56 protein-coding genes and 1 pseudogene (1 of these 57 running past the window's edge) are annotated in these 57,671 nt (G+C 45.3%); 24 read left to right on the top strand and 33 right to left on the bottom strand.

The features are described from left to right. On the bottom strand, window positions 1–1,855 hold the 5' portion of the coding sequence (locus ICN39_RS00275) for a hypothetical protein (protein ID WP_216232193.1). It extends 1,187 nt beyond the left edge of the window; only the first 1,855 of its 3,042 coding nucleotides appear in the window; the start codon lies at window positions 1,853–1,855; its stop codon lies off the left edge, out of view. Between the two features lie 179 nt (window positions 1,856–2,034). On the opposite strand from ICN39_RS00275, the gene ICN39_RS00270 reads away from it, so the two are divergent. The 4 genes from ICN39_RS00270 (at window position 2,035) to ICN39_RS00255 (ending at window position 5,687) form a co-directional block, all read left to right on the top strand. Beyond that, on the top strand, window positions 2,035–3,045 hold the full coding sequence (locus ICN39_RS00270) for a type IV toxin-antitoxin system AbiEi family antitoxin (protein ID WP_216154293.1): 1,011 nt from the start codon (window positions 2,035–2,037) through the stop codon (window positions 3,043–3,045). Beyond that, window positions 3,020–3,901 carry a nucleotidyl transferase AbiEii/AbiGii toxin family protein gene (locus ICN39_RS00265; RefSeq protein ID WP_216232192.1) on the top strand — a complete coding sequence of 294 codons (882 nt, stop codon included), beginning with the start codon at window positions 3,020–3,022 and terminating at the stop codon, window positions 3,899–3,901. The genes ICN39_RS00270 and ICN39_RS00265 overlap by 26 nt, the downstream gene beginning before the upstream one ends. Window positions 3,902–4,317: 416 nt before the next feature. Further along, complete coding sequence (locus tag ICN39_RS00260) at window positions 4,318–5,460, top strand: fatty acid desaturase (RefSeq protein WP_370623646.1); 1,143 nt, start codon at window positions 4,318–4,320, stop codon at window positions 5,458–5,460. A 41-nt stretch (window positions 5,461–5,501) separates the two neighbouring features. Beyond that, on the top strand, window positions 5,502–5,687 hold the full coding sequence (locus ICN39_RS00255) for a hypothetical protein (RefSeq protein ID WP_129560400.1): 186 nt from the start codon (window positions 5,502–5,504) through the stop codon (window positions 5,685–5,687). 21 nt (window positions 5,688–5,708) lie between these two features. Here the strand turns inward: ICN39_RS00255 and ICN39_RS00250 are convergent, their stop codons facing one another. After that, window positions 5,709–6,353 (bottom strand): MBL fold metallo-hydrolase, encoded by a 645-nt coding sequence (locus tag ICN39_RS00250; RefSeq protein WP_216860899.1) that lies wholly within the window; start codon window positions 6,351–6,353, stop codon window positions 5,709–5,711. A gap of 80 nt (window positions 6,354–6,433) precedes the next feature. Here ICN39_RS00250 and gcvH point away from each other — a divergent pair, with 80 nt between their 5' ends. Next, window positions 6,434–6,826, top strand: coding sequence for a glycine cleavage system protein GcvH (gene gcvH / locus ICN39_RS00245; RefSeq protein ID WP_255532227.1), 393 nt, complete (start codon window positions 6,434–6,436; stop codon window positions 6,824–6,826). Between the two features lie 13 nt (window positions 6,827–6,839). Here gcvH and priA read toward each other — a convergent pair whose 3' ends face one another. From priA to dnaA, 26 genes are all read right to left on the bottom strand, one after another. Continuing rightward, window positions 6,840–8,966 carry a primosomal protein N' gene (gene priA, locus ICN39_RS00240; RefSeq protein WP_216232190.1) on the bottom strand — a complete coding sequence of 709 codons (2,127 nt, stop codon included), beginning with the start codon at window positions 8,964–8,966 and terminating at the stop codon, window positions 6,840–6,842. 265 nt (window positions 8,967–9,231) lie between these two features. Next, a complete protein-coding gene (gene hemE, locus ICN39_RS00235) occupies window positions 9,232–10,350 on the bottom strand; it encodes a uroporphyrinogen decarboxylase (RefSeq protein ID WP_216232395.1) in 1,119 nt (372 codons plus the stop codon). Between the two features lie 9 nt (window positions 10,351–10,359). After that, on the bottom strand, window positions 10,360–10,776 hold the full coding sequence (locus tag ICN39_RS00230) for a F0F1 ATP synthase subunit epsilon (RefSeq protein ID WP_215321259.1): 417 nt from the start codon (window positions 10,774–10,776) through the stop codon (window positions 10,360–10,362). Window positions 10,777–10,788: 12 nt separating this feature from the next. Continuing rightward, window positions 10,789–12,189 (bottom strand): F0F1 ATP synthase subunit beta, encoded by a 1,401-nt coding sequence (atpD, locus tag ICN39_RS00225; protein WP_072582052.1) that lies wholly within the window; start codon window positions 12,187–12,189, stop codon window positions 10,789–10,791. A 55-nt stretch (window positions 12,190–12,244) separates the two neighbouring features. Continuing rightward, on the bottom strand, window positions 12,245–13,114 hold the full coding sequence (gene atpG / locus ICN39_RS00220; protein ID WP_216232189.1) for a F0F1 ATP synthase subunit gamma: 870 nt from the start codon (window positions 13,112–13,114) through the stop codon (window positions 12,245–12,247). 17 nt (window positions 13,115–13,131) lie between these two features. Continuing rightward, window positions 13,132–14,673, bottom strand: coding sequence for a F0F1 ATP synthase subunit alpha (gene atpA / locus ICN39_RS00215; protein ID WP_215348165.1), 1,542 nt, complete (start codon window positions 14,671–14,673; stop codon window positions 13,132–13,134). Window positions 14,674–14,718: 45 nt separating this feature from the next. Then, the gene (locus ICN39_RS00210) at window positions 14,719–15,255 is read right to left on the bottom strand and encodes a F0F1 ATP synthase subunit delta (RefSeq protein ID WP_216232188.1); all 537 of its coding nucleotides are present in this window, start codon (window positions 15,253–15,255) and stop codon (window positions 14,719–14,721) included. Between the two features lies 1 nt (window position 15,256). After that, window positions 15,257–15,727, bottom strand: a complete 471-nt coding sequence (locus tag ICN39_RS00205) for a F0F1 ATP synthase subunit B (protein ID WP_072582048.1) — start codon at window positions 15,725–15,727, stop codon at window positions 15,257–15,259. Window positions 15,728–15,790: 63 nt separating this feature from the next. Beyond that, complete coding sequence (gene atpE / locus ICN39_RS00200; RefSeq protein ID WP_011901869.1) at window positions 15,791–16,057, bottom strand: F0F1 ATP synthase subunit C; 267 nt, start codon at window positions 16,055–16,057, stop codon at window positions 15,791–15,793. A gap of 45 nt (window positions 16,058–16,102) precedes the next feature. Then, entirely contained in the window at window positions 16,103–16,978 is an 876-nt protein-coding gene (atpB, locus tag ICN39_RS00195) for a F0F1 ATP synthase subunit A (protein WP_216232187.1), read from the bottom strand. A gap of 40 nt (window positions 16,979–17,018) precedes the next feature. Further along, a complete protein-coding gene (locus tag ICN39_RS00190; RefSeq protein WP_216232186.1) occupies window positions 17,019–17,513 on the bottom strand; it encodes an ATP synthase subunit I in 495 nt (164 codons plus the stop codon). A gap of 69 nt (window positions 17,514–17,582) precedes the next feature. Next, a complete protein-coding gene (locus tag ICN39_RS00185) occupies window positions 17,583–18,473 on the bottom strand; it encodes a ParB/RepB/Spo0J family partition protein (RefSeq protein WP_216232185.1) in 891 nt (296 codons plus the stop codon). A 24-nt stretch (window positions 18,474–18,497) separates the two neighbouring features. Beyond that, entirely contained in the window at window positions 18,498–19,268 is a 771-nt protein-coding gene (locus ICN39_RS00180; protein WP_216232184.1) for a ParA family protein, read from the bottom strand. Between the two features lie 18 nt (window positions 19,269–19,286). Next, complete coding sequence (rsmG, locus tag ICN39_RS00175) at window positions 19,287–19,955, bottom strand: 16S rRNA (guanine(527)-N(7))-methyltransferase RsmG (RefSeq protein ID WP_216232183.1); 669 nt, start codon at window positions 19,953–19,955, stop codon at window positions 19,287–19,289. After that, window positions 19,948–21,870 (bottom strand): tRNA uridine-5-carboxymethylaminomethyl(34) synthesis enzyme MnmG, encoded by a 1,923-nt coding sequence (mnmG, locus tag ICN39_RS00170; protein WP_216232182.1) that lies wholly within the window; start codon window positions 21,868–21,870, stop codon window positions 19,948–19,950. Before mnmG ends, rsmG begins: the two co-directional genes overlap by 8 nt. 106 nt (window positions 21,871–21,976) lie before the next feature. Further along, on the bottom strand, window positions 21,977–22,714 hold the full coding sequence (locus tag ICN39_RS00165) for a TSUP family transporter (protein WP_216232181.1): 738 nt from the start codon (window positions 22,712–22,714) through the stop codon (window positions 21,977–21,979). A gap of 114 nt (window positions 22,715–22,828) precedes the next feature. Continuing rightward, on the bottom strand, window positions 22,829–23,758 hold the full coding sequence (locus tag ICN39_RS00160) for a branched-chain amino acid ABC transporter permease (protein ID WP_216232180.1): 930 nt from the start codon (window positions 23,756–23,758) through the stop codon (window positions 22,829–22,831). 2 nt (window positions 23,759–23,760) lie between these two features. Further along, on the bottom strand, window positions 23,761–24,681 hold the full coding sequence (locus ICN39_RS00155; RefSeq protein WP_216232179.1) for a branched-chain amino acid ABC transporter permease: 921 nt from the start codon (window positions 24,679–24,681) through the stop codon (window positions 23,761–23,763). 16 nt (window positions 24,682–24,697) lie between these two features. Then, entirely contained in the window at window positions 24,698–25,924 is a 1,227-nt protein-coding gene (locus ICN39_RS00150; RefSeq protein WP_216232178.1) for an ABC transporter substrate-binding protein, read from the bottom strand. Window positions 25,925–25,946: 22 nt separating this feature from the next. Further along, a complete protein-coding gene (locus tag ICN39_RS00145; RefSeq protein WP_216232177.1) occupies window positions 25,947–26,651 on the bottom strand; it encodes an ABC transporter ATP-binding protein in 705 nt (234 codons plus the stop codon). After that, entirely contained in the window at window positions 26,648–27,415 is a 768-nt protein-coding gene (locus tag ICN39_RS00140; protein ID WP_216232176.1) for an ABC transporter ATP-binding protein, read from the bottom strand. The genes ICN39_RS00145 and ICN39_RS00140 overlap by 4 nt, the downstream gene beginning before the upstream one ends. 105 nt (window positions 27,416–27,520) lie before the next feature. Further along, window positions 27,521–27,736: a DUF3717 domain-containing protein gene (locus ICN39_RS00135; protein ID WP_216232175.1), complete on the bottom strand. Its 216-nt coding sequence runs from the start codon at window positions 27,734–27,736 to the stop codon at window positions 27,521–27,523. A gap of 5 nt (window positions 27,737–27,741) precedes the next feature. Beyond that, window positions 27,742–28,242 carry an SET domain-containing protein gene (locus tag ICN39_RS00130; RefSeq protein WP_216232174.1) on the bottom strand — a complete coding sequence of 167 codons (501 nt, stop codon included), beginning with the start codon at window positions 28,240–28,242 and terminating at the stop codon, window positions 27,742–27,744. Between the two features lie 3 nt (window positions 28,243–28,245). Further along, the gene (gene gyrB / locus ICN39_RS00125) at window positions 28,246–30,744 is read right to left on the bottom strand and encodes a DNA topoisomerase (ATP-hydrolyzing) subunit B (RefSeq protein ID WP_216232173.1); all 2,499 of its coding nucleotides are present in this window, start codon (window positions 30,742–30,744) and stop codon (window positions 28,246–28,248) included. A gap of 11 nt (window positions 30,745–30,755) precedes the next feature. Continuing rightward, window positions 30,756–31,871 carry a DNA polymerase III subunit beta gene (gene dnaN / locus ICN39_RS00120; RefSeq protein WP_216232172.1) on the bottom strand — a complete coding sequence of 372 codons (1,116 nt, stop codon included), beginning with the start codon at window positions 31,869–31,871 and terminating at the stop codon, window positions 30,756–30,758. A gap of 264 nt (window positions 31,872–32,135) precedes the next feature. After that, on the bottom strand, window positions 32,136–33,563 hold the full coding sequence (gene dnaA, locus ICN39_RS00115; protein ID WP_255532225.1) for a chromosomal replication initiator protein DnaA: 1,428 nt from the start codon (window positions 33,561–33,563) through the stop codon (window positions 32,136–32,138). Between the two features lie 222 nt (window positions 33,564–33,785). On the opposite strand from dnaA, the gene rpmH reads away from it, so the two are divergent. The 7 genes and pseudogenes from rpmH to mnmC form a co-directional block, all read left to right on the top strand. Further along, window positions 33,786–33,920 carry a 50S ribosomal protein L34 gene (gene rpmH / locus ICN39_RS00110; protein WP_011903922.1) on the top strand — a complete coding sequence of 45 codons (135 nt, stop codon included), beginning with the start codon at window positions 33,786–33,788 and terminating at the stop codon, window positions 33,918–33,920. An 8-nt stretch (window positions 33,921–33,928) separates the two neighbouring features. Next, window positions 33,929–34,246: a ribonuclease P protein component gene (gene rnpA, locus ICN39_RS00105; RefSeq protein ID WP_255532224.1), complete on the top strand. Its 318-nt coding sequence runs from the start codon at window positions 33,929–33,931 to the stop codon at window positions 34,244–34,246. Window position 34,247: 1 nt separating this feature from the next. Further along, window positions 34,248–34,490: a membrane protein insertion efficiency factor YidD gene (gene yidD, locus ICN39_RS00100; protein WP_216232171.1), complete on the top strand. Its 243-nt coding sequence runs from the start codon at window positions 34,248–34,250 to the stop codon at window positions 34,488–34,490. A 6-nt stretch (window positions 34,491–34,496) separates the two neighbouring features. After that, window positions 34,497–36,170: a membrane protein insertase YidC gene (gene yidC / locus ICN39_RS00095; protein WP_216232170.1), complete on the top strand. Its 1,674-nt coding sequence runs from the start codon at window positions 34,497–34,499 to the stop codon at window positions 36,168–36,170. A gap of 43 nt (window positions 36,171–36,213) precedes the next feature. Continuing rightward, the gene (mnmE, locus tag ICN39_RS00090) at window positions 36,214–37,575 is read left to right on the top strand and encodes a tRNA uridine-5-carboxymethylaminomethyl(34) synthesis GTPase MnmE (RefSeq protein ID WP_216232392.1); all 1,362 of its coding nucleotides are present in this window, start codon (window positions 36,214–36,216) and stop codon (window positions 37,573–37,575) included. A 90-nt stretch (window positions 37,576–37,665) separates the two neighbouring features. Continuing rightward, the gene (locus ICN39_RS00085) at window positions 37,666–39,531 is read left to right on the top strand and encodes a phosphoenolpyruvate carboxykinase (GTP) (RefSeq protein ID WP_216232169.1); all 1,866 of its coding nucleotides are present in this window, start codon (window positions 37,666–37,668) and stop codon (window positions 39,529–39,531) included. Between the two features lie 48 nt (window positions 39,532–39,579). Beyond that, a pseudogene (gene mnmC, locus ICN39_RS11140) lies at window positions 39,580–40,581 on the top strand (FAD-dependent 5-carboxymethylaminomethyl-2-thiouridine(34) oxidoreductase MnmC); the annotation flags it as partial. 59 nt (window positions 40,582–40,640) lie between these two features. Here mnmC and ICN39_RS00080 read toward each other — a convergent pair. Continuing rightward, window positions 40,641–43,313, bottom strand: a complete 2,673-nt coding sequence (locus ICN39_RS00080) for a DNA topoisomerase III (RefSeq protein ID WP_216232168.1) — start codon at window positions 43,311–43,313, stop codon at window positions 40,641–40,643. Window positions 43,314–43,536: 223 nt separating this feature from the next. Further along, window positions 43,537–44,211, bottom strand: coding sequence for a DNA-processing protein DprA (dprA, locus tag ICN39_RS00075; protein ID WP_216232167.1), 675 nt, complete (start codon window positions 44,209–44,211; stop codon window positions 43,537–43,539). 71 nt (window positions 44,212–44,282) lie between these two features. Between dprA and def the strand changes: the two genes are divergently transcribed. The 9 genes from def to ICN39_RS00030 all read left to right on the top strand — a co-directional run bounded on the left by def (window position 44,283) and on the right by ICN39_RS00030 (window position 53,846). Then, window positions 44,283–44,798: a peptide deformylase gene (gene def, locus ICN39_RS00070; RefSeq protein WP_216232166.1), complete on the top strand. Its 516-nt coding sequence runs from the start codon at window positions 44,283–44,285 to the stop codon at window positions 44,796–44,798. 8 nt (window positions 44,799–44,806) lie between these two features. Further along, window positions 44,807–45,805, top strand: a complete 999-nt coding sequence (gene fmt / locus ICN39_RS00065) for a methionyl-tRNA formyltransferase (RefSeq protein ID WP_216232165.1) — start codon at window positions 44,807–44,809, stop codon at window positions 45,803–45,805. Between the two features lie 2 nt (window positions 45,806–45,807). After that, a complete protein-coding gene (htpX, locus tag ICN39_RS00060) occupies window positions 45,808–46,674 on the top strand; it encodes a zinc metalloprotease HtpX (protein ID WP_216232164.1) in 867 nt (288 codons plus the stop codon). Between the two features lies 1 nt (window position 46,675). After that, a complete protein-coding gene (gene rsmB, locus ICN39_RS00055) occupies window positions 46,676–47,992 on the top strand; it encodes a 16S rRNA (cytosine(967)-C(5))-methyltransferase RsmB (protein WP_216232163.1) in 1,317 nt (438 codons plus the stop codon). Next, window positions 47,989–48,570 (top strand): DUF4390 domain-containing protein, encoded by a 582-nt coding sequence (locus ICN39_RS00050; protein ID WP_255532223.1) that lies wholly within the window; start codon window positions 47,989–47,991, stop codon window positions 48,568–48,570. The genes rsmB and ICN39_RS00050 overlap by 4 nt, the downstream gene beginning before the upstream one ends. Next, the gene (locus ICN39_RS00045) at window positions 48,567–50,876 is read left to right on the top strand and encodes an ATP-binding protein (protein ID WP_216232162.1); all 2,310 of its coding nucleotides are present in this window, start codon (window positions 48,567–48,569) and stop codon (window positions 50,874–50,876) included. The genes ICN39_RS00050 and ICN39_RS00045 overlap by 4 nt, the downstream gene beginning before the upstream one ends. A gap of 2 nt (window positions 50,877–50,878) precedes the next feature. Beyond that, entirely contained in the window at window positions 50,879–51,562 is a 684-nt protein-coding gene (locus ICN39_RS00040; protein WP_216232161.1) for a response regulator, read from the top strand. A 338-nt stretch (window positions 51,563–51,900) separates the two neighbouring features. Continuing rightward, the gene (locus ICN39_RS00035; RefSeq protein ID WP_216232160.1) at window positions 51,901–53,115 is read left to right on the top strand and encodes a tyrosine-type recombinase/integrase; all 1,215 of its coding nucleotides are present in this window, start codon (window positions 51,901–51,903) and stop codon (window positions 53,113–53,115) included. Window positions 53,116–53,159: 44 nt separating this feature from the next. After that, complete coding sequence (locus ICN39_RS00030; protein WP_216232159.1) at window positions 53,160–53,846, top strand: hypothetical protein; 687 nt, start codon at window positions 53,160–53,162, stop codon at window positions 53,844–53,846. Between the two features lie 124 nt (window positions 53,847–53,970). Here ICN39_RS00030 and ICN39_RS00025 read toward each other — a convergent pair whose 3' ends face one another. After that, window positions 53,971–54,555 carry a site-specific integrase gene (locus tag ICN39_RS00025; RefSeq protein WP_216232158.1) on the bottom strand — a complete coding sequence of 195 codons (585 nt, stop codon included), beginning with the start codon at window positions 54,553–54,555 and terminating at the stop codon, window positions 53,971–53,973. Window positions 54,556–54,902: 347 nt separating this feature from the next. Between ICN39_RS00025 and ICN39_RS00020 the strand changes: the two genes are divergently transcribed. Then, a complete protein-coding gene (locus tag ICN39_RS00020; protein WP_216232157.1) occupies window positions 54,903–55,904 on the top strand; it encodes an HD domain-containing phosphohydrolase in 1,002 nt (333 codons plus the stop codon). Between the two features lie 8 nt (window positions 55,905–55,912). Here the strand turns inward: ICN39_RS00020 and ICN39_RS00015 are convergent, their stop codons facing one another. Both ICN39_RS00015 and ICN39_RS00010 read right to left on the bottom strand, forming a co-directional pair. After that, window positions 55,913–56,254, bottom strand: a complete 342-nt coding sequence (locus tag ICN39_RS00015; RefSeq protein WP_216232156.1) for a hypothetical protein — start codon at window positions 56,252–56,254, stop codon at window positions 55,913–55,915. A gap of 372 nt (window positions 56,255–56,626) precedes the next feature. After that, complete coding sequence (locus ICN39_RS00010) at window positions 56,627–56,968, bottom strand: hypothetical protein (RefSeq protein WP_216232155.1); 342 nt, start codon at window positions 56,966–56,968, stop codon at window positions 56,627–56,629. Window positions 56,969–57,112: 144 nt separating this feature from the next. Here ICN39_RS00010 and ICN39_RS00005 point away from each other — a divergent pair, with 144 nt between their 5' ends. Beyond that, entirely contained in the window at window positions 57,113–57,547 is a 435-nt protein-coding gene (locus tag ICN39_RS00005) for a DUF6641 family protein (protein WP_216232154.1), read from the top strand. Between the two features lie 60 nt (window positions 57,548–57,607). Further along, window positions 57,608–57,671, top strand: a 64-nt coding sequence (locus ICN39_RS11245; RefSeq protein WP_223146557.1) for a transposase, incomplete at its 3' end; no start/stop codon positions are given.

The raw sequence follows: 57,671 nt of genomic DNA, 5'->3' as shown, positions 1-57,671 counted from the left end.
CAAGCAAGCTTTCACAATTTTTTTCAATTTCCAGTCGTGCACTGGGAGCAAATATGGGAGAGGGCGTTTCTGATATTTGGGAATTGGCTGCCACTATCTGGCTAGCCACCCCCGACAGGTCTCGAAAAACAATCGCCCCTAGGTGTGGCGCATACTCCTCTGCCTGCACATTGACCAGTTCAGACCAAGCGTAATTGGGAACCGATAATCTCCACAAATAAATATAGCTTGGAGGCTGATTCACGGGCATTGCATTGGCTTTTACTAGGTGCAAGGTTTGGCTACCCAATTTGGGTTTATCACCTTTAGGCAACTCATCCCCAACTTCAAAATTTGAATAGGCGCTGCGCCAAGTCTCGCGCTCTCGCAAGATGATTTGCGCGCTCAATGCCGTGTGAATATCGACCCCCAAGACATACATTAGGCGCAGCGTCATAATTGCGCTCAATTGGGTGGCTCGCTCTGATACGTCTTTATTGCCGCCCTTGAGCACACGCTCAAGACTGTCCAAATAGTTTTTGAACAGCTCCATTTCTTTCCAGGAAGCGACATTGGTGCCCCAATACAATCGCTGGTTAAGCTTAGCTATAAACCGTTGCGTATAACTAGAATCTCTTTCAAGCTCTAACCGACTCTTTCCCACCTGCGGGGCAACCCACCTTAACTGGGGCGCATCGGATCGATCATCTTCGATTTCTTCGCCAACATCGTCGCCAGGCTCTATTAGTGTTTCGATGTATTCATCGGTGATGGTGGCGTCATCAATGGGAATAATCTCAAACTCGTTACCCCGAAGATCGCCCTCACTAAGCCAAATATCTCGATATAGGCCGTGGTACTGAATACCGGGATTTTCTTTTTCCCTTGAGCGCTCTCCAGAGCCGGACTTCGATGTGCTCATTTTTGATTTGCGAACGCTACTAGAAAATGCCCTACAAACCGATTTGAACTTTGCTTGTGATTTAGTTAATGTGACTTTTTCTTTACCGGGAGCGCCTTGTAAATGCAAATACTCGTCAAGACACTGCTCTTTAAATTTGGGGTAAGGCAATTGCGCCCATTGGAACAACTGATTTGCCTCATCAACACCCTCCCAATCCCGCGACCACTCCCGAATCGCTTGCTCAACCCCCACAAAGTAAAAGTGATATCGATCTTTTTCAACATCCACGCACTGGAACAACACAGGATCTGTAAACTTTTGCTGCACTGCAGTAATCTTCTTTAAGGCAGATTCCTCTTCACCCTCAATTGTTTGCATTTGCCTAGTAATGTCGAGCAGCTCCAAATTTCGCATAATGGCAAATCCGGCCAATCGACGCATGGCAACCATCCTGGGGTCGTCTTGCCTGTCCGCAGCATCGATAACGCCCTTGAGCCAAATATCGTTACTTAATATTGAGTAAATTGGAAATGCTGAAGATCCGTGATGCAAAATGGGATTGACGGGAGGTTTACCGCTAGCGTCCTCGAGGCTGCCCGAAACGGCATCATCTGATTCCCCCATATTTTCAAAAAGAGATGGATTTACCTTGTGGGCCCAAATACCCAATCGGTAAATCTCATTAGCCACGCGCAAGAGAAGCGCCCAATCTATCTTTGGGCCTCCAGTTTCAGGTTTTTGCATTTCCTTACACACGGCTGCAAGGCGACCGATTGCTGGTGCTAATGCCCGAAATTTAGGCTCTGGCCTAACTAACCAGAGAAATTGATTAAGGTCCTCTCGAGATAGTCGGTCGACTTCGTCAGCTTGTAAATTTGCGCGGGGTGGGAATTGCTCTCGCAATAATTCAATCTCAGGGCTCTCTTCATAAATCCGAATAACAGATCTTTTGCTTTTTCCTGATTTCCCCATTCCACCATTTAAACCGAAAGAGGACGGTTTGCAAATCAAGCAATATGACCGAATCTTGTTTGTTCAGTATTGACTATTGTTCACGTAACGTGTACAATAAAATATGTTGAACACAAGTGGGGTGCGTTCAATTAAGCATATCGTTCACGTAACGTGAACATTTAAATTTTACGTACAAAATGATGAACCTAGAAACTAAAGAACAGCTCATTCTCGCTAAAGCAATTGATGCTTTTCAGAGAACTACTGGCCTACAGATCCACCATGTTTGGGAAGGAGGGCCAGCAGATGCCTTGTTAACTATTCAAACCCCTGATCACCCCGTTCATTTTGAGGCGGAAATTAAGGGGGTAATCGATCGCTTCAAAACGCTTACGCATATCAGAGAGCTAGGAACTCGCACAAAGCCCGTTTTGCTTGTAGCTCCCTATATCACCAAAGAAATTGCAACCCAGTGTCGCGAGCTAGATTTGCCCTTCATTGATGAAGCTGGAAATGCTTATATTAAGACTCCGGGGCTATTTGTATATGTTGTTGGTCAAGCTCGTCCAGAGCGCACTCATGAAAAGCCAGAATTCACAGCCTTAACAACCGGCGGGTTAAAAATTGTCTTTGCATTACTTAATCAAAAAATCATCACCCCCCAAACTTATCGCGAAATAGCCACTTTTGCCAAAGTAGCTCTTGGAACTGTAGGCCCCGTATTAACGAATTTAGAAAACCGCGGTTTTCTCACTCCTACTGACTTAGGTCCACGGCGAATTCTTGATAAGAAACGACTAGAAGAGGAATGGGTGGCTCACTACCCCATTAAATTACGACCAAAACTAAATGCACGTCGCTTTACTGCTGCCAAAGAAGATTGGTATCGAGATGTCAATATTGAGCAGTACGACGCCTATTGGGGCGGGGAAGTCGCGGCAGAAAAGCTCACCGGCTATCTCAAGCCTGCAAAGATCACCATTTATGCCCGTAAAAACCTAGATCGACTCATTGTAGAAAATCGGCTGCGCCCTGACGTTAACGGCGATATTGAAATTTTGGAAGCCTTTTGGGCAGTAGATACAGAACTGCAAATGAACGGAGTTGTGCCGGCGCTACTGGTATATGCAGATTTATTGGCCACCACCAATCCACGCAATATTGAAACAGCTAGACTAATTTATGACCGATATCTCACTCAAGCTTGAAATTAGCCCTGACCGCCCTTTAAAAGCGGAGCATTTGGCCATCTTACGAATTTTTGATGACGTGGCACGGTCTTTAAATATTGACTATTTTTTAGCTGGAGCCCAGGCAAGGGATCTTATCTTGGGGCATGTATTTAACAAGCGAACCGGACAGGCCACCTATGATCTTGATCTGGGCATCTGCTTAGAAGACTGGGCTAAGTTTGACAAACTTAAATCAAGCTTGATTTCCATGGGCTGCTTTACCCAGGGTAAGGCACCACAGAAAATGCACTTTAAAAGACCGCAGGACCAATACTCCACACCACTTGATCTCATTCCATTTGGCGGAGTTGAAAATTTAGATTCAACGATTGAATGGCCACCCGAAATGAATGTGGTTATGAACGTCTCTGGATTTTCTGAGGCCCTAAGATCAGCTATTTTGCTAAAGATTGCTGAGAATTTCTCTATACGGGTTGCATCGCTAGCGGGCATGGCCGCACTCAAGCTAATTGCCTGGCAAGACCGGGGCCAAGAAAACCAAGGTAAAGATGCCGTCGACTTTCTTCTTATCGCCAAAAGCCATCACGACGCCGGAAATGAGGATCGCATTTATACGGAGGAAATGGCGCTACTAGAATCATTGGAATATGACCCAGAGTTGGCAGGTATTCAGATGTTGGGAAAAGATGTTGCCAAGATTTGCTTAGACTCAACCAAGCAGGGTATCGATGCTATATTTTCAGACTCCACACTAAGACGACGACTGACCGACCAACTAACCAGCAGTAGCCTCTCCATCGGCGATGAGGATTCTGTGCTGAAGGTTCATGCTTATCTTGATCTCTTTTATAAAGGCTTTAGCTCGAAGTGATAAACAATAGCTCCGCACTGATAACCGCCTTAATAGCAGGGGTTGATAAAATATTTACGAACGCCGTTTAACGTAAAATAAGGTTGTTGAGCATTGAGGCTAGGGGTCTAACAAGCCTATTTTGCGAATTATTCGAGAAATATCTACTTGAAAAATTAACCGCTATTAAACGTTGTTTTTAGTCTCTATTAAAACAAGTTTTTTAACTATAAAGCCTTTATCTATATGGGCTTAAGACGTTTTAGACAATGTACAGTTATTTAAAGTATTTGTATGTTTTTTGTCGGTTGAGGTCTCCGAAGCGTCGCAGGTTCGATTCCTGCCGGGCGCGCCAAAAATCAAGGGGTTTTTGACTTACATCATGCGGAAAATTGCGAAAACCGCTATCATTTGCACCTAACTTATTGATTCTTATCGTGTCTACACATCTAAATTCAGCCCTTTCAGAGCCCTCCTTAACTAATCCTTTGCACCCAGAGGCACCATTACCGCATCGAAAAATCATTCGAAGCTGGCTAATTCCAATGGCGCAGGGCGAAACTGGGCGCGCAATCTTGCTCCTAGTAATCGATTCCCTACTATGGCTAGGCTGTATCGCGGGAACGATCTTCGTAGAGAGCGTTTTGCTCAAAATTGTTTTTGGTCTAATTGCTGGCTTTGTAACGGGTCGCATCTTTATTTTGGGCCACGATGCTTGCCATCAAAGTTACACGCCTAATCGTGAACTTAACAAAGTATTGGGTCGCATTGCGTTCTTGCCATCTCTCACGCCATATAGTCTGTGGGATGTTGGTCATAACGTTGTGCACCATGGTCAAACCAATCTAAAAGGCTTTGACTTTGTATGGGCGCCCTTATCAAAATCAGAATATGACGCGCTTCCCGCATGGCGTAAGGCTCTAGAGCGCCTATACCGTAGCGGATGGGGTCCTGTTTTTTATTACCTCATTGAAATTTGGTGGAGACGTGAGTACTTCCCAAACGCCAAAAACAAACCTGGTGATCGTCCGATCTTCTTGAAAGATAACTTGCTCGTTACCGCATTTGCCATCATTTGGATTGGTTGTTTGATCGCGGGTGCAATTGCTACAGGTCAGTCCATTTTGCTTGGCCTCATCACTGGCTTTGCAGTGCCATTCTTGTTCTGGAACGGCATGATTGGATTTGTGGTTTATGTGCACCACACCCATCCAAAAGTTTCTTGGTATGACAAGAAATCGGAGTGGTTACGCGCCCAGCCATTTGTATCCACAACCGTTCATCTGACTTTTAACTGGATTTGGGGCAAATTGATGCACCACATCATGGAGCATACTGCGCACAATGTAGACATGAGCGTACCCCTTTATCGCCTGCCAGAGGCCCAACAGACCTTAGAAACCATTCTTCCAGACCGTATTTTTGTGCAAAAGTTCTCTTGGGGTTGGTATTTCGATACAGCGCGTAAATGCAAGCTCTATGACTTTGAAAACAAGGCCTGGTTGGATTTCGATGGCAACAAAACAGCTGATTCAGTCCGAGTTGTGCTCAGCCCAGCCCCAGCGGGACAAAACGGGTAAAATAGATCTTCTGTATAAGATTTGCCTTACCCGGATTGCCCATGACTACCTCGACTCCAGCAGCTACCCAAGACACCTCCCAGAGCCTGAAATTTTGCTCTTCTTGCAGTCGCGAAAAACGACTTGAGGGTGGCACATGGATTCCGACAAGTAATCGCAAGCAGCGCTGGATCTGCGCCAGTTGTTTATACAACCGTACACATCGTACCGGTTCAGCAAAAACCTAAATTCACCTGAAGTAAAAAGTTTTAAGCACCATCCCCAACATAGGGATTGGTTTTACGTTCTTTTCCGAACGTAGACATTGGACCATGCCCCGGAACAAACTGCACATCATCGCCTAAAGGCCACAATTTCGTTTTAATCGCATTGATTAAATCCGCATGATTGCCGCGTGGAAAATCTGTTCTGCCAATTGAACCTGCAAACAAAACGTCCCCAACAATTGCTAGGCGATCTTCTTTGTCAAAAAATACAACGTGCCCAGGCGTATGGCCAGGACAATGCAATACCTCCAGATCAACATTGCCAACCTGCACATGATCGCCATTATTTAACCAACGATCAGGCTCAAATACTTTTGCATGCCCAAAACCAAAGCGCACTGTTTGTTCTGGCAGCTGATCAATCCAAAAACGTTCGTCTTCTTGTGGTCCCTCAATAGGCACGCCAAGCTGATCAGCCAAGTCTTTGGCGGCAGCGCAGTGATCTAAATGTCCATGCGTCAGCAATATCTTTTTGACCTTGCCACCCATCTGCTTTACGCCCTCAAGAATCTTTTCAATATCCCCACCAGGATCAACTACAGCAGCGTCGCCAGTCTCCTGGCATACCAAAATCGAGCAATTTTGCTCATAGGGTGTAACGGGAACAATTCCTAATTTAATTGGCATACGTTCAAGTGGTTAAGTGAATCGTTTGGAGAAAACTAGTTTATGGGAGTCGGCATAAAATGTACTCAAAGGATAAAACAATGAATAGCCAAGATACATTTAAATTTGCAGAAACTCACGAATGGGCCGATCAGGAAAGTGATGGCTTAGTGTGGGTTGGCATTAGTAATCATGCGCAAGAGGCGCTAGGCGATGTGATGTTCTTTCAAGCCCCAAAGCTTGGGCAACAAGTAAAGCAGGGCGAGGCTATTGCTGTGATTGAGTCAGTGAAGGCCGCTAGTGATATTCATGCGCCCATAAGCGGAGAGATTGTTGCCCTCAATGAAGAAGTGGATGCATCGCCTGAGATCGTGAATGAAAATCCATACGGTATTTGGTTATTCAAAATCAAACCCGCTTCCGATAAAATTCTTGCTGAAGAACTCAATCAACTCTTGACCCCAGAAATATATAGCGCGGGCCCTGGCGCCTAATATCTGAAATCAATTAGATTGAAATAGGATCGCGTTCAATTAACCAACGAATGCGCCCCTCTTTGCTAATGCGCCCCTGAGAATTCTCTCGCAAATAAAGATCCATTGCCTCTAAGATTTCTTGGAGGTTTCTGCGATCGTCAGACTCCACCAGAAGTTGGGCGCGTTCCGAGCCCGCTACTCTCATAACTGGCTTGGGAACTGGATCATAGATTCTGAGGCCTTTAGCTATCAGCCCCCGAGACTTTAAATGCCCCTTCAGGGCACTCAAAAACTGAATTGCCCTGTCTAAGCTTTTAGCCTCAGCATGGATGAGAGCCTGGTATGCAAATGGCGGCAGGCCCGCTTCTTTTCTTTCATTGGCAGTAAAACTTAAAAATCCATCTACGTCATGGCGCAATAAAAACTGAAAGACCGCAGATTCCGGAAACTGGGTTTCTATATAAATAGCGCCACCCGCTTCGCCATCCTTGTTGGATCGTCCGGCGCGTCCTGCAACTTGAACTAACTGCGCAAATAATCGCTCTGCAGCCCTAAAGTCTTGAGAAAACAATCTACTATCAGCATCCAATACAGCTACTAAGCCAATATTTTGATAATCATGTCCTTTGGCAATCATCTGGGTTCCAACAACAATATCGACATTGCCTTCATGAATCTCCTGAAAGAGCTCTTCCGCACCCTTACTCTTTCTACTGGAGTCTGTATCAACTCGCAGTACTCTTGCGCCTGGCCACATTTCCTCAATAGCATCTTCGATCTTTTGAGTTCCTTGCCCCAAGGTCTTCAAGTCTGCATTGCCACAATCAGGACAATGATTTGGAATTGATTTCACCAGACCACAGTGATGGCAACTTAAAGCTGACCTCCTACCAAGGGCACCTGCTTTATGCAGCACCATATAAGAACTGCATTGCTCGCACCTTGAGAGCCAAGAACAAGCGCCGCAACTGAGAACGGGGGCATACCCTCGCCGGTTGATGAGTATGAGACTTTGCTGCTTGTTTTCTAAATTCTGACTGACCGCATTGGCGAGGGTTTTAGTAATCAAACTTTTGGATTTGGGCTTCTCTATATCGCCCGGACTAAATTGCGTTTGTGGATCGCGCGTATTAATCAAATGCACTCTTGGCAGGCTTGCGCCTTGGGCGCGTTGATCAAGACGAATGTAGTCATAACGATCAGCCCGAGCAGCCATCCAAGTCTCAAGCGATGGTGTAGCCGAGGCCAATAAGATCGGCGCCCTGAGGTCATGGGCACGCCATATCGCAAGATCCCGTGCGGAGTAACGAATACCATCTTGTTGTTTATAGGATGGATCATGCTCTTCATCGACAACAATGGCGCGTAGATTGGGCAAGGGAGTTAATGCAGCCAATCTTGTTCCCAAAATAATTTGGGCTTTACCAGTCATCGCCTCATACCAGGCAATACCTCTAACTTTTTCACTCACGCCACTGTGAAGCACAACCATTTTTTTATCTGGAAAATAAGCGCGCACTCTTCGCTCTAGCTGTGGCGTTAAGTTAATTTCTGGAACCAAGAGCAAAACTTGTGCACTTGCATCCTCCAAAATTCCGCTCAACCAATTTAAAAATACAGCCGTCTTTCCACTACCAGTTTGTCCTTGCAAAAGAACCGCTTTAAATTCATTCGAATGGATGGTGCGTAATTTTTCTAAGGCAAGCTTTTGGCCGTCATTCAAATGGGCCTCATCAATAAATCCCTCAGCTGCCTCTTGCTTGATTTTTTTCTTTTGTTTTTCTTCATCTGCAGCTAATTTTTTGGGAATCTTTTCCCAGTCATCTGACTTTTTCCACATCTGTGGAATAGCGGGAATGATGGTCTCACCAAGCGCATGTGTGTAGTACTGACTTGCAAAGTTCATCAGCCTCAAGACGGCTGGATCCAAAGGGGGAAGTGGCGCCACCTTAGTTACTGACTTTAACTTGTCTAACTCATAATCTGAGTGAGCGCTTACTTTAATTACTAATCCAACGAGGGTGCTGCGCCCAAAGGGGACCTCAACTATTACTCCTACCTCTGGTGCACCACCCAATGCCTCCTTGTCCCACAAGTAGTCAAAGCCCTGAGCAAGGGGCTTATCAACAACAACTTGAACAACGATTGGAGGGGGCATGATTTACTTCAAATCTCTAGTTTGCTTGTGGATAAGTCTGTGGATATCATCCAAAGAATCTGATTTATAAGCTAATTTATCAGCTTTCGGATTCTGCACCCTTTTAAAGCTTTTTAGTAATTGTTTATATAATTCAATAACTTACAATGATATTCGAAAGTGAATTTTCATCTTTATTCGCAATCTCACTGAATTTCGAATTTTCCCGCTATCTGTGCATAACTTTCATCAAAAATTCTAATGGCAAGTTAGCAATCACTCAGTATTACGACTTTGTCCTGAGGGCCCTTGAGCGCTCAATGACCGCTTCGGCGAGAGCTGTGACACTTTCAGGGGGGGTAAATTGAGAAATTCCATGCCCAAGATTAAAGACATGTCCGTCTAGGGGATGTAAACCCGACTTAAGGGCTGGAGCACTCGCCAAATCCTCAAGCAGGAGGTTAGCTTGCTGCGCAATTTGTTTTGGCTCTGAAAACAGAATAAGCGGGTCTAAATTACCTTGCAATGCTAGCGGCTTATTCAGAGCCAGCAATTGTTTGCGTGCGCAACTCAGAGACATTGTCCAATCAATTGCAATAACGTCGGCACCAACTTGTGCCATATCGTTCAACCAAATCCCGCCACCCTTGGTGAACATGATTACGGGAATTTTTCTACCCTCATGCTCGCGTGGCAATAAAGAAATCACTTTTTGCATTGAGGCTAGAGACATTCTTTGATACCAGCCATCTGGGAGCATTCCGCCCCAGGTATCAAAAATCATCAGAGCTTGCGCGCCTGCCTTTACTTGCTCAATCAGATAAGCGGCTACAGACTGGGCATTGATATCCAAGATATGTTCGAGCAAATCTGGACGACTAAACATCATTGTTTTGGCGTGACGAAAATCATCGGCACTTGAGCCATCAATCATGTAGCAAGCCAATGTCCAAGGACTTCCGGAGAACCCAATCAACGGAACCCTTTGCTTGCCATCTTGTATTAATGCTTTACGAATTTCTGAAACTGCATCAAAAACATATTTCAGCTGATCCATATCAGCTACATGCAGTTTTTTGACTGCCTCTTCAGTGCGAAGAGGGCGCTCAAAGCTTGGGCCTTCGCCTGCGGTAAATTTAAGACCTAACCCCATTGCATCTGGAATAGTCAAAATATCAGAGAATAATATCGCCGCGTCCAAAGGATAGCGATCTAAAGGCTGAAGGGTTACTTCAGTAGCGTATGCAGGATTTTTAGCGAGCCCTAAAAAACTTCCGGCTCTAGCTCGAGTAGCGTTGTACTCGGGAAGATATCGGCCAGCTTGTCGCATGAGCCAAAGCGGTGTTTGATCAACCGCTTCGCCCAGGCAGGCCTTCAAAAACCGATCATTTAACAGCAAGGAGATGACCGGCTATTACTTTTTGCGACGGAAACGAGCAATTGCAGCCAACTGTGCGGCCGCCATTGCAAACTCAGATTGAGCCAGAGCCAAATCAAAGTCAGTGCCACGGTTTTGCATAGCTTCTTCAGCACGTTTCTTAGCCTCAATAGCCTTAGCTTCATCAAGATCATGTCCACGAATAGCGGTATCCGCTAAAACAGTAACGCGATCTGGCTGAACTTCTAAATAGCCACCTGCTACGAAAACAAACTCTTCATCACCATCGGCTTTTTCAATGCGAACTGAGCCTGGACGAATACGTGTAATCAAAGGAGTGTGGCCGCGCAAAATACCGAGCTCACCACTTTCGCCAGGAAGCGCAACAAACTTGGCTTCCCCGCTGAAAATAGATTGCTCAGCACTTACTACATCGACGCGTATGGTTGACATAATTTCCCTAGATTAAAGCTTCTTGGCTTTCTCGATGGCTTCATCAATTGAACCCACCATGTAGAACGCTTGCTCAGGCAAGTGATCCAATTCGCCGCTGCAGATCATTTTGAAACCACGGATAGTTTCTTTTAATGGAACGTATTTGCCTGGTGAACCAGTAAATACTTCAGCAACGTGGAAAGGCTGGGACAAGAAACGTTGAATCTTACGAGCACGCGATACAGACAACTTATCTTCTGGTGACAATTCGTCCATACCCAAAATTGCAATAATGTCGCGCAATTCTTTGTAACGCTGCAATGTCATCTGTACTTCACGGGCTACTTCATAGTGCTCTTGACCAACTACTTGTGGATCGAGCTGGCGGCTGGTTGAATCCAATGGATCAACCGCTGGGTAAATACCCAATGCAGCGATATCACGTGACAACACAACTGTGGAGTCTAGGTGCAAGAAGGTTGTAGCTGGTGATGGATCGGTCAAGTCATCCGCAGGAACGTAAACGGCCTGAATGGAGGTAACAGAACCAGTCTTGGTAGAGGTAATACGCTCTTGCAATTTACCCATCTCTTCAGCCAATGTAGGCTGGTAACCCACAGCAGAAGGCATACGACCGAGCAACGCAGAAACTTCAGTACCAGCCAATGTGTAACGGTAGATATTGTCAACGAAGAACAAAATGTCACGGCCTTCGTCACGGAACGCTTCAGCCATTGTCAAGCCAGTTAACGCAACGCGCAAACGGTTGCCAGGAGGCTCATTCATCTGACCAAACACCATCGCTACTTTGTCGATAACGTTAGATTCTTTCATCTCGTGATAGAAGTCATTACCTTCACGAGTACGCTCACCAACACCGGCAAACACTGACAAACCAGAGTGTTGCTTAGCGATGTTGTTAATTAATTCCATCATGTTCACGGTCTTACCAACACCCGCGCCACCGAACAAGCCAACCTTACCGCCTTTAGCAAACGGGCAAACTAAGTCAATAACCTTAATGCCTGTTTCGAGCAAGTCAACAGAAGGGGAGAGTTCATCAAATTTAGGTGCTGGCTGGTGAATAGCGCGACGCTCTTCAGTTGCAATCGGACCAGCGTCATCAATTGGGCGACCTAAAACGTCCATGATGCGGCCGAGAGTAGCTGGGCCAACAGGTACAGAAATTGGACCGCCAGTAGATTTCACTTCCATGCCACGACGCAAGCCATCGCTCGCACCCATAGCAATCGCGCGAACTACGCCGTCACCGATTTGTTGCTGAACTTCAAAGGTCAAGCCTTTTTCAGCAAATGATTTTTCACCGCTATCAACTAATGTCAACGCATCATAAATGTTTGGCATTTTGTCACGTGGGAACTGAATGTCCACCACTGGACCGATACATTGCACGATATTTCCGTTACTCATCGCATTTCTCCGCTTTTAATTCCTGAATTCTTTCGTATTCCTAAACGCTGACTGCTTAAACCGCAGCCGCTCCGCCAACAATTTCTGACAACTCTTTAGTAATAGCAGCCTGTCGTGTCTTGTTGTATTCCAATTGCAATTCGCCGATTACATTCTTCGCATTATCTGAAGCGGCCTTCATTGAGACCATGCGTGCAGATTGTTCTGAAGCCATATTTTCAGCAACAGCTTGATAAATCATTGCCTCTACATAACGCTTTAGCAAGCCATTCAAAATGGACTCCGCATCGGGTTCGTAGATGTAATCCCAAGAATTGCCTGTTTTTTCTTGTGGAGTCAAAGCCGCTGGCTCCAAAGGCAAGAGTTTTTCTAAAACAGGCTCTTGTTTCATTGCATTTACAAAGCGGGTGTACGCCAAATAAACAGCATCAATCTCGCCACGCTCAAACGCTTCTAACTGGGCAACAATTGCACCAATCAAAACATCCATGTGGGGTGTGTCACCAATTTGGATCGTTTGAGAAATGAGTTTTGCTTTTGAGCGGTTCAAGAATTGCAGGCCTTTAGAACCAATTGCGGTGTACGCAATCTCAACATTTTTGTCCTGCAAATCACGCACTTGGTTAGCAATCAAACGCAAGACGTTGGTATTTAAACCTCCGCACAAGCCTTTGTCTGTTGTAACCAAAATCGTGCCAACCTTCTTCACTTCACGAGTTGCCATGTAAGCAGGGCGGAACTCAGGATTTGCCTTGGAAAGGTTAGCAACAATCTCACGAATTTTTTCAGCATATGGACGCGCATTACGCATGCGCTCTTGAGCGCGACGCATCTTGGATGCGGCGACCATTTCCATTGCCTTCGTGATCTTGCGCGTGTTTTGCACGCTCTTGATCTTAGACCGTATCTCTTTTGTGCTTGCCATGATTTATGCGAGCCCTCTTAGAAAGAGGCAGAACGCTTGTAATCCTCAATCGCAGCACGCAAAGCGGCTTCGTCATCTTTGCTTAAATCTTTAGTCTCTTCAATACGCGCAACCAAGTCAGCATATTTGGATTTCAAGTGATCTTGCAAACCTTTTTCGAATGCCAATACGTTCTTCACTTCGAGATCATCAAAGTAGCCGTTATTAACAGCATAAAGTGAAGCAGCCATTTCCCAAACTTGGAGTGGCTTGTATTGAGCTTGCTTACACAATTCAGTAACGCGACGACCGCGCTCTAACTGCTTGCGGGTTGCTTCGTCAAGATCAGATGCGAACTGGGCAAACGCCGCCAATTCACGATATTGCGCCAGGTCTGTACGAATACCGCCAGACAACTTCTTAATCACTTTAGTTTGTGCAGCACCACCAACGCGGGAAACAGAAATACCGGCGTTAATCGCAGGACGTACGCCGGCGTTAAACAAGTCAGTTTCCAAGAAGATCTGACCGTCAGTAATCGAAATTACGTTAGTTGGAACGAATGCAGAAACGTCACCAGCTTGAGTTTCAATGATTGGCAATGCAGTCAATGAACCGGTCTTACCTTTTACAGCCCCATTGGTGAACTTCTCAACATACTCAGCATTTACACGAGCAGCGCGCTCGAGCAAGCGTGAGTGGAGGTAGAAAACGTCGCCAGGATAAGCTTCGCGGCCTGGTGGGCGACGGAGCAACAAGGAGATTTGACGATAAGCAACTGCTTGCTTAGTTAAGTCATCGTAAACAATCAAAGCGTCTTCGCCGCGATCGCGGAAGTATTCGCCCATGGTGCAACCTGCGTAAGCCGAGAGGTACTGCATCGCTGCAGACTCAGAAGCACTCGCTGCAACAACAACGGTGTACTCCATCGCGCCCAATTCTGTGAGCTTGCGAACAACGTTAGCAATAGTGGAAGCTTTTTGACCGATCGCCACGTAAACGCAATAAACGCCTTTACCTTTTTGGTTAATGATCGCGTCAACCGCAACAGCTGTCTTACCAGTCTGGCGGTCACCAATGATCAACTCGCGCTGACCACGGCCAATTGGAACCATTGCATCAATCGCCTTCAATCCAGTTTGTACTGGCTGACTAACGGATTGACGTGCGATAACGCCTGGAGCAACTTTTTCGATAAAGTCAGTTAACTTGGTATTGATTGGGCCTTTGCCGTCAATTGGTTGGCCGAGTGCGTTTACAACGCGACCGAGCAACTCTGGACCAACTGGAACTTCCAAAATTCGGCCAGTACATTTCACTGGGTCGCCTTCTTTAATGTGGGTGTATTCACCCAACACTACGGCGCCAACAGAATCACGCTCAAGGTTTAATGCTAGGCCGATAGTGTTGTTTGGAAACTCCAACATTTCGCCCTGCATAACGCCTGACAAGCCATGTACGCGGCAAATACCGTCGGTCACTGAAATAACAGTGCCTTCGTTGCGAACTTGGGAGTCAACGCCCAATTCGCTAATTCGGCTTTTGATCAGCTCGCTGATCTCGGAAGGGTTGAGTTGCATTACTTACTCCTGGGTCTTATTTCGTATGTTCTTAATAGGGATCACTTATGCGCCAAGACTTGCTTGCATTTGAGCTAACTGGGACTTCACTGAACTATCCATTACTTCATCGCCAACCTGAATGCGCACTCCGCCAATCAATGTTGGGTCAATTTGAATAGTTGGGCGCAATTCTTTACCCCCAAAGCGCTTCTTCAAACTTGACAACAAATCATTTAACGCAGAACCCTCTAAAGGGAATGCGCTAGTAATATTTACTTCTGCAGCACCTTCGCTTTTGTTCTTCATTGCTTCAAATTGATGCGCAATTTCAGGAACAGCCGCTAAGCGGTGGTTTTGATTCACGAGATTTAAAAAGCTGGCAACCTTGCCATCTAGCTTGGTCTTCACCATGCCGGAAAGCAACTTACTTAAATCATCGGCGGATACTTTTGGGTTGTTTGATAAAGCAGCAACTTCTGGCAAAGCAGCAAGCTGTGCCAATTCGTTTAGCTGCTCTAAACAACCAGCGAGCTCAGCCGGCTTAGCACTTTGAAAAAGCGCTTCCGCGTAAGGACGTGCAATAGTGGCTAATTCAGCCATATCAAAGTTCTGCCTTTAGTTGGTCAAGTAATTGGCCATGCGCTTTTGCATCAACTTCGCGACGCAAAATTTGCTCGGCGCCTTTAACAGCGAGAACAGCTACTTCAGCACGCAGAACTTCGCGGGCACGCGTTACTTGTTGGGCTGCGTCTTGTTGCGCTTGAGAGATGATGCGTGCGGCTTCAGCTTGTGCGTTAGCGCGAATTTCTTCGGCTGACATTTGTGCACGTTTTTCAGCTTCAGCAACGCGTTGAACACCTTCTTGGCGTGCTTTTGTTAATTCTTGCTCAGCTTCATTGCTGGCTAATGCGAGAGCTTCTTTACCACGCTCGGCAGCAGCTAAACCATCAGCAATTTTGCTTGAACGCTCATCTAACGCCTTAACTAGTGGCGGCCACACAAAGCGTGCAACAACCCACCATAAGACGAAGAAAACGATCATTTGCGCGAATAGGGTCGCGTTCAGATTCACGATATTCCTTTCAGTATTGTTGAGAACAGTTGGATGACTCGTTGGTCATCCACGCCAAAACAATTACTTAATAACTGCGAGCAGTGGGTTTGCGAAAGCAAACAACATTGCAACACCAACGCCGATCAAGAACGCAGCGTCGATCAAACCAGCCAAAAGGAACATCTTAGTTTGGAGTGGCTCCATCAATTCTGGTTGACGCGCGCAAGCTTCGATGTACTTGCCGCCCATCAATGCGATACCCAAACATGCACCAATCGCGCCGAGGCCGATGATGATGCCGATACAGATTGCTGTTGAACCTTGAATAGTTGCTAAAAATGCTTGCATGTTGCTGACTCCTGAAGTTAAAAGAGGTAAGTTAAAAATAAAATCTTAGTGATGGCTATGTGCTTGCCCGATGTAAACCAAAGTCAACATCATGAAAATAAAGGCTTGCAACAAAATAACCAAAATGTGGAAGATGGCCCAAGCTGATCCAGCAATAACATGGCCCACCAATCCGAACAGGGATAAATCTAAATTAAAGGTCCATACGCTACCGAGCAAAGCGATCAACAAGAAGACCAATTCGCCAGCGTACATATTGCCGAAAAGTCGCATTCCTAAAGAAACGCCTTTCGCCAAATACTCAATGATGTTCAATGCAAGATTGAATGGGGCCAAATACCATTTCGCACCAAATGGAGCGGAAATGAGTTCGTGCAAGAAGCCACCAAAACCTTTTACCTTGAAACTATAAAAGAATACTAAAACCAACACTGATAAGGACATGCCCATTGTTGCGTTTAAGTCGGTTGTTGGAACCATGCGGTTATGGGGCACATGACCACCAAAGCTACCAATGAAGTGATTTACGCCTAAAACCCAATCCACAGGAATTAAGTCGAGGGTGTTCAAGAGAATGATCCAAAAAAATACGAAGAGCGCGAGAGGCGCAATGAAAGTGCGATCGCCATGAACAATGCTCTTGGCTTGTGTATCGACCATCTCCACAATCATCTCTATCAAAGACTGAAACCGGCCAGGAACGCCAGGAGTTGCTCGACGTGCTGCAATCAACAAAATGAATACCGCAATGAAGCCCATCAATGAAGCCCAAAAAATGGTGTCTAAATTGATGATGCTGAAATCAACGATGGAAGATTGATGCTCACCAGTGCTGGTGAGATTTTGTAAATGCTCAGAAATGTACGCCGTTGGCGTCATTTGTTCTGCTGCCTCGTGGGCTTGGTTTACTTCGCTAGACATCTCTTAACTAGTCCTTTGTTTCAATCTCAATGGTCACTACTTAGCGCCACAACCACACTAGCCATACACACTTCAAAGCAAGCAGGTAAGTCACCAACAGCGGGACCCAAAGCACGCCAGGGACAAAATATGCAATCCCTATAAACAGCATTAATGTCACTGCGATTTTGATAAATTCGCCAGAAACCAATGCCGCCAAAAATCTTCCTGGATTTAATCTTTGCGATTTTTTTGCCAACTCCAGCCTTGTTAAAAACAGGGTTGTAGGCAAGACGCTAATTAAACCACCTAAAAAGGCCGACTGAGTATAAAGGCTTACCCGAACCGGCTCCCCAAAAATTGACCAAAACAGCATGCTGATAGCTGTAATCAACACTTGGGCCAAAATAATTTTCCAAGGCGAAAGGGCTCGATACTTTGTCGCATTACTTTGCTGCAGCGCAACAATTTCTTCCTTGCTGTAAACCCGAATAATTTCTTCTTCGGGCTCATCCCATTCGCTTGTCTCGGAAAATTGATTTTTTTGAGGAATCAATTTAGCCCCGGAAGTTTAGTGTTTGCAGTGCAATATGTCAAAGGATTTGGGGACATTTTTCGACCTAATTTATGACTCAATGCCCAATTTTTTTAGTAGGGAATCTAATTCATCGAATTGGCTGAACCGAAGCCTGAGCTCTCCGCCTTTGCCTTTAAGCTTAAATTCCGTGCTTAGGCCAATCAAATCTGCAATTTCTTGCGTCAAACGCTGCATATCAGGATCACTACTCGGCGAAGAAGTGCCAGGCTTAGTTTTGGCTTTTTTGTCACCAATTTGACCGCCAGCAATTACCAAAGCGGCCGTCATGCGCTCGGCCTCACGAACCGAGAGGCCTTGAGCAGAGATTCTCTGAGCCAACGCCACTTGGCTTGCTCCTGGAAGAGGCAAAAGTGCGCGTGCATGGCCCATGTCTATGTCTCCAGCCAACAACATGGCTTGCACCGGCTTAGCCAGCTGAGCGAGGCGCAATAGATTAGTGATGGCGCTGCGAGACTTTCCTACGGCTTTGGCAGCCTGCTCATGTGTAAAACCAAACTCATCAATTAACCGGGCTAAACCTTGCGACTCTTCGAGAGGATTCAAATCCTCTCGCTGCATGTTTTCCACAAGGGCCATTGCTGCCGCAGCCTGATCATCGGCGCCAGAAACCAAAACAGGAACCTCTTTTAAACCCGCAATAGTTGCCGCACGAAAACGTCTTTCACCTGCAATAATTTCGTATTTACCAGGGGATACCAGGCGAACCAATAGGGGCTGCATCACACCTTGCTCGCGAATGCTTTCTGCTAACTCTTGTAATGCGCCGGCTTCCATTTTTTGACGCGGCTGATATTTGCCAGCCTGCAAAGCGGTTAGCGGTAAACGATTGATATCGGTAGATGGATTTGCTTGTTGCGCCTTCTCCCCAAGCAAAGCCTCAAGGCCTCTACCCAACCCTTTTTTCTTAATGGCAACCATGATCTTTATTGTTCTTTCTAAAAATTACATGTGCTTGATGCGCTCAACCATCTCGGCGCCAAACTCTAAATAGGCTTTTGCACCACGCGATGATTTATCGAACGCCACACCAGGAAGCCCATAAGATGGAGCCTCAGCAAGACGCACATTGCGCGGAATAATCGTCTTAAATACTTTGTCGCCAAAGTGCTCAAGCAGTTGATCAGAAACTTGTTGCTGCAAAGTCATGCGCGGATCAAACATAACTCGCAATAAACCAATGATGACTAAATCCGGGTTTAAATTCGCATGTACCTGCTTGATAGTGTTCACCAAATCAGACAAGCCTTCCAATGCAAAATATTCACATTGCATTGGCACGATCACGCCGTTTGCTGCGCACAATCCATTGAGCGTTAATAAAGATAAGGCGGGCGGGCAGTCAATTAAAATAAAGTCGAAATCATTTGCAACTTCAGCAAGCGCATCTTTTAAGCGAGCTTCGCGCAAATCCAACTCCACCAATTCAATTTCGGCGCCAGCTAAATCACGATTAGCAGGCAACACGTCATACCCAGAGCTTTCGCAACGTTGCATACATTCTTTAACTGATGTCATGCCAATTAACACCTGATATACGCTTGCGTTTAAGTCTGCCTTCTCCACTCCAGAGCCCATGGTGGCATTGCCCTGAGGATCAAGGTCAACCAGCAAAACACGCTGCTGCAGTCCGGCTAAGCCTGCCGCCAAATTAACAGCAGTAGTGGTCTTACCAACACCACCTTTTTGATTTGCAATACAGAAAATTTTTGCCATGGCTACTTTTGCGTTTACTTAAGAGGTGAGGGTGGATTTTCTCACGGGGGCTAACACCAAAAGGCGTCGCTCCACCGCTAAATTCGGAATATGCAGGGGTTCATCGGCGACCAAGCGCCAATCTTCCGTGGAAACATCTTTCATTTCATCGTCTGCACGCTTAGCTTTCATCGCAAATACCAGGCCATCAGGCTTTAGGAAGGGTAACGATAAATCCAAGAAGCGTGCAAGGTTGGTAAAAGCGCGAGAAATCACCGCATCAAATTGCGCTGGTTGTTGCACTGCAGCATCTTCAACTCGCTCACAGAGCACTTCAATATTTTTAAGCTTTAATTTTCCGCGTACATGCTGCAAAAACGCCGTCTTCTTGCGAATTGCCTCAATCAGTGAAAGCCGCCACTCTGGGTGAACAATCGCAATTGGAATTGCTGGCAATCCACCCCCGGAACCTAAGTCCGCTATTTTGGGTGAGGGGCCTTTTAAAAACTGCCTTAAGACAGGCAAAACCGCAATAGAATCAATGAGATGCAGCCTAACAGAATCTCTCTCGCCCTCAATTGCCGTGAGATTGTGAACCTGATTCCAGCGCCCCATTTCCTGCAAAAAAAGCTCTAAATCAGCAATATTACTTGTACTTAATTCGAGGCCAAGCTCCTCAATCCCCAAAGCAAGGAGCCCCTCACTCATGAGTTTCTTGAGTGCGTCCCAAGCCCTTTTTTAGATGCACCAACAAGAGGGATAGGGCTGCAGGCGTGACCCCTGAAATACGGCCTGCCTGACCCAAGGTTTCGGGTTTATGCAAATTCAGCTTTTGCTGAACCTCTTTAGATAAACCAACAACCTGAGAATAATCCAACGATTCCGAGAGGGGGAATGACTCATTGTGTTCTTGACGAGCAATTTCTGTTGCTTGACGGTCAATGTAACCCTGGTACTTGATAGAGATCTCTACCTGGTCACTAATTTGAGCCGCCAAACCAAGATCTTCATCCAGAGCTTCCGGGGCCCATATTCCATCACCCAAAGCTGTAATTGCCTCGTAAGTAACGCCCGGACGTCTCAAGAGCTCCGTTAAATTGCATTCGTGCGACAGGTCTTGCCCTAATAATTGGGAAACCAGTGGCGCCGCCTCGTGTTTGGGGCCAATCCAAATATCCTGCAAACGAGATGTTTCACGTGAAACAGCCTCTTGTTTTCTACAAAACACTTCCCAACGATAGTCATCCACCAAACCAAGCTCACGCCCAATCGTGGTTAGGCGCATATCTGCGTTATCTTCACGCAAGCTCAGGCGATATTCTGCCCTGCTTGTAAACATGCGATACGGCTCCTGGACGCCACGGGTAATCAGATCGTCTACCAAAACACCAATATAGGACTCGCTACGTTTAGGCAGCCAAGGCTCTTTACCCTTAGCAGCCAAGCCAGCATTAATTCCAGCCAACATACCCTGCGCTGCAGCCTCTTCATAGCCCGTAGTGCCATTGATCTGTCCAGCAAAGTAAAGACCGCCAATAGCCCTGGTCTCAAGGCTATGGCGCAATTGGCGCGGATCAAAGAAATCATATTCAATCGCATAGCCTGGGCGGACAATCACCGCAGACTCCATACCCCGAATACTGCGAACCAGATCCCACTGAACATCAAAAGGCAAGCTCGTAGAAATGCCATTGGGATAAAACTCATTAGTTGTTAGGCCCTCTGGCTCCAAAAAGATCTGGTGACTATTTCTAGATGCAAACCGATGAATCTTGTCCTCAATAGAAGGGCAGTAGCGGGGGCCAACCCCCTCAATAACGCCGGTATACATCGGGGAACGATCTAAGCCGCCCCGAATAATGTCGTGAGTCTTTTCGTTTGTATGAGAAATCCAACAAGGAACCTGCTTAGGATGCTGCTCTGGGCGGCCCAAATAGGAGAATACTGGTACCGGATCTAAATCTCCGGGCTGCTCAAGCATGACTGAGAAGTCGATTGTTCGACCATCAATACGTGGTGGAGTGCCAGTCTTCAATCTTCCCTGGGGAAGCTTTAGCTCTTTTAGTCTAGCGGATAAGGAAACGGCTGCTGGATCACCAGCACGCCCACCGGCATAGTTATTTAAACCAACATGGATCTTTCCATCTAAAAAGGTGCCGGCAGTCAGCACCACTTTTTTGGCAATAAACTCCAAGCCCATTTGGGTAACAACGCCCTGGACCTCATCACCCTTAACTAATAGATCATCAACAGCAGCCTGAAAGAGACTTAAATTAGGTTGATTTTCTAGACGGCGGCGAATGGCAGCTTTATATAGAACTCGGTCACCCTGAGCACGAGTAGCACGAACAGCAGGGCCCTTACTAGAATTTAGAATGCGAAACTGAATACCAGCCTCATCTGTCGCGGCAGCCATTGCGCCGCCCATGGCATCAATTTCTTTGACTAAATGCCCCTTGCCAATCCCGCCAATAGAAGGATTGCAACTCATAGCGCCTAGGTTTTCAATGCTATGGGTAATTAATAAGGTATCGCAACCCATGCGTGCTGACGCAAGCGCGGCCTCGGTCCCAGCGTGACCGCCGCCAACAACAATGACATCGAAACTTTTGGAATAACGCATGATTTGCCTCAGATAGGGCGATGATCATAGCATTTTGTTTGTTTCACGTGAAACAAAAGATCAAAAAATCTTAGGAAAACAATGGATATATTTATAAGTACTTGATTTAATTGATAAAATAAGCATTCCAGGCTGACTTCAATATCAGCACACTAACAATAAGCAAAAAGGCCTTTCTCACAAAGGCGCTGCCATGCTTAATTGCCAAGCGACTACCAAACTGACTGCCTGCAATATTAGCAATCATCATTGCAAACCCAAGTGGCCAATTAATTTGACCGAGACTAGCCAACATCAAAATAGCTGCCAGATTGGTTGCCACGTTTACCAATTTTGTTGCCGCAGACGCATGGAGAAAATCAAAGCCAAAAAAGCGCACAAAACCAAACAATAAAAAGCTGCCGGTACCGGGGCCAAAGAAGCCGTCATAAAAACCAATTGTTAAGCCAAGAATTACACCCTTGATCTGTTGAAGGCGCCCAAGAATTTTCGGGGCGTGTGCCTCCCCAAGAGAAGGTTGAAACCAGGTGTATAGCAACAGAAACAACAAAACAAATGGCAATGCTTTGCGCAAAGGCTCCGCGGGGAAGTTACTAACTGCATTTGCACCCAAAAGAGATCCAACAAAACCCGCCACGATTGCTGGCAAAACAATTGCCCAAGGCAAAGAAACATGGCGCAAAAATTTACGCGCAGCATTAAAAGTCCCGCCAACCGCGGCAACCTTATTTGTCGACAGCAAAGTTGCGGGCGGAACATTAGGGTAGGCAGCGAACAAGGCCGGCACCTGAATCAGGCCACCACCCCCAGCTACAGCATCAACCAGCCCAGCAAAGAAAGCCATTGCCAAAAGCAGTGGCCATATGAGAATTGAAAATTCGATGAGAGTCTCTTTTACTTAAATGAGTGCGGCAAGAGCGCCGCACTAAAAACCAAATAATAAAAGGAAAACAAAAACTCAGTTTTTGTTTTTATAGTGCGCAGCAATTTCACCAACAACGCCGCGACGGAAGGCCAAGACACAAATGACAAAAATAAAGCCCGTTGCAATCGTGCTCCATGAACCAATATTGGCAAGATAGTTTTGCAAGCCAACAACAATTCCTGCGCCAACAACCGGACCCAGAATGGTTCCCATGCCACCAAGCAAGGTCATCAACACAACCTCACCAGACATATGCCAATGAACATCAGTCAGCGTTGCTAATTGGAACACCAAAGATTTCATGGATCCAGCCAAACCAGATAATGCGGCCGAAAGTACAAAAGACATCAACTTAAAACGGTCAACGTCATAACCCAGGGAAATTGCACGGGGCTCATTCTCACGAATTGCCTTAAGGACCTGACCAAACGGGGAGTGCACTGCGCGCATGATGACGGCAAAACCGAATAAGAAAACCGCCAAAACAAAGTAATACATCGCGACGTCATCTTTTAGGTCAATCAAGCCAAATAACATGCCGCGGGGAACGCCCTGTATTCCATCTTCGCCACCCGTAAAAGGAAGCTGAACAGCTAAAAAGTAAACCATTTGCGAAAGGGCCAAAGTCACCATCGCAAAGTAAATGCCTTGTCTGCGAATAGCCAAGGATCCAATTAAGAACCCTAGAGCACCAGACCCAACAACACCCAACACAATTCCAAGCTCGGGCGAAAGACCAGCCTCTTTACACAAATAGGCGGTGATGTAGGAGGCAGTTCCAAAAAATGCTGCGTGCCCGAAAGACAGTAGGCCGGTAAAACCCAAAAGCAAGTTGAAGGCACATGCAAAAAGGGCAAAGCAAAGCACCTTCATTGCAAACACGAGATAAATAAAATCCTGAAACGGCAACAATAGGGCAATCAAAACCAAGATGCCATAAAGCAATTTTGTTTTTGGATTCATGCTTATTTCTCCCGCCCAAATAGCCCAGCAGGACGAATCAAAAGAACTACTGCCATGATTACAAAAATCACAACACCGGAGGCCTCTGGATAAAAGACTTTGGTCAAACCCTCAACCAGACCCAGACCTAGACCAGTGAGGATGGCGCCCATGATGGAACCCATGCCACCAATCACCACCACCGCAAACACAACGATGATGAGATTCGAACCCATCAACGGGTTCACTTGGAAAATAGGCGCCGCTAATACACCAGCAAAACCGGCAAGGCCCACACCATAGGCATAGGCCAAAGAAATCATTAATGGGACATTAATACCAAACGCTTGTAGCAATTTAGGATTTTCAGTTCCCGCACGCAAATAGGCGCCCAACTTCGTTCTTTCAATTACATACCAAGTGGAGAAACAAACCGCTAGAGAGATAACCACCACCCAAACGCGATACTTCGGCAGAATGATGCCGAGAGACTCAAGGGGAATCGCACCTTGCAATATCTCTGGGGCTGGATAACTCTCGCCAGAGATGCCATACCAATGACGGAGCATACCCTCAATAATGAGAGCCAAACCAAAGGTCAGCAACAAACCATATAAGTGATCAAGGTGATACAGGCGGCGCAACATTGTGCGCTCCAGAATTAAGCCGAAACCAGCCAGAACCAATGGCACAACAATAAGCGCGAACCAATAGTTAATAGATAGATCAGGGAAGCCAAGCCATTGGCTAATCTGAGTTAAGCCAATCCAAGCAACAAATGCACCCATGGTGTATTGAGCACCATGTGCAAAATTAATGATGTTGAGAAGGCCAAAGATAATGGCCAACCCCAAACTTAATATGGCATAAAACGAGCCATTGATAAGCCCCACCAAGAGCTGGGCCACCAGCCCTTGTGGGGTAATTCCAAGAAGTTCGAACATACTAGATAAGGATCAATTACTTGTTAGTAACCAACTTGCATCGTGACAATGAAAGTGGTTGCGTTGCTTCAGCAGCAGGAATCACTGCTTTAACGTTGTAATAATCCCATGGGCTCTTAGAGTCAGCCGGCTTCTTCACTTCCAGCAAATACATGTCATGCTCAAACTTGCCATCGGCACGAATCTTGCCTTTGAAGAGGCCGTCATCAATGTTGGTGGATTTAAGCGCCTTCATCACAGCTTGCGTGTCGTCAGTGCCGGCCTTTTGTACGGCATTTAAGTAAGCCAGAACTGATGAGTAAACACCAGCCTGAACACTGGTTGGCATACGCTTATGTTGCAAAATAAAGCGTTTTGCAAAGGCACGGGTCTTGTCATCCTTGTCCCAATAGAAACCTTCCGTGAGATACATGCCTTGTGCAGCAGGCAAGCCTAAAGAGTGAACATCGGAAATGAACATCAACAAAGGAACAACTGTTTGTTTTTTGTTGATACCAAACTCTGATGCTTGCTTGACGCTGTTGATGGTATCTTGACCAGCGTTTGCCAAAGCAACCACATCCGCTCCACTAGCTTGGGCCTTCAAGAGGTAAGAAGAAAAGTCACTATTTGGAAATGGGTGCTTGCTAGTTCCCAATACTTTGCCGCCGTTTGCATTAACAACGTTGGTTGAATCCTTCTCTAAAGCGGCGCCGAAAGCGTAGTCAGCAGTAATGAAGTACCAGTTCTTTTTGCCCTGTTTTACAACAGCCTTCGCTGTGCCGTTAGAAAGCGCATAAGTGTCGTAAGTCCAATGTACATTGTTCGCTGTACATTTTTCATTGGTAATTGGCAGAGAGGCTGCGCCAGACACCAAGGTAATTTTGTTCTTTTGTTCTGCCACTTCCATCACAGCCAAGGCCACATTAGTTGAAACCAACTCAACAATCACGTCGACGCCGTCTTTGTCGTACCATTCGCGCGCTTTGTTTGCAGCAATATCAGCCTTGTTCTGGTGATCCGCGCTAACAAGCTCAATCTTCTTACCAATAACGGTGCCGTCTTTTGAGAAATCAGCAATCGCCATTTTTGCCGCAATCACTGCGCCAGGGCCAGCCAAATCAGAGTAGGTTGATGAAAGGTCGGTCAATACCCCAATCTTTACAACATCGCCACTTACCTTAGATCCACTTTGTGCAAATGCTGGGTTTGTACCAAACATGGTCGCCGCAACCAGACACGCGGTTATTTGCTTTAACTTCATTACCGTCTCCTATAGAAATCCACTAAACACCAAGATACTCATTTAATAAAGTTGCTTTTTCGGCAAGCTCGCTTTGTTGCACCACCTCAACTACATTTCCGTGCTCAACTACATAATGACGATCAGCCAAGGGCGCAGCAAAACGGAAATTCTGCTCAACCAACACAATCGTGAAACCTTTGTTGCGCAAGCTAGTAACAACTTCGCCGAGCTTTTGCACAATCACGGGCGCCAACCCTTCGGTAATCTCATCTAATAACAATAGCTTTGCGCCAGTTCTCAAGATTCGCGCCATCGCCAGCATTTGCTGCTCACCACCAGATAGGCGGGTGCCAGGGCTATGTCTTCTCTCATACAGATTGGGAAACATTTCGTAAATCTCATCCAAGCCCATGCCGCCAGGAGCAATCTCTGGCAAAAGCAAAAGGTTTTCTTCTGTACTAAGGCTTGCAAAAATACCTCTTTCTTCAGGGCAAAAACCAACGCCTAAACGAGCAATCTTATAGGTAGGCATAGCGATAGTCTCTGTTCCATAAACCTCTACAGAACCAGTTCTCTTGCTAGTTAATCCCAAGATAGTCTTCAGAATGGTGCTTCGACCGGCGCCATTTCTTCCAAGCAAAGTAACAACCTCGCCATCACGGACGGCAAAATTTACGCCGTGCAAGATATGAGATTCGCCATACCAAGACTCTAAATTTTTAACCTCTAATGCCATAGTGCTCATAGGTTGTCTCCCCCATGGCTACCCATATAGGCCTCAACAACCAGCGGGTTGCTTGAAACCTCATGATAAGAACCCTCAGCCAGCACAGAGCCGCGCTGTAAAACAGTAATACGATCAGCAATAGAAGAAACCACCTTCATATTGTGCTCAACCATCAGAATGGTGCGGCCCTTGGCCACCCGATCAATCAACTCCGTTACACGCTCAACATCTTCATGGCCCATACCCTGGGTGGGCTCATCCAACAACATCAACTCTGGCTCCATTGCTAAAGTTGTTGCAATTTCAAGCGCCCTTTTACGGCCATAGGCCAGATTAAGGGTTTCCTCGTTGGCAAAATCCTCCAAACCAACCTCATGTAAAAGCTCTAAAGCGCGCTCATTCAGCACGTTTAAAGAGTTGCCCGATTTCCAAAAGTGAAACTCGGTGCCCAACCCACGCTGCAATGCAACACGAACATTTTCAATAACCGTTAAATGCGGGAAAACAGCGGAAATCTGAAAAGAGCGGATAACGCCCCGTCGCGCAATTTGTGCGGGGGCCTCATTGGTAATGTCAAAACCGTTAAATAAGATTTGGCCGCTGCTAGGCTCTAAAAACTTAGTTAATAAGTTAAAGCAGGTTGTTTTGCCAGCTCCATTGGGTCCAATCAAAGCATGAATGGTTCCCCGGGCGACATCTAGGTTCACATTAGTGACCGCAGAAAATCCCTTAAAAGATTTACCCAGTCCAATTGTTTTTAATATTGTTTCTTGCAATCTCATGCCCTCTACCCCCTACTTGGGAGCAAGAATATGAGAATACCCCAAGATAGCATCGCTTTATATAGCAATAACCCTAAACATTGCAGGGTGTGCAAATAAAAAATATTAGGAAATTTTTTGAAATCGCTGAATTGCTGAGCGAGCCAATTCTTCCAAGACATCGACCGGCACCCTCTGGGCGCCTTGGACAATCATTAGCGCATATGGCTTTGCTAGGGCGGAAGCTTCGGGGCAGAGACGTAACTCGTCACCCTCTGATGGAGATTGGCTGCGCCAGTAGTTGATGGCAGCCTCTAACTCTTGGATTGTTACAAACAGCATGAAAATTATTTTGACTTGTCTTTAGTTGCAAGCATGGTGCCACGGCATTTTTTTACACCACAACGGCATTCGTAATCTTTTTTCATTTGCTTGGTAATTTTCCCCTCAATATCGAGTGAGTAGTCGTAAAACAGCTCTTCACCAACCTTAAGGGCGCGCTTTGCATAAATAAATACTCGCGGCTCACCATCAAAACTGTCTTCACGGGTTTCGCAAATAGGCTTACATGAGTGGTTGATCCAGCGTGCCGCGTTGCCGCCATATTTCGCATCAATCACACGACCATCTTCTAGTGAAAAATAAAAGGTGTGATTGGGATCTTTGGGGTCGTGCGGGTGGCGCTTTTCAGCAAGTTTCCAACTGATGCGCTCGCCCTTGTACTCAATAATGGCCTGACCTTTTTTAATCGGCTTAGCAACAAAGACGCCTTTCCCATGAATGGGCGAAGACTTCACAACAATAGAAGATCGGTCCACCTTAGGTGGTTTTAATTTTTTGGCTGTCATAAATTAAACGTCTAGGTTGCGGGCAATAAGGGCATTTTTTTCAATAAATGCGCGACGAGGCTCAACCTCATCCCCCATTAACGTAGTAAAGACTTGGTCTGCAGCAATCGCATCTTCAATCTTTACCTGCAAAAGTGTTCTTGAGCTTGCGTCCATGGTGGTTTCCCACAGCTGTGATGGATTCATCTCACCAAGACCTTTGTAGCGCTGGCGACTTAATACGCGCTCAGCCTGGGACAACAGCCATGCAAAGGCAGCCCTAAAGTCGCCAATGGTTTGCTCTTTCTGGTTTTTATCTGGGTCGCCACGACGAACCTTGGAGCCCGCCACAACCTTGCCTGATAGAACAGCGGCGGCATTTGCAAGGCTTTGGTAATCATCGCCATGAACAAAATCTGAGTTGATAGAAGACAGCTTCAGGTTTCCGTGAATACGGCGCGATAACAACAAACGGAAACGCTCAGTGCGCTCTTCTTTTTGCACAATGATTTCTGGTGGCAAAGCCAAAGGATTTAAAGAGTCGGCAAGTGCCTGCCTTAAACGATCAGCAGATTCGTTAGCTGATTTTTCTGTATCCAGATTTAATGGTGTTCCTGAAGCAATAGCACGTAAAGCATCTTCATCAATGGTGCGAGATAAACGGTCAACAATCGATTGAATCACTTGGTAGTGTTTTGCCAACTCATTTAGAGCCTCACCCTCAACAACCTCACCAGATGGTGTTTGTAGAGATGCTGTTTCTAATGCGATTTTTAATAACAACTGGTTTAGCTCGTTGTCATCTTTAATGTACTGCTCGTTCTTGCCAAATTTAACTTTATAGAGCGGTGGTTGAGCAATATAGATGTGGCCACGCTCAATTAACTCAGGCATCTGTCTATAAAAGAAGGTTAATAGCAGTGTGCGAATGTGACTACCGTCAACGTCCGCGTCGGTCATGATGATGATGCGGTGATAACGTAATTTGTCAGCTTTGTATTCTTCGATACCAATTCCAGTGCCAAGAACGGTAATTAAGGTAACCACCTCTTGGCTGGCAAGCATTTTGTCAAAGCGTGCTTTTTCAACGTTGAGGATTTTTCCTTTTAATGGAAGAATTGCTTGAAAACGACGATCGCGTCCTTGTTTGGCAGAGCCGCCCGCAGAGTCTCCCTCAACAATAAAGAGTTCAGATTTGGTTGGATCTTTCTCTTGGCAGTCAGCCAACTTACCAGGCAAACCAAGCCCATCCAACACACCCTTACGTCTCGTCATGTCGCGCGCTTTGCGTGCCGCTTCTCGAGCGCGCGCTGCATCTACAATTTTTCCGCACAGAATCTTGGCATCCGCCGGGCGCTCTTGAAGATAAGCACTTAATGCTTCAGCAACAATTTCTTCAACAGGTCCACGCACTTCGCTGGAAACTAGCTTATCTTTTGTTTGGCTAGAGAATTTTGGTTCGGGAACTTTCACTGACAAAACGCAGGCTAAGCCCTCACGCATATCATCACCAGAAATTTCTACTTTTGCTTTTTTAGCAACTTCGTTCTCATCAATGTATTTATTAATGACACGAGTCATTGCAGCACGCAAACCAGTTAAGTGTGTTCCACCATCTCGTTGTGGAATGTTGTTAGTAAAACAAAGCACTTGCTCACTAAAGCTGTCATTCCACTGCATGGATACTTCAGCAGTAATTTGACCACCTAGGTCTGAAGGGCGATTACCCTCGGCATAAAAAATATTGGGGTGCAGTACATTTTTAGTTTGGTTGATGTACTCAACAAACCCTTTAACACCGCCAGAGAAAGCAAAATCTTCTTCTTGACCGGTGCGCTGGTCAATGAGTTTGATGTGAACACCATTATTTAAAAATGAGAGTTCGCGAATACGTTTAACTAGAATTTCATAATGAAACTCTACATTTCCAAAAATATCTTCGTCAGCTAGAAAGTGAACTTCAGTCCCTGAAAGCTCTGTATCGCCAGTAATAGTAATTGGAGAAACTAAAACACCATTCTCTTCAACAATATTGCGGTTTTGAATAACTCCGCGGGCAAACTCCATGTGGTGCGCTTTGCCATCACGACGAATGGTTAACTTCAACCATTTGGATAGTGCGTTAACGCAACTAACACCCACCCCGTGCAGACCACCAGAAACTTTATAACTGTTTTGGTCAAACTTACCACCCGCATGCAACTCGGTCATGACGATTTCGGCGGCACTTCTTTTTGGATCATGCTTGTCGTCGTATTTAATTCCTGTTGGAACGCCACGACCGTTATCAACAATAGAAATGGAGTTATCAGTTTGGATAACCACTGTGATTTCAGAGCAATAACCCGCCAAAGCCTCGTCAATAGAGTTATCTAAAACCTCGAAAACAAGATGGTGCAGACCCGTGCCGTCGGATGTGTCTCCGATGTACATACCAGGACGTTTACGAACAGCCTCAAGACCCTCTAGGATTTGAATCGATGCAGCGCCGTACTGCTCTACTACTTTTTTTTCTTCAGTCATTTTTTTCTAAGTTAAATACGCATTGGCATCACAACATACTTGAAGCTCTCTGAGCCAGGCAGAGTAATCACAGCACTACTATTTGCATTACCCAAGCTAATTTGAATCTTTTCATTCTTTAGGTTTGATAGAACATCCAGTAAATAACTCACGTTAAATCCGATTTCTACTGCATCACCAGCGTATTCAGTCTCAATTTCTTCCTGAGCCTCTTCTTGCTCGGCGTTGGTTGATTGAATTGTGATGCGATTTGGAGAAAGAGAAAAGCGAACACCTTTGAATTTATCTGTCGTCAAAATTGCCGCACGTTGGAGCGCTGATTGAAGGGCATCGCGCCCGACCACCAATGAATTTTTGTGGCCTTTTGGGATAACTCTTTGAAAGTCTGGAAATTTACCTTCAACTAATTTTGAGATTAGCTCAATGTCGCCAAATGAAAATTTGACTTGGTTGGCTGTCAAACTAATTTCCAAAGGTTCATCAGAATCCTCAAGCAAATGTTGACACTCTAAAATTGTTTTGCGAGGAATAATAATTTCTTGTTTTTGACCAGAGCCTGATGGGGCCTCTGCCAACTCAACCTGGGAATAAGCAAGGCGATGACCATCTGTTGCCACCGCAACCACCTCTTTACCCTCGATTACCAACAACATTCCATTTAAGTAATAACGAATGTCTTGTTGAGCCATTGAAAAATGTACTTGGCTAATTAATTGACGGAAACTCTTTTGTGACATTTTCCAAGCAGCAGTTACCTCGCCAACACTTTGCATTACCGGAAACTCAGTTGCAGAAAGTGTTTGCAAAGAGAAACGGCTTTTGCCACTTTGAACAACCATCTTGTTATCTTTAAGATTTAAAGAAACGGGCCCTTCTGGTAGAGCACGCAAAATATCTAAAAGTTTTCTAGCCGCAACAGTTGTTGTGACGTCTTCTGTACCCACACCAAAATTGGCGTTTGTTGTAATTTGAATTTCAATATCGGTAGAGATGAATGAAACTTTTTCTCCAACCTTTTTAAATAGAAGGTTTGCCAAAATTGGCAGCGTGTGTCTACGTTCAACAATTCCACTAACAACCTGAAGTGGTTTTAGTAGGCTATCGCGAGAAGTGTTAACGAGTTGCATTGCTTTTAAATCCTTGTATATATCTTAGTAGTAATAGTAATAAGGGTTCGAATTTCCGTGGATAAGTCAAAAACCCCTTATAAAACAACACATTGAAGACTAAAAAACCTGTGGAAAACTTTTGTATAAGCACTGCATAAAAAGGGGATAACTTTTCATCAACACCCTATTTTTGCATGAAGCCGACTCTTTCCACAATTTATCCACATCTAATCCCCAAACTTATCCCTAGGGTTGTCCACAAACTTATCCACAGGCAAAAAGCTACGCCTTTAAGGTTTGCTCAATAACGTGAATTTCGTGGTTTAACTGTCCATCATGGGCTCGCTCATCCGCTATCTTTCGAACAGCGTGAAGGACGGTTGTATGGTCTCTACCACCAAATAATTCACCAATCTCGGGAAGGCTTTTTTGTGTTAACTCTTTGGCCATAAACATCGCAATTTGGCGCGGCCGAGCAATATTGGCGGGACGCTTTTTGGAATACATATCCGCAACCTTGATGCTATAGAAATCGGCCACCGCCTTTTGAATGTTGTCGACAGAAATCTGACGATTTTGGATGGAAAGCAGGTCTTTTAGTGCTGTTCTGGCAACGTCAATTGTGACTTCACGGCCATGGAAGCGAACAAACGCCAAAATCTTTCTCAAAGCACCCTCTAACTCGCGAACGTTTGAGCGCAAGTGTTTTGCTACGAAAAACGCAACATCCTCGCTCATGGGGATGCCTTCACTAATCGCCTTTTTCATCAAAATAGCTACACGCATCTCTAATTCTGGTGGCTCAATTGCAACTGTTAGTCCAGAATCAAAGCGTGAAATAAGGCGATCATCAATACCCGCCATTTCCTTGGGATAGGTATCGCTGGTAATAATTACCTGGGCTTTGTTGCTTAGTAACGCCTCAAAGGCGTAGAAAAACTCTTCTTGAGTTCTGGATTTACCGCTAAAGAATTGAATATCATCAATTAATAGAAGGTCCAAGGAGTGGTAGTAACGCTTAAAACGATCAAACGCTTTTTGTTGGTAGGCGCGAACCACATCAGAAACATACTGTTCAGCGTGGATATATCGAATTCTGGCGTTCGGCTTCTCTTTTAGAAGGTGATTTCCAATTGCGTGAATTAAGTGGGTTTTACCTAAGCCCACCCCACCATACAAAAACATAGGGTTGTAGGAGGTTCCGGGGTTGTGGGCTACCTGTATCGAAGCTGCTCTAGCAAGCTGGTTGGCTTTACCGGTAACAAACGTGTCAAAAGTGAGGTTCGGGTTGAGCTTGGAGTGATCTTCAATCTCAAAAGCACTTTCCTCTACCGATATGTTTGGCTCGAGGGTCTCGATAGAAACAATTTTTTCTATAGGCTCTTCCGCCGTTGTGGTGGGGGCTGTGTTGGTTGTGCCACCCTCGATCGCGAGGGTAAAACCAACATTTATGGGACGCCCAAAATACTGGGAGGCCAACTCTTGGAATCTATCGGCAAAAGTCTTTTTGGTCCAATCCAGCTTAAATCGATTGGGGGCTCCTATTGTTAGTGAGTCATCACTTTCAATAAAAGACAATAAAGTAAGGGGTTGAATCCATGTTTTAAACTGTTGGGGCGACAGTTCGCGGGATAAAATGCCAATAGCATCATCCCAGAACCCCAGTGGGCTAATTGAATTCAAGGCGGGAGGATTGTGTAAGTTGCTCATATTTTTGGAGGATCCATTGTAGCGATGCTCCAAAGTTATCCACAAGCAAGAAAAACGTGGAAAAGCTGTGGATAACTTGTGAATAATAAGAAAATCTCTATTTAAATTAATGATTTAAGAGAAATTTAAGGAAAAATAGAGAAAAACACCTACATATTCATCAAGATAGATTGACCTTTTGCCCTGCAACAAGGAAAATACTTGGTTTTCCAGGGATCGAACATGAAAAGAACTTACCAACCCTCAGTAACCCGTCGCAAGCGTACACACGGTTTCCGTATTCGCATGAAAACCAAAAGCGGACGTGCAGTATTAAATGCTCGTCGTGCAAAAGGTCGCAAGCGTTTGGCTGTTTAATTTAGCCATTGAATAGCGCAAGGATTTCTGAATTACTAAAAGCACGCCCCAAGACAAGTTTGTACTGGGGTATGTATGTTGCATCCACTCAAGAGGGCGTTAAGCCTGACTTGGGGGTTGCAGTAGCAAAGAAGTTAGCCAAAAGAGCGGTTGATCGAAATCGCCTAAAGCGGATGATTCGCGAATTGGTTTGGACGGCTCAAGCCAGCACATTAAATAAAGATGTTGTGGTTAAGCTCAAAAAACCAATCGGCCGTGAAACTCGAGGCAGACTTAGAAAAAAAGAAAAAGAAATTTTGCGCTCTCAAATAACGGGGCTGCTTTAAGGTGCAAGCTTTAAACAGTACGGCAATTAAGCTAGTAAAAATATATCAACTAGCTTTAAGCCCATATTTAGGTATGCACTGTAAGTATGTACCTAGCTGCTCGCAATATGCATGTGACTGCTTTAGTCATTACGGATTTATTAAAAGCTTTGGGCTAATGGTGTGGCGCATTTTGCGCTGCAACCCTTTGTCACACGGCGGTTATGATCCTGCTGTAAAAGATACAAAACACCAACATAAGTGAATGTAAATGGACTTTAAAAAAACAATTCTATGGGCAGTATTCTCGATGTCGGGTCTCATGCTCTACAACAATTGGCAAGTTCATGAAGGCAAGCCATCTTTATTTGGTGGCACCCCAACAAGCGCCCCAGTGGCGACTGATAAAGCCGCAGCGGGAAACAAGGCTGATGTCCCTATGCAGACTGCGGGTGCACCAGCTATTGCTGCGGCACCAGCTCTTAATGGTGGCACCATAGAGGGCGCAGAAAAATTCACACTCCAAAATGACGTCTTAATATTGGAAATCAGCGCTAGTGGAGCTAATGTAATTGATGCTAAGTTGTTAAAAGAGTTAACTGCCGAGAAAACCCCAGTTGAGCTCTTTCAATACACCCCAACACACAAATACTTTGCACGCTCCGGTTTAATTTCTTTAAACAATAACGATCTTCCTAACCACACAAGCGCGTTTAAATTGGTGCAGTCGGGAAAAGATGGTTCGGGTAGGCCTTTTGCAGTTTTGGCCAGCGAGCGTAACGGCGTTAAGCTTGAAAAAACTTTTATCCTTAATCCTGGCAGCTACGTTGTAGATGTTGGCCATCGCGTTACACAAACAACAAACAATCCAAACCCACTTGTTCTTTACACAGAAATTGTGCGCGATGCTTCACAGGAACAAAAAATCGGCCCATTTGGCGGAGCCTTCTCAGCCAGTACTTTTACCGGACCTGCTGCATACACAGACAAAGAAAAGTTTAATAAGCTCGAATTCTCAGCAATAGATAAAAACAAAATCACCATCCCAACGCAAGTTGCTGCTGGTGAGCCGGCTTGGATCGCAATGGTGCAGCATTACTTTGCGAGCGCCTGGATTCCAGGCGACAAAGATGCGCGGGATATTTATGCTGGAAGAATTGATAATGGCTTGTACCGAATTGGTATGCAAACACCCCTCGGTGTCGTTGCTCCAGGGTCAACCGTTGTAGAGAAAGCTAGATTATTTGTTGGCCCTCAAGAAGAAAAGGTCTTGGAGACTATTGCTCCAGGCTTTGAGTTGCTTAAGGACTACGGTTACCTGACCATCATTGCTAAACCTATTTTCTGGTTGTTAGAAAAAATTCATGGTTATGTTGGCAACTGGGGTTGGTCAATCATCTTGTTGACCATCTTAATTAAGTTGGTGTTCTTCCCTCTGTCTGCTGCAAGCTACAAATCGATGGCTCGCATGAAGGAGGTGCAACCACGCCTGGTAGCGATGAAGGAGCAGTACAAGGGCGAACCACAAAAGCTCAATCAAGCCATGATGGAGATGTATCGCAAGGAAAAGATCAATCCGCTGGGTGGGTGTTTACCGGTTGTGATTCAGATTCCTGTGTTTATTTCTTTGTACTGGGTGCTATTGTCATCGGTTGAGATGCGTGGCGCACCATGGGTTTTGTGGATTCACGACCTCTCAGTTCCTGACCCGTACTACATTCTGCCGGTCATCATGGCTGTGTCTATGTTTGTGCAAACCAAGTTGAACCCAACCCCTCCAGATCCAATTCAGGCGAAGGTGATGATGTACATGCCGATCGTCTTTTCAATCATGTTCTTCTTCTTCCCTGCTGGCTTGGTTTTATATTGGGTTACTAATAACCTTCTATCTATTGCACAGCAGTGGCAGATTAATCAGATGTTTGGAAAAAAGCTCGCCAAGTAATTTGAGCGCGGCATAACACGCTTGCAATAAATAAACAGCAATGATGACGAGAAAATTGCCCATCATTGCTGTTGCAACCGCGCCCGGCAAGGCTGGCGTCGGGGTTATTCGCATTAGCGGAAAAAATTTGAGCGCCATGACGAATGCGCTTTTTCAAAGAAATCTTTCCCCAAGACAGGCAAACCTATTAACGCTCTGTGATGAGCATGGCCAAGCCATTGATCAACTCATTGCAATTTATTTCGTTGGGCCAGCCTCTTTTACGGGTGAGGATGTTTTAGAGCTTCAGTGTCATGGCGGACCACAACTGCTTGAGTTGGTGATGAAGCGCTGTCTCGAGTTGGGCAAAGACGAAGGGCTTGTTATTGCAGAGCCAGGCGAATTTACTCTTCGCGCTTATCTCAACAACAAGATTGATTTAACCCAAGCCGAGGCTATTGCGGACTTAATTGATGCGCAAAGCGAGGCGGCTGTTCGCGGCGCAGCACGCTCCCTACAGGGGGCTTTTTCTGATGACATTAATAACCTCATTGATGAAATTACCCAACTCAGAATTTTGGTTGAGTCGACTTTGGATTTTCCAGAAGAAGAAATTGAGTTCTTAGAAAATGCTCAGGCGCGCCAGCGCTTAACCGCCGTTAAAGAAAAGTTACAAGCTTTACGTGCTGGAGCTAAGCAGGGAAAAATTTTGCGCGATGGGATTCAGCTGGTGTTGGCTGGTGCGCCGAATGTTGGGAAAAGCTCTTTGCTGAATCGCTTGGCAGGCGAAGAGGTGGCCATTGTTACCCCTATTGCCGGGACAACCCGAGACCGAGTTAAAGAAAGCATCACCATTGACGGTGTGCCAATGCATATTATTGACACGGCTGGTCTGCGCGAAACAACAGATGTTGTGGAGGCAAAAGGCATTGAAAGATCCTGGGATGCCATTCGTTTGGCCGATTTGGTGATTTTTTTGACTGACGCCCATTCGACTTCCCAACAGGACGACTTAAAAACCCAGATTTTGAGAGAACTTCCTCCTAAATGTGCCGTGCTTGAGCTCGTCAATAAGGCCGATTTGCTCGACAAATCATCAAAAACAGCATCAAGTGAAGCCTTGTTGATTTCCGCCAAAACTGGAGAGGGAATTGAGGAGCTAAAACAGAAGATTTTGGAGCTTGTGGGTTGGGCTGGGCCCCAGGAGGGCGCTATTTTGGCTCGCAGAAGGCATTTGGACTGCATAGAGCGTGCCGCCGAACATATTGAAAAATCAGAAGAATTCGCAGCAAATGGGAATAATTCCCTCGAATTATTTGCAGAAGAGCTCTCTTTGGCTCAAAGACACTTGGGTGAAATTACCGGAAAGCTGCTTCCAGATGACCTTTTAGGGAAAATCTTCAGCCAGTTCTGTATTGGCAAGTAAAGGGTTTGTGCTGTACCCGAGAAAGGGTAAAAATTTGCCCAAAATGATAAAATTGTCGGATTAAAAAATTTAATCTTCATAAGGAATCATATGACTTCAACTACCAACGGCCAGATGAATGTAAATGCGCCAGCTTACGTAAAAAACAAGCGTTTAATTGAGTGGGTTGGCGAAGTGGCCGCCCTTACCAAGCCTGACGCTATTCGTTGGTGTGATGGTTCTCAAGCTGAATACGACGAATTGTGCGAGTTGTTGGTTAATGCTGGTGTGTTTAAGCGCCTTAACCCGGCTAAGCGCAAAAACTCATTTTTAGCTTTGTCTGATCCTGAGGATGTTGCCCGTGTCGAAGATCGCACCTTTATCTGCTCAGCAAAGAAAGAAGATGCTGGTCCAACCAACAACTGGGTTGAGCCAAGCGAAATGCGCGCAACATTGAATCCACTGTTTGATGGTTGTATGCGCGGTAGAACTATGTACGTAGTGCCTTTCTCAATGGGCCCAATTGGCTCACCAATCGCACACATTGGCGTTGAGTTATCTGATAGCCCTTATGTAGCAATCAACATGAAGTTAATGACTCGTATGGGTAAAGCGGTGATTGATCAGCTTGGTTCAGACGGCGAGTTTGTTCCTTGCGTTCACACGGTTGGTAAGCCTTTGGCTGCTGGTGAAAAAGACGTTGCATGGCCAAACAACAAAAACAAATACATTGTTCACTACCCAGAAACACGCGAGATTTGGTCTTTCGGTTCAGGCTACGGCGGCAATGCATTGTTGGGTAAAAAATGTTTCGCATTGCGTATCGCCTCCAATATGGGCCGCGATCAGGGTTGGTTGGCTGAGCATATGTTGATTCTCGGTGTAACTTCACCCGAAGGTAAGAAATATCACATCGCAGCTGCATTCCCATCTGCATGTGGCAAAACCAACTTCTCCATGATGATTCCCCCAAAAGGATTCGAGGGTTGGAAAGTAACCACCATTGGTGATGACATTGCTTGGATCAAGCCGCGCAAAGATGCTGTCACTGGCAAAACCCGTTTGTTCGCGATTAACCCAGAGTCTGGCTACTTCGGCGTAGCTCCTGGAACAAATCGCCAAACAAATCAAAACTGTATCGACTCTCTCAATCAAGATGTGATTTTCACAAACGTTGGTTTGACTGATGATGGTGATGTTTGGTGGGAGGGTTTGACAGAAACTCCACCAGCACATTTGATCGACTGGCAAGGCAAGGATTGGACCCCTGCTGATGGCGCTGCTGGCCGCAAAGCTGCACATCCAAACTCACGCTTTACTGTTGCTGCTACGAACAACCCAGCGGTTGATCCAAACTGGGATGATCCTGCTGGTGTTCCTATCGATGCGTTCTTATTTGGCGGTCGCCGTTCAAATACAGTACCTTTGGTTAGCGAGGCGCGTGATTGGGTTGAGGGCGTTTACATGGCTGCAACATTGGGCTCAGAAACAACCGCAGCAATTACAGGCCAAATTGGCGTTGTGCGCCGCGACCCATTTGCAATGATTGCATTTGCTGGTTACAACATGAGCGACTATTTCCAGCATTGGCTCAATATTGGTGAGAAGCTCGAAGCTGAAGGCGCAGTATTGCCTAAGATCTATTGCGTGAACTGGTTCCGTAAAGATGAGAATGGCAAGTTTGTATGGCCTGGCTTTGGTGAAAACATGCGCGTTCTTTCTTGGATTTTGGGTCGCGCAGAAGGCAAAGCAAGCGGTAAAGAAACTCCGTTTGGCATTACCCCAGAGTACAACGATATGCATTGGGGTGGTCTCGACTATTCCGCAGAAAAGTTCACCAAGGCCATCACTGTTGGAATTGATGATTGGAAGAATGAACTTAAGCTGCACACAGAATTGTTCGAGCACCTTGGCGATCGCTTGCCAAAAGAGATGAAAGAAACTCGTTCCAAGATCGAACAACGCTTGAATGCTTAAGTTACAAAAGACTTTATTAATACCCAGCGTTTTATCTAGATTTATTCAATGACCAAACCCCAACACCATGAAATAGTGGTGATTGGGGCAGGCATTTGCGGAGCAACCATTGCAAATGAGTTGCTCGAGCGTGGCAAGGCAGTCTGCATTGTCGACGCAGCTCCCTCCCCTGCTACCGCTTGTTCAAGCCATGCTTATGCAATTGCCCATCCTCATATTGGTAAGGGCTCCCCACGTTTACTGCGCTTAACGCGCATTGCTTTTTTACTTGCGGAAGCACGCTGGAAAAATGTGTGGGACCAGCATGGCATATTTCAGCCCACTAAGAAAGATAGAGTTTTTGATCGCACCGAAACAATAGAACATCTTCGTTCATTGGATCTCGATGAAGATATGGCGATTGCTATGGATGCCCAAGAGGCTAAAAAGTTTTGTGGGGTTGAGCAAAGCGGCGTTTGGTTGCCACGCGGCGCCGGCTTAAATTTACATAAAATAAGCAAAGAGTTATTACAAGAACATCAGCAATTAACTTGTATGTGGAATACGCGCATCGCGCGTTTAGAAGAGCTCGATAATCAATGGCATTTATTTGATGCCTCAAACAAGCTGATTGTGACTGCAAATCAAGTTGTGGTGGCCTGCGCCATGGAAGCCAAAGCCCTCATGAATAGTATCGGCATTCGTTTGCCCTTAAGGCCTGTGCGCGGCCAGCTCAGTATTTTTAAGGTGCAGGATGGCGATTCTTGGGCCAAAAAATTACCCCATGTTGGCATCTCTGGGGATGGTTATTGCTTGCCCGCTAAGCAACTTGAAGATGGTGGCTATCAATGGATTGTGGGATCTAGTTTTGATGAGGGCGAAGATGATCTTGCCCCGAGAGAATCCAGTGATGACTTCAATCGTGAGCAAGCGAGAGGCTTAGTGAATTATTCAGAAGGCGATCTTTGTTCATTAATAAAGATCGGAGAATTTGTTGGCGTTCGATGTGTTGCTGGAGATCGCTTGCCAATCATCGGCGCACTCTCTCAGCGCCCAGGAATATTTTTAGCTACCGCCCTGGGTTCGAGAGGAATTTTGTGGTCTGCTCTAGCGGCCAAGCTTATTACAGCTCAGCTACTAGAGGATGACTTTGCTTTGCTTGCGCGCTTTGGTTTCGCTACAGACTTAGCTGCTGCGCTGGCACCAGCCCGTTTCTTTGCGGGGGCAGCACCTTCAGCTTTAGGAGCCTTGGCCTCAAATTCGAAACCAATTTTTCCAGCAGAATCCAAAGCTAAATAGGCCTTAAAGCCACGCCCAGTACGGTTCGACTTAAAGTTGGTCAGAAGATCTGTTTTGCCCTCTTTCAGCAATTTCTGAACCTGTTCAGGTGACACTTCTTGTTGCAAGACTACTTTTCCTGTTTTGAAATCGCATGATTTATTAGGGCCAGTATTGTTTTCACAAACGTAACGCATGCCATCTTCATACACTGCACCAGAACATTTTGGACAAACACCTAGCGCCAGACGGCCAGTGAAATCGACCGCTTCTGTTTCGTCGTCTTGCGCATTACCAAAATCAAACTCAAGCTTGAAGCCCGCGTTTGGATAATCTTTATCGTCCTCGGGGATTTCGCTTAATTTAATAATCGCTGCAAATGGGCGCCCCATTTTGCTGCGGAAGCCTTGCAGTGGTCCAATGGTTTTTTCACGCAACAACTCTTCAACTTCAGGATATTCAAATGCCCGTCCACCAGGTGTTTTGCTGATGGTAAAACCACACTTTTCACAGGCAAAACGACGATAGTTTTCTTTTACCGGACCCTTACAGTGCGGGCATGGCGTGGTCATAGTGGCGTAGTCGCCTGGAATGGTATCGCTGTCGTATTCTTTGGCACGTTTGACGATGCGCTGAGTCATTTGCGCGATCTCTTGCATGAAAGTGTCGCGATTCATCTTGCCTTGCTCGATGAGTGACAGTTTGTTTTCCCAGCTGCCAGTGAGGTCAGGACGAGTTAATTCTTCTACATCTAAGCCGCGCAACAAAGTCATCAATTGAAACGCTTTTGCAGTTGGAATGAGTTCACGAGCTTCGCGCACCATATATTTTTCGGCGAGTAGTCCCTCAATGATGGCTGCTCGCGTTGCTGGTGTACCCAAACCTTTTTCAGCCATGGCTTCGCGCATGTCATCATCATCAACCCACTTGCCTGCGCTTTCCATTGCTGAGAGCAAGGTTGCTTCTGTATAGCGTGCTGGCGGCTTGGTTTTCAATGGCACGGCCGCAATAGATTCCGTTTGTACTGCTTCACTCTCTTGGACGGGAACCAGCTCATCATCCGCTTGCTTTGATTTGCCGTAAACCGTTAACCAGCCTGGGTTTACAAGCACACGACCCTCAGTTTTAAAGTGATGTCCAGATACTTCGGTGACGCGCGTGGTGACGCGGAACTCTGCTGCAGGATAAAACACTGCCAAGAAACGACGCACAACTAAGTCGTAAAGCTTAGCTTCAGGCTCGCTTAAATTTTTAGGTGTTTCTAATGTTGGGATGATCGCAAAGTGATCAGAAATTTTAGAGTTATCAAAAATTCGTTTGTTTGGTTTGACCCAGCCATAGCCTCCTTTAGCTTTGGGGTCCTTTGGGTCACCCTTTAGGATTTGTTTGGCAAAAGCACGATAGTCTTGTGAGTGCTCAGCAAGAGTCTCCATGGTTTGCTTAACAGTATCGAGATAGTCTTCAGGAAGGGCTTTTGCGTCGGTACGTGGATAAGTTAATACTTTATGGCGCTCATACAAAGCTTGCGCAAGACCCAATGTATTTTTTGCAGAGAATCCAAAACGCGCATTTGCTTCGCGTTGCAAACTGGTTAAATCAAATAGCTGGGGGGCCAGCTGTGTAGCGGGCTTAGCTTCTTCCGTGACATTGGCTTTTTTGCCGCGGCACGCAGCCACAATACTTTGAGCTGCAGCCTCGCTCCACAGGCGGTTCTCACGTGCATCAGGCTCGGCAACATCCTTTTTGAATTTAGGATCAAACCAGCGGCCTTCGTACACGCCGGCAGCTGCGATAAATTCAGCTTTTACTTCCCAATAATCTTTTGAGATGAACTTGCGAATGAGCTCTTCGCGCTCCACCACAATAGAAAGTGTTGGAGTCTGTACGCGACCTACAGTGGTTAAGAAGAAGCCACCACTCTTGCTATTAAAGGCTGTCATTGCGCGCGTGCCATTGATGCCGACCAACCAGTCAGCCTCTGAGCGACAACGAGCCGCATCAGCAAGAGGCTTCATGTCTTCATCGCTGCGTAAATTGGTAAAGCCTTCGCGAATGGCTGCTGGAGTCATCGATTGCAGCCATAAGCGCTTAATAGATTGCGATGCTTTTGCGTGTTGTGCTATCAAGCGGAAAATTAATTCACCCTCACGCCCCGCGTCACAGGCATTAATAAGGGCAGTCACATCTTTGCGCTTAATGAGCTTTTGTAAAACCTTGAGGCGCGACTCTGTTTTTACAATCGGGCGCAAATCAAAATAAGGGGGCACCACCGGTAAATTAGCAAACGACCATTTGCCACGCTTTACGTCAAATTCTTCGGGGGCAGCAATTTCCAATAAATGGCCAACCGCGGAAGAGATTAGGAATTCATCGCTCTCAAAATAATCTTCGTGCTTCGTAAAACCGCCCAAGGCTTTGGCAATGTCATTGGCAACAGAAGGCTTCTCCGCAATGATGAGCGCCTTAGGGTGGTCCCCGGCGGTAGTCTTTGAGCTGCTTTTTTTGGTAGTTGCTTTAGTTGCCACGCGTTTTGCCTAAATTTGAGCTAGAAATGATGGTTTTTGGGATAAAACGGATGGCCAATTTAAACCAAAATCGGACTTGGCCAATTGCATACCCCTTTTTTATTATTAACCGATAAATTGGGAAAAGTCCAAAAATGCCTATTTTTAGGCAGTTTTGGGCGCGTGGAGGTTCCCGGTTTTCAGATTAAAACCCATTTCTAAGCCCTTTAAATGCAGTTTTTGCTTAAAAACAAAGCTCCTCAAGGACATGATCTGGCCTAAAGGCTAGTTTTGCACCTTGCTGAATAAGTAGATGGCAGCCGGCAGAATTGGCGCTATGGATGGGCCCGGGAAGGGCGAAAACCTCCCTTCCAAGGTCTGCGGCTAAGCGGGCAGTAATGAGGGAGCCTGATTTTTCAGCCGCCTCTATTACAACGACGCCAAGTGCTAGAGCGGCAATAATGCGGTTTCTTCTTGGAAAGTGCCATGCCTTGGGCCCTGATCCTAGGGGGAGTTCAGATACCAATAACCCCTGCTGGCTGATTGCCCGTGACAGGTCGACATTTTGACGGGGATAGACGACATCTATGCCCGTTCCTAATATTGCCGCAGTGCAGTGATTGGGCCCAAGCCCAATGACCGCCTGATGGGCGGCGCTGTCGACCCCCTTTGCTAGGCCAGAAACAATCAAGGCGCCCGCTTTCGATAATGCTTGGGCAAACAGGCCTGCATTTTTTAAGCCTTCAGGGCTGGCGTTTCTTGAACCTACGATCGCAATCATGGGCCTCTTCAGAAGACGAATGTCCCCATATATATAAAGACACCCCGGGGGATCATATAAATCATGCAGGCGGATTGGGTAATAAGGGCTCTTACGATCGATTTGGAGAACAGAATTAGGTACCGAGGATGTTTGCATAAATCAATTTTGTTCTTTGGGGGAATTGCGACAATCAGGACAGACTGATAGCTCTGTTGGATAATTCTTATATGGCCTTATTACCCGTCCTTTGTTATCCAGACCCGCGCTTGCACAAGGTTGCTAAACCAGTGGAGCAAGTGGATGCGCGCATTAAAAAAATTGTCGCTGATATGGCGGACACCATGTATGACGCTCCCGGTGTTGGCTTGGCAGCGACGCAGGTAGATATTCATGAGCGCATCGTAGTGATTGATGTGTCCGATGAACAAAACGAATTGATGGTTTTTATTAACCCAGAAGTTATTTGGGCAAGCCCTGAAACAAAATCTTGGCGCGAAGGCTGTTTATCTGTTCCAGAATTTTATGATGAGGTTGAGAGGCCATCCGAAATTCGAGTGAAGGCTTTAAACGTTGATGGTAAAGAATTCGAAATAGAGGCTGATGGTTTGTTGGCAGTTTGTTTGCAACATGAGTTAGACCATTTGCAAGGAAAAGTGTTTGTTGAGTATTTATCAATACTTAAAAGAACTCGTATCTCACAAAAAATGAAGAAGCGCGCTAAAGAATTAGTGGGTCAGCGCTAAGCGCACTAATGAAAGTCGTCTTTGCTGGAACTCCTGAGTTTGCTGCGCAAGCGATGCGCGCAATTTACGATGCTGGTCATGAAATTGTTTTGGCTTTAACTCAGCCCGATCGCCGTGCCGGCAGAGGTATGCATCTTCATGCAAGCCCGGTAAAAGACTTTGCTTTGCAAAAAAATATTCCTGTGTTGCAGCCGGAGACATTAAGACGCACGAGCACTGATTCGCAGAAGCAGGCGCAGGCAGAAGCCGCATATGAGCGCTTATCTTCAACAGACTTTGACGCCATGGTGGTGGTTGCCTATGGCTTGATCTTGCCCCAAGACATTTTGGATATTAGCGAGAGAGCGGGAAGGCATGGCAGCTTTAATATTCACGCCTCTCTCTTGCCGCGCTGGCGTGGTGCAGCACCAATTCAGCGAGCAATTGAAGCGGGCGATTCCAAGACGGGAGTTTGCATTATGCAAATGGACGCTGGGCTGGATACCGGAGACACTGTTTTAGTTGCGGATCTTGAAATTACTCGCAATGAGACGAGTGTAAGCTTGCATGATCGATTAGCACAGCTTGGCTCAAAATCGATTGTTGATGTTTTAAATTCCTTAGACCAAGACAAAGATTTATCTCGGGTACCGCAAGCAAAGGATGGCATCACCTACGCCAAAAAAATACTGAAGAGTGAGGCGGAGATCGATTGGGCTCTAAGTGCCAAAGAAATTGATCTGCGTATTCGGGCTTTTAATCCTTTCCCAGGGGCAAGCAGCGACTTTAATGGGTTAGCGGTGAAGTTTTGGGATTCAAGACTTGCAGACCCCAAGGCCGTAAGCGTCACCGGTACTGTAGGCGAAGTGCTTGGGTATGGTAATAAGGGCGCATATATTCAGTGTGGTGAAGGGGTGCTTGAGGTTTTAGAAATGCAAAAACCAGGCGGTAAAAAAATAGATGCTAAAACGTGTTTACAGTCAATTGGTGATAGTGAAAAATTGTTGCGCTTTCAAACAAAGGAGTAGAAATGTTTAATTTTGCAAAGACTGCTGTTTTGATGGCAGCAATTACTGCGCTCTTTATTGTGGTTGGCGGTATGTTGGGTGGTGAGCAGGGCATGTTGATGGCTTTAGTGCTCGCCGTCGGCATGAATTTTTTCAGCTATTGGTTTTCTGACACCATGGTGTTGAAGATGACTAATGCACAGCAGGTTGACGAAAGATCTGCCCCCCAGTTTTATGGGCTCGTTAAAGAGTTATCGGAGAAGGCTGGCTTACCGATGCCTAAAGTATTTTTAATTGATGAGGATGCTCCCAATGCTTTTGCAACGGGCCGTAATCCAGACAATGCCTCGGTTGCTGCAACCACCGGCATTCTGAAAATTCTCTCGAATCGTGAATTACGCGGCGTGATGGCGCATGAGCTTGCCCACGTTCGTCATCGCGATATTTTGATTTCAACTGTCGCCGCTACGATGGCTGGAGCCATATCAGCATTGGCTAACTTTGCCATGTTCTTTGGTGGGCGCGATTCTGAGGGCAGGCCCAGCAATCCGATTGCCAGCTTGATGGTGGCAATTTTGGCCCCGATTGCAGCAAGCTTGATTCAAATGAGTATTTCTCGCGCAAGAGAATACGAGGCAGATCGTGGTGGCGCAGAAATTAGTTCTGATCCTGAGGCGCTAGCGCAGGCATTAGAAAAAATCCACAACTATGCACAAGGCATTCCATTTCAAGCGGTTGAACAGCATCCTGAAACGGCGCAGATGATGATTCTCAACCCTTTGAGTGCCGGCGGCCTCGCACAACTTTTTTCAACCCATCCACCTACTGAAGAGCGGGTGGCACGCTTAATGAGTATGGCTAAAAACGGGGTATATCCCGGAGCAAATTAATTTGACTGATCAAAAAACACCACGCAGTCTCCCGCTCTCTGAAGCAATCACGATTGCTGCACAAGCGGTAAGCGAGGTCATGAGCGGAAGATCGCTTACTGAGCTTCTGGATCAGCTGGAGGCTCACGAACGCCCGATCGTTCAGAGCCTGAGCTTTGATGCACTCCGTAAGTGGGTGCGCTCTCATGAATTCATTAAGCAATTTATTCCAAAGACTCCACCTCCTGAAGTGGATCATTTGCTCAGCGTCGCGATTGCTCTATTTTTGCAAGACGCAACCGAGAGCAAGGGCTATCCAGCTCACACGATTGTGGATCAGGCGGTGATGGCTTGTGGTGAATATGACGAAACCATGTATGCCAAAGGTTTAGTGAATGCGGTCCTACGCAAAGTAAGTCTTGTGGTGCAACCACCAGAGGGCGAGAAGCGTTATCCGCCCGATCCAATTCCAATGTATGTGCCTGCTTGGTGGCGCGCCAATCTGAAGCGCAATTATTCCAAAGCATGGCAATCGATTTTGTTTCAACAGGCCAAGCGTGCGCCATTAATTTTGCGTGTAAATCAAAGACAATATACGCGTGAGCAATATCAATCCTTATTGGCTGAGGCCGGAATTTCTTCGGCACCAATAGAAGAATTAGCTGGCGTTCAACTGCCTTCCGCTCTCCTGTTACCTGAAGCGGTTCCCGTATCCGACCTACCTGGTTTTTATACTGGTGCTGTGTCTGTACAGGATGCAGGTGCACAGCTGGCTGCGGCCTTATTAAACCCTCAGACGGGGGAGTTGGTGTTGGATGCCTGTGCTGCTCCCGGTGGAAAAACAGCGCATCTATTGGAGATTGCAGATTGCTCAATGCGGGCTCTAGAGTTAGATGGCGAGCGCATTGGAAAAATTGGCGGCAACTTAGATCGCCTGCGCTTGCAGTCCGACAAAGTACGCGTGTTACGCGGCGATGCTTCCAAGGCGGCCTGGTGGGACGGCGTTCTTTTTGACAAGATTCTGCTCGATGCCCCCTGCTCAGCCTCTGGAATAGTGTCGCGACATCCTGATATTCCATTTTTAAGGCGCGAAGCAGACATCAGGGCTCTGCAAGAAAGACAGCGGGCTATTTTGAATCAAGCATGGAAGATGCTCCAGGTGGGAGGCACCCTTTTGTATGTCACTTGCTCGATATTTCCCGAGGAGGGCGAGGAGCAGGCTGTTTGGTTTGCTGAGCAACACGCCAATGCGTTACGATTAGGCGCTCCAGGCCAGATTTTGCCTAGTGAACTAAACGACGGTTTTTACTATGCTTTGTTTAAGAAAAATGGGCCATGAGCCGAAGAATTAAACAATTCCTCTTTTTGTTCTTGATGGTGTTGGGAGTTTTTTCAACCACCGTTAGCGCCGAAGGAATCAAGATCAAATCCTTTGAGTTGGAGAAGGCGGATAACGACTGGCTTCTCAACGCAACTTTCCAGATTGAGCTATCTCCCGGACTGGAGGATGCGGTACAAAAAGGGGTCGTTCTCTATTTCCAAACCGAGTTTGATTTAATTCGATCGCGTTGGTATTGGTTTGATGAAAAGTCTGCGCTTGTGCAAAGGCAGGCTCGTCTTTCTTATCAACCACTCACACAGCAGTATCGAATCGCCTCAGACGGATTTACTTTTTCTGCCAGAACTATGTCTGAGGCATTGCAAGCGGTGGGCAGTATTGGTGGATGGCGAGTCATTGATAGCTCTCAACTAGATCCCAGCAAATCTTATACAGCCAGTATGCGCATGAGTTTGGATCTTACTAAGCTACCAAAACCATTCCAAGTAAACGCACTCAATAACCGCGATTGGAATGTTTCAAGCGATTGGTATCGTTTTCCATTTTCTCCTAGTGGCCCTAATCTAATTAAGCGATGAGATCGATAGCGGCCATGCTAGATCCGGGTTTTTTTACATCCAAAGCTTGGAGTAAAAAAATCATTCCGGTCACGATCGGTGTGATCGGTGCCTTTGCTTTATTGCTTTTAGTTTTATTGGCGATCGCCTCATCCAACACAGAATTTTTTGATAACTACTTTATTTGGCTCTATGCCGCCAACGTAGTGATTGGAATTTGTTTAACCCTAGTCATTTTGACTTTGGTGGCTGTCATTGCCGTGCGCTGGTATCGAGGGCACTTTGGTACACGTTTGATTGCAAAGTTGGCCATGATTTTTGCCTTAGTCGGAATCGTTCCAGGCTTAATTTTGTATGGCGTTTCATTACAGTTTGTGTCGCGCAGTATTGAGACTTGGTTTGATGTCAAAGTTGAGACAGCGCTGAACTCCGGATTAGAGTTAGGGCGTGTTACCTTGCGAGTGGCCCAAGAAGAAATTTTGGGCGAAGGGAATTTCATCGCCGAACAGATCGTCCAAATTCCATCGGGAACTTCCGCCGAGCAGGTGGCTGCAACAGTCATGAAAATTCGCAATCAATTTGGCATTCAAGAAGTTAGCCTCTTTAATATGCAGCGCAATCTGATTTTAACGAGCGAGCTAAAGCCAAAAAAATACTTTCCTGCGCCGAGTGCCGACGTGGTTGCAGAAGCATTTAGCAAGAAGGGCATGACCTTTTTAGATCAAATTGAGGTGGAAGGCGGCCAACGCGGCTATCGAATCCGGGCAATTGTTCCCGTTGTACGAAAAAAGTCTATTCATAGCAAATTGGATTCTGGCAAAGATGCTGAAGACAAATATTTTTTGCAGTTAGTGCGTTACATACCAACCCCATTGGCAAAAAACATTTTTGCTGTGGAGTCTGCATATAGTGAGTATCAAGAAAAAGCATTGGGGCGCACTGGCCTTCGTAAGATGTTTGTGGGTACATTAACCCTCACCCTTTTCTTTGCGGTATTCGTAGCCATTACTTTGGCTTTGATGTTGGGTAGGCAGCTTGCACGCCCTCTCCTGATGCTTCTGAGAGGCACCCAGGCAGTTGCGCAGGGAGATTTGTCGCCCAAGCCAGAGCTCGATACTGGCGATGAACTTGGCATGCTTACACGACAATTTAACGTCATGACCAGGCAGCTGGCTGATACCCGCACTTCCTTGCAAGAGTCCAAAGCGTTCTTGGAGCGCGTATTAGGAAGCCTTACGGCAGGCGTATGCATTTTTGATAAAAACTACAACGTTGTTTCTAGCAATGCAGGCGCAGATCGTATTTTTGGTCAAGACCTTACTCTGCTTGATGGAAGGCCCCTCGGTAGCAGCCCGGCCCTATTGGAGTTTGAGGGGGCTATCAAAGAGGGTTTTGCAACCATGAAACTCGCAGTGTTGGGCGAAGGGGATGCAGAACAAAAGACTGCACAGACTAATGCACCAGTGTGGCAAAAACAAATTCAACTACATACGACAAATGAATTTGAAAATGAATTAGGAGTAACTCTGTTCGTGCGTGGCACAGAGCTGACTGGCGATTTACGCATGGTTGTTTTTGATGACATTACTGATGTGGTGAGCGCACAAAGATCTATCGCTTGGAGCGAAGTTGCTAGACGCCTTGCGCACGAAATTAAAAACCCTCTAACGCCTATTCAGCTTTCTGCTGAAAGATTGCAGCATAAGCTTGCAGGCAAGCTGAGCCCAGAGCAAGAAGAGATGATTAATCGCAGTACTGAAACCATCATTGGTCAGGTACAGGCCATGAAAGAGATGGTGAATGATTTTAGAGATTTTGCGAAGACGCCAACTCCACAACTGAAGCCAGTTTCCATCAATACTCTCACCTCAGAAATTTTGGGCCTATACGAGGGTAGTCCATTACGTACCCAGTTAGATCCTCATTGCCCAGACATCATGGGGGATCCCACACAACTCAGGCAGGTAATTCATAACTTGCTACAAAATGCTCAAGATGCCACTCTTGAGGGGCCCCATCCTGGTAGTCCGGTGGAGGTTAAGACAGAGTTAGTCCCCTATGGTGAGCACAATGGTATAGCTCAAAATGCTGTGCGATTAACAATAAGTGATAGTGGGGTTGGATTTCCAGCTAAGATATTGGCAAGGGCCTTTGAGCCTTACGTAACAACAAAGAGCAAGGGTACGGGTCTGGGTTTGGCGGTAGTTAAGAAAATCATTGATGATCACTCTGCCAAAATTGAAATTCGGAACCGTATGCAAGGTGAAGAAGTGGTTGGTGCGAAAGTGTCAATATTGTTTATGAATCTAGCAAAAGAGGCAGCATAAGCATGGCTAGTATTTTGGTTGTTGATGACGAGATGGGAATTCGTGAGCTTCTCAATGAGATTCTCACAGATGAAGGCCATACTGTGTACGCTGCAGAAAGCGCTATACAGGCACGCACTATTCGCGAACAAATGCGCCCCGATTTAGTCTTGTTAGATATTTGGATGCCTGATACCGATGGCATTACCTTATTAAAGGAGTGGTCCAATACTGGACAACTCACGATGCCGGTAGTGATGATGTCTGGTCATGCAACGATTGATACTGCTGTTGAAGCAACTCGTATTGGAGCGCTCAACTTTTTAGAAAAACCAATTGCCCTGCAAAAGCTTTTAAAGACGGTTAGCAAAGCTTTGGAGAGCTCTCCTAAATATGTAGAGCCAGAGCAGGTTAGAGCCGTTCAGTCGAGCGCTAACTCCGTTGCTACACCAAAGCAGGTGGTTGCCGAATCGGCTGCCCCGGCTGTTGAGGGTGAATACATCAGCGGAATTGCAAAAACGTACTTTGATCTTCCTTTGAGGGAAGCAAGAGATTTATTTGAGAAGGCGTATTTTGAGCATCAAATGCAAATCATGGGCGGCAGCATGACCAAGATTTCAGAGTACACAGGCCTAGAAAGAACCCATTTGTATCGCAAACTGAAAGCCTTGGGAATAGATACATCGCGCAATAAAGGCGAAAGCTAAGCCCCGCCTAATAAGGGCAGGCACCACAAAACCCAGAAATCACGGGGGGCTAAGAAAATTTGAGGGCTCCCTAAGCCAATTCGTTATAATTCCAGCTCTTGGCCTGGTAGCTCAGTCGGTAGAGCAGAGGATTGAAAAAAATATTTTTCGATGTTTGACAGTTGTAAACATTAGCTCAAAGCTTCTCTTCACAGCGCCGTTCAATTCGCAGAAATATCTGCGGCACTCAATAAAAAAATCACACACATAATTTTGTTCGCAGAGTATTGCGTGGGATTTTTGCGACGATAAAAAACTAATCGTCGTCCAAGTAGGCGTTTGAAAACATACTTGCGTGTATGAGTTCGCTACAACAATTATTCACAACACAGTTTGATGCAAACACTATTAAACAAGTAAAGCTGATGGACGGCAAAGCCTTGCTGTATAAGCGTCCGCAGTCATCACAGTGGCAAGTGCGATTTAAGTTGGCAAACAACAAGTGGCATAGCACGACAACAAATACTACTGACATAGAGCAAGCAAAGATAAATGCGATTGTAATATATGAAACAGTAAAAATAAAAACAGACGCTGGCTTGGCAATCACTACGAAAACATTTAAGCAGATTGCGTTAGATGAAATTGCAAATATGAGTAGAGCATTGAATAACAACATTGGTCGTCGTTGTTATAGAGATTATATTTTTGCAATCAATAAATATCTCATTCCTTTTTTTGGCGCCTACGAAATAGAAAACATTACAACAGAGATGCTTGCAGATTTTGATGCGTGGCGAATTACTGAAATGAATAAAGTACCGATGGCAAGCACGAAACGCAATCACGCAAGTGCATATATTCGTGTTGTGAATTTAGCGAGAGAGCGTGGCTATGTTGCACACAATCGTGCTGTGCCAATGTTAGACAGCAAAGGCAAGCGTAGTCAGCCTCGCCCAGCTTTTAGTAAAGAAGAAATTATTGAGTTGATAAGTTATACAGAGACTTGGGTAAGGAGTAGCTATACAGAACGCACAAGACTAATGCGAACGCTGTGTGTTGCTTACATAGAATTTTTGGTAAACACTGGAGTTAGACACGGCACAGAAGCACTACGCTTGCGTTGGAAACACTTGCAGTGGCATTGGATAGGCAATAAAAAATATTTGCGTGTTTGGGTAAGTGGCAAGACTGGTCCACGCTACCTAATTGCTAAGCACGAAGTAATCAAAGTATTTGAGCGTCTAATGCGTTGGCATAAGTTGGACTACACAAACTTAAATGGACTAATTGAAGCTAAGTTAGACAAAGCCATCTTTTGTTTGCCTGACAACACGCAGATAAGCAATATGGAAAATATATTTAGAAACTTAATGGTGCGAAGCAGTATGCGTAAGGATAGTGGTGGCTTAAACCGAACGCTGTATAGCTTGCGTCATACCTACGCTACTTTTGCGTTAGCAAGCGGCATTGATATACATACGCTTGCTAAGCAAATGGGAACTAGCGTGAATATGATTGAACGGCACTACAGCAAAATGACAGCAACAATGGCAGCAGAGAGATTGGCATAACAATGTAATATTGGTTATCTGCTTACTTTTTATATATGTGACTTATGGCACGCTTTAATAACGAGACACGCAAGAAGCGTATTAAAGAGCTAATGCGTATGTTGGAAAAAGGATTGGATGTTTCGCCGCGTGACTTTAATAATGCGGTTGGCAAAGACTTTGCAAAACTATACAAACAGCGTTGGGCTGAGCAACAAGAGTTGCGTGAAATAAAACCACCGCAAGAAGTAAAAGAGTATGAGCAAATGCTACAAGAAGCAGTGATGTGGCACGGAAAATTGGATAGCTATAGCGGACGCAATCCCAAAGTTGGCAAAGTAATTGTCAATCGCAAGCAAGTGATGGACGATATGAAAAATAAGGCTGACGGCTTATTTGAGCGTGCATACGAAAAACTACAAGAAATTATTGCTACCGACAAAACATTGGTGATGTGGTTTGATAGAGGCATTGATTTTAGTTTTGACAGCGATATAAGTTTAGATAGCGATGGTATGCCACGCTTGATTACAAGTAAGAGTGCGAATAATTTGGCACAAGGACGATTACAGCAATTACACGGATGGAAAACAAAAGCACAAGTGAAGTTAGATGTAATGGCATTAGCGTTAGAGGAATTGGCAAAGCAAGAGCGCACAGCAGAAGAAATTGAAGCAGAGTTAAAACAAAACCAACAACAAGCAGAGAAGTTAAAAGGAATGCTTGCTAACTTGAAGAAGCAAGGCAAGTAAGGATGGTTTGGCTGACTACACAGCTAAAAAACCTACACATAAAGCCTAATAGCCATATGCCTTGCATATGCTTGTTTTTCGGCTGTGTGCCTAACCATCAAAACCAAGCAAACCATCAAATCCATCACACCACAGCCAAATTCTCCACAGCGTTTCTCATAAGCTCACTATTGCAGTCGATGTAGCATTGCACGCTACTAAGTGCTTTGTGTCCGCTTAATCCCATAATCACACGCACACCAATTCCATCATTTGCCAATTTTGTAATAAATGTGCGACGAGACGAATGTGAGCTTGCTCCGTCTAACCCAACACGCTTATACAAATAGTGAAAGTGCTGTGTAAGCGTATTTGCCGTAAAGCCGTCGCTATCACGCTTTTGACTATAGAAGAACTTATTGCTTGGATTTGAGTTGGCATATACCTTTGCGTATTGCTGTAGTTCTTTACGCAACTTCTCGTTCACAAATACCGTTCTTGCCTCATTCGTCTTTGTATTCTCTGCCAATAAGCGTATTTCGTTCTTTATATTGCCTTCGCTATCTACAACATCTTTAATGCGTAGACTGGCAACTTCACTTACACGCATTCCCGTATTAAACATAATCATTACTAATGCTCTATTGCGTTGTGAATGCTTTCTTGTTGCACAGTAATCCAATACTCTGCGAATTTCTGCACCACTTAATACTTTTGCTTGTTTCGACATAGTTTCTTTACCTAACCAAAGTTTTGCTATGTCTCTATGTTGCTTTCTTTTGTTTCTTTCTGCGACTGATTTATGCCAATTTGTAAGCAATATATTTTCCTTATTAAAAATAATGAGATACGCTGTTTGCGTAACGAAATGTAATGAAATGTGTATTTCCTTACATATAACTATTTATTGATAGTGTGGGATTTTGACTACAGAAATACGCAGACTTGCGTACAGCGTCTATACGCTGTTTGAGCACATCTCTGCTGTATTGCTATTCACTGTCACTCGTTAAGTGTTTATAGCGTGGGTTTGAGGTGCTGTTTGACAAATTAAACGATTGGGCAGAGTATAAGAATATGACAAACACTAATACTGACTTAAATCTTCGCTACAGACGCTTGTTTGAAACTGCGCAAGATGGCATTTTGATATTGGAATTTGAAACAGGAAAAATTGAAGATGTAAATCCATACCTAATACAGATGCTTGGTTATACAAAAGAAGAGCTTGTTGGTATGGAGTTGTGGGAAATTGGTGCAATGGTTGATAAAAGTGCGTCCATTAAAGCCTTTGCTGTATTACAGAAGGACGGCTATATTAAATACAACGATTTACCATTACGCACAAAAGATGGAAAAATTATTAGCGTTGAGTTTGTAAGTAATGTATACGGTGTAAATGGCGACAGAGTTATTCAATGCAACATTAGAGACATTACAAGCAGAAAGAATGCTGAAAGTTCTTTAATCCGCTATCAACAAGCTCTCGCACTCAATATGTATCAGGTTGTGGAGGCATTGACTAAAGTTATCGTAGCGAGAGATGCATACACTTACCAACATCAATGTAGTGTTGCACACTTGTGTGTTGCAATTGCTACAGAAATGAATTTACCAATCAATCTGATTGAAGGATTAAAGCTAAGTGCGTTGATACACGACATTGGCAAGATTGCTGTGCCAGCAGAAATTTTAAGCAAGCCAACCAAATTAGAATCTTTCGAACTTGAAGCATTGCATAGACACGCACAAACTGGTTTTGATATTGTTAAGAATATAAACTTCGAATGGGCACTTGCACAAACCATCTATCAACATCACGAACGACTTGATGGCAGTGGTTATCCCAATCACTTAAAAGGCGATAGCATTATTAAGGAAGCAAGAATATTAGCTGTAGCTGATACTGTTGAAGCAATGTCTCACGCTCGTCCGTATCGTCCTGCAATTGGTATAGATGCGGCATTGCAAGAAATTGAGAATGGCAAAGGAAAGCTATTTGATGCTGAGGTTGTTGATGCTTGCTTAAAGTTGTTTAGAGAAGATGGTTATCAATTCCCCCCCCCCCATACTAAATAATTCTAATGCTAGTTATCCAAATGTCCTTGCTTAAACTTGGCAATAAGCTCGTCTAAATCTTTTGCTGTTTGGTGAGAAGCATTAGCACACATAATAAGTGCTTCATTCTTAGTAAGCATTGCCATATCCGCAGTAATGCTTGCGGCTTGTGTGGATAGTGTGGCAAATTGTTCTATGAGTTTTGCTTCGTCAGTAAATCCTTTTGCCAAAACAAATAGCTGTTCAGCGTTCATATTTAATCTATCTCGCACTATCCCATATGATGTGCGTAGATTCTCTACTTCGTGCGTAAGAGCAACTACTCTATCTAATAGCTTTTGGGTATATTCACTAATTTGATTTTCAGTCATATGAAACTCCTTTCTTTCATAGTAACTCAGTTATTCGAAGCAAGCTACTTCGTTGCTTGCTGTGTCTTCGCTAAAGCTATCGCTTTCGCTCGTCACATTTCCTTCGGCTCATTATTGATTTGCTTTTGCTTTGTTGTTTGACTGATTTTGGAGTAAACAACGGCTATATGCGACTTAAAGAAGTAGCATTGATAGTCGTCGCTTGTATGTAATGTTCTGATTCCATCGCATACAACTGTAAAAGAATTTAACGAGAGACGAATGTATTAAAACTCTCAACCAGTTTTCGCATTGATTTGCTAAACAGTAATTCTGCGGCTCGCTCATATGTATCGCAACCTTTACAGCAATTGCAATACGAGCACGAAGTCATTAGCCGTTATATTCCACTTCGTGTTTTTGTCCTTTGTTATCGCAATGACTTATTTGCGTGTGCTGTCTAAATAATTTTCTGTTCGTCCGTTTGCCTAAATTGAGCACCTTGTAAGACATAGCCCTACAAGCCTTGTTCTGTCTTGCTCTTATCTGCACGGTTTTTGTATATGTCGTTAGTAAATCGCGTTCGTCGCTGTTTAACCATTCTGCGTGATGTTTGAGTAAGTTTGTCGCAACTATCTGTGCTTGCTGTAAGCATAAGTCCACTCTGTCCATATGCTTTATTGCAATACCGTTTTGCTTTAACCAATCATTTGCTACTTGTTCGTCATTACGCATACAAATATTTATCAACAACCAAATATTCCTTAATATTTGCTGTCCATTTCTTACATATGACTGGGTATTGCACGGCAAATTCAGGTTGTTCTCGTAGCGTTTCCGAAACTACAGTAATTGAACTTACTTACAAAGGAGATTGATATGAGTACATTAGATGGATTAAAACTTAGCACAGCAAAAAAACCAGCACATATACCAGCAGTCGTATTTCGTCGCAATAAGCTGTCTAATAAACTTTGGGAGCAAATCGAGCTTGCTAAGAGCCAAATCAACGGCACTAGCTTTGCTGTTAAAAAGTTTCGCACAGTAAAGGATAAAGAAACTGGTTTGCGTAAAAGTGTGGAAGTAAACAAAAGGTTGAGAGAGTGGTGGTTTAAAAATGATGCTGGCAAAGTCTGCGTCAGCATTAAATATGGCAGTCAGCTTATTGAGTTGGCAAAAGGTAAACACAGCGTAGAGTGCGACACAGCACAAGGTTTAATTAAAGCGTTAGAGCAAATTAAAACGGCTGTGGAGTTGGGTGAGCTTGATACGCAGATTGCAACAGCAAGCGTAAATTTGCGAAAAGGATTTTGAATCGCTACTACTTCTATAGACACTTTCTAGCCTAATATTTAGTCTATTAGGAGGTGTGTCATGAGTACAAGAAGACGGTTTACTGAAGAGTTCAAGTTAGAGGCAGTCAAACAGGTAGTTGAAC

Source organism: Polynucleobacter sp. AP-Reno-20A-A9 (assembly GCF_018882085.1).
In the GTDB taxonomy this organism is placed as follows: domain Bacteria; phylum Pseudomonadota; class Gammaproteobacteria; order Burkholderiales; family Burkholderiaceae; genus Polynucleobacter.
Note: the sequence above shows the minus strand (reverse complement) of the source record. Positions and strands in the feature narration are given on the sequence as shown.

Bases quoted from the DNA above. Each gene is read 5' to 3' on its own strand.
- ICN39_RS00270 (WP_216154293.1), top strand. From the start codon at position 2,035: ATGATGAACCTAGAAACTAAAGAACAGCTCATTCTCGCTAAAGCAATT.
- ICN39_RS00265 (WP_216232192.1), top strand. From the start codon at position 3,020: ATGACCGATATCTCACTCAAGCTTGAAATTAGCCCTGACCGCCCTTTA.
- ICN39_RS00255 (WP_129560400.1), top strand. From the start codon at position 5,502: ATGACTACCTCGACTCCAGCAGCTACCCAAGACACCTCCCAGAGCCTG.
- ICN39_RS00250 (WP_216860899.1), bottom strand. From the start codon at position 6,353: ATGCCAATTAAATTAGGAATTGTTCCCGTTACACCCTATGAGCAAAAT.
- gcvH (WP_255532227.1), top strand. From the start codon at position 6,434: ATGAATAGCCAAGATACATTTAAATTTGCAGAAACTCACGAATGGGCC.
- priA (WP_216232190.1), bottom strand. From the start codon at position 8,966: ATGCCCCCTCCAATCGTTGTTCAAGTTGTTGTTGATAAGCCCCTTGCT.
- ICN39_RS00230 (WP_215321259.1), bottom strand. From the start codon at position 10,776: ATGTCAACCATACGCGTCGATGTAGTAAGTGCTGAGCAATCTATTTTC.
- atpD (WP_072582052.1), bottom strand. From the start codon at position 12,189: ATGAGTAACGGAAATATCGTGCAATGTATCGGTCCAGTGGTGGACATT.
- atpG (WP_216232189.1), bottom strand. From the start codon at position 13,114: ATGGCAAGCACAAAAGAGATACGGTCTAAGATCAAGAGCGTGCAAAAC.
- atpA (WP_215348165.1), bottom strand. From the start codon at position 14,673: ATGCAACTCAACCCTTCCGAGATCAGCGAGCTGATCAAAAGCCGAATT.
- ICN39_RS00210 (WP_216232188.1), bottom strand. From the start codon at position 15,255: ATGGCTGAATTAGCCACTATTGCACGTCCTTACGCGGAAGCGCTTTTT.
- atpE (WP_011901869.1), bottom strand. From the start codon at position 16,057: ATGCAAGCATTTTTAGCAACTATTCAAGGTTCAACAGCAATCTGTATC.
- atpB (WP_216232187.1), bottom strand. From the start codon at position 16,978: ATGTCTAGCGAAGTAAACCAAGCCCACGAGGCAGCAGAACAAATGACG.
- ICN39_RS00185 (WP_216232185.1), bottom strand. From the start codon at position 18,473: ATGGTTGCCATTAAGAAAAAAGGGTTGGGTAGAGGCCTTGAGGCTTTG.
- ICN39_RS00180 (WP_216232184.1), bottom strand. From the start codon at position 19,268: ATGGCAAAAATTTTCTGTATTGCAAATCAAAAAGGTGGTGTTGGTAAG.
- rsmG (WP_216232183.1), bottom strand. From the start codon at position 19,955: ATGAGTGAGGGGCTCCTTGCTTTGGGGATTGAGGAGCTTGGCCTCGAA.
- mnmG (WP_216232182.1), bottom strand. From the start codon at position 21,870: ATGCGTTATTCCAAAAGTTTCGATGTCATTGTTGTTGGCGGCGGTCAC.
- ICN39_RS00165 (WP_216232181.1), bottom strand. From the start codon at position 22,714: ATGGCTTTCTTTGCTGGGCTGGTTGATGCTGTAGCTGGGGGTGGTGGC.
- ICN39_RS00160 (WP_216232180.1), bottom strand. From the start codon at position 23,758: ATGAATCCAAAAACAAAATTGCTTTATGGCATCTTGGTTTTGATTGCC.
- ICN39_RS00155 (WP_216232179.1), bottom strand. From the start codon at position 24,681: ATGTTCGAACTTCTTGGAATTACCCCACAAGGGCTGGTGGCCCAGCTC.
- ICN39_RS00150 (WP_216232178.1), bottom strand. From the start codon at position 25,924: ATGAAGTTAAAGCAAATAACCGCGTGTCTGGTTGCGGCGACCATGTTT.
- ICN39_RS00145 (WP_216232177.1), bottom strand. From the start codon at position 26,651: ATGAGCACTATGGCATTAGAGGTTAAAAATTTAGAGTCTTGGTATGGC.
- ICN39_RS00140 (WP_216232176.1), bottom strand. From the start codon at position 27,415: ATGAGATTGCAAGAAACAATATTAAAAACAATTGGACTGGGTAAATCT.
- ICN39_RS00135 (WP_216232175.1), bottom strand. From the start codon at position 27,736: ATGCTGTTTGTAACAATCCAAGAGTTAGAGGCTGCCATCAACTACTGG.
- ICN39_RS00130 (WP_216232174.1), bottom strand. From the start codon at position 28,242: ATGACAGCCAAAAAATTAAAACCACCTAAGGTGGACCGATCTTCTATT.
- gyrB (WP_216232173.1), bottom strand. From the start codon at position 30,744: ATGACTGAAGAAAAAAAAGTAGTAGAGCAGTACGGCGCTGCATCGATT.
- dnaN (WP_216232172.1), bottom strand. From the start codon at position 31,871: ATGCAACTCGTTAACACTTCTCGCGATAGCCTACTAAAACCACTTCAG.
- dnaA (WP_255532225.1), bottom strand. From the start codon at position 33,563: ATGAGCAACTTACACAATCCTCCCGCCTTGAATTCAATTAGCCCACTG.
- rpmH (WP_011903922.1), top strand. From the start codon at position 33,786: ATGAAAAGAACTTACCAACCCTCAGTAACCCGTCGCAAGCGTACACAC.
- yidC (WP_216232170.1), top strand. From the start codon at position 34,497: ATGGACTTTAAAAAAACAATTCTATGGGCAGTATTCTCGATGTCGGGT.
- mnmE (WP_216232392.1), top strand. From the start codon at position 36,214: ATGACGAGAAAATTGCCCATCATTGCTGTTGCAACCGCGCCCGGCAAG.
- ICN39_RS00085 (WP_216232169.1), top strand. From the start codon at position 37,666: ATGACTTCAACTACCAACGGCCAGATGAATGTAAATGCGCCAGCTTAC.
- dprA (WP_216232167.1), bottom strand. From the start codon at position 44,211: ATGCAAACATCCTCGGTACCTAATTCTGTTCTCCAAATCGATCGTAAG.
- def (WP_216232166.1), top strand. From the start codon at position 44,283: ATGGCCTTATTACCCGTCCTTTGTTATCCAGACCCGCGCTTGCACAAG.
- fmt (WP_216232165.1), top strand. From the start codon at position 44,807: ATGAAAGTCGTCTTTGCTGGAACTCCTGAGTTTGCTGCGCAAGCGATG.
- htpX (WP_216232164.1), top strand. From the start codon at position 45,808: ATGTTTAATTTTGCAAAGACTGCTGTTTTGATGGCAGCAATTACTGCG.
- ICN39_RS00050 (WP_255532223.1), top strand. From the start codon at position 47,989: ATGAGCCGAAGAATTAAACAATTCCTCTTTTTGTTCTTGATGGTGTTG.
- ICN39_RS00045 (WP_216232162.1), top strand. From the start codon at position 48,567: ATGAGATCGATAGCGGCCATGCTAGATCCGGGTTTTTTTACATCCAAA.
- ICN39_RS00040 (WP_216232161.1), top strand. From the start codon at position 50,879: ATGGCTAGTATTTTGGTTGTTGATGACGAGATGGGAATTCGTGAGCTT.
- ICN39_RS00035 (WP_216232160.1), top strand. From the start codon at position 51,901: ATGAGTTCGCTACAACAATTATTCACAACACAGTTTGATGCAAACACT.
- ICN39_RS00030 (WP_216232159.1), top strand. From the start codon at position 53,160: ATGGCACGCTTTAATAACGAGACACGCAAGAAGCGTATTAAAGAGCTA.
- ICN39_RS00025 (WP_216232158.1), bottom strand. From the start codon at position 54,555: ATGTCGAAACAAGCAAAAGTATTAAGTGGTGCAGAAATTCGCAGAGTA.
- ICN39_RS00020 (WP_216232157.1), top strand. From the start codon at position 54,903: ATGACAAACACTAATACTGACTTAAATCTTCGCTACAGACGCTTGTTT.
- ICN39_RS00015 (WP_216232156.1), bottom strand. From the start codon at position 56,254: ATGACTGAAAATCAAATTAGTGAATATACCCAAAAGCTATTAGATAGA.
- ICN39_RS00010 (WP_216232155.1), bottom strand. From the start codon at position 56,968: ATGCGTAATGACGAACAAGTAGCAAATGATTGGTTAAAGCAAAACGGT.
- ICN39_RS00005 (WP_216232154.1), top strand. From the start codon at position 57,113: ATGAGTACATTAGATGGATTAAAACTTAGCACAGCAAAAAAACCAGCA.